The sequence below is a fragment of the Haladaptatus sp. W1 genome (genome assembly GCF_001723155.1).
GTDB lineage: Archaea > Halobacteriota > Halobacteria > Halobacteriales > Haladaptataceae > Haladaptatus > Haladaptatus paucihalophilus.
On sequence record NZ_MEIH01000249.1, the window covers coordinates 1 to 57671 of the forward strand.

The window sequence follows — 57671 nt, forward strand, 5'->3', positions numbered from 1 at the left end:
TGCGTACAGTCAAGCGACGACGAACGGTGACATCCTCTTTACTGCGGGACAGATTCCGATGACACCCGACGGCGAACTCCTCGACGACGAGGAAATCGCGGTGCAGACCCGCCAGAGTCTGGAGAACGTCAAGGGCATCCTCGAAGAGGAAGGCCTGACCATGCAGGACGTGCTGAAGGTGACGGTGTTCATGGACGACATCGAGGACTTCGACGAGATGAACGAGTCGTCGGCTCGCGATTCGCTTGGCGGCCGTGGAGTCGAGGACCGTTTGGACGTGCTCGGGCAGTTTCTGCAACTCCCGAAGCAGTTCCGCTTGGTCGTCCGGTGCACTCACCGTCTCGATATCCTCTGCGAGACGGAGCGAGAGGAGCGAGAGCATGACCGCTTGTGAGGAGAACGTCTTCGTGGCCGCCACGCCGATCTCCGGACCCGCGCGGATGAACAACGCATCGTCGGCTTCGCGGGCCGCGGTCGAACCCATCACGTTCGTCACCGTGACGGTTCGTGCGCCACGCTCTTTCGCCCCGCGGAGTGCACCGAGCGTGTCCGCCGTCTCCCCGCTTTGGGTGACGGCGATGACGAGCGTGTTCTCGGTGATCGAACCGGTTGCCGAATCGACGTACTCGCTGGCACGGAACGCTTGTGCACGTATTCCCGTCTGGTTGAGGAGCCGTTGTCCGTAGAGTGCCGCGTGGTACGACGTTCCGCAGGCGACGAATTGCACGTCGTCGATGTCCTCGAACGTTCCTTCGGGGAAGTCTTCGAGGGTAACCTCGCCGTCCTGCACCCGCCCCTCGATGGTGTTGGTGAGTGCGTTCGGCTGGGTGTTGATCTCTTTGAGCATGTAATGCTCGTAGCCACCCTTTCCGGCGTCTTCGGGGTCCCAATCGATCCGTTCCACGTCCCGCGTGACCATGTTGCCTTCGAGGTCGGTCATCGTCACGCCGTTCGGTTCGAGGACGGCGATGTCACCGTCTTCGAAGTACACGACCCTGTCCGTGTGGTCGAGGAAGGCTGGCACGTCGCTGGCGAGGTAATACTCGTCGTTGTCCAGCCCGAGGATGAGCGGCGACCCCTGTCGGGCCGCGTAGATGGCGTGGACGCCATCGACGAGTGCGGCCACCGCGTAGCTTCCTTCGAGGTCACCGATGGTCTTGCGGAACGCATCCTCGATACTGGGCGCATCCTGAAGATAGTATTCGAAGAGATGAGGGATGACTTCCGTGTCGGTGTCGCTCGTGAACTCGTGGCCGTCGCTTTCCAGCCGCTCTTTCAGCTCGGTGTAGTTTTCGATGATACCGTTGTGGACGACGGCGACGTTTTCCGTCTCGCTCGTGTGCGGGTGGGCGTTTTCGTCGGTTGGTGGGCCGTGCGTGCTCCAGCGCGTGTGGCCGATACCGACGTTCCCCTTTGGGACGCTTCCGACAATGGCATCTTTCAGCTCCGATATCTGCCCTGAACGCTTGTAGACGGATATCCCCGACCCGTTCTGGACGGCGACTCCAGCGGAATCGTAGCCTCGATATTCGAGGTTTTCGAGTCCCGTCACGAGCTTCGTTATCGCATCACCTTCGCCGATGCGGGCAATGATTCCACACATCCTACGTCTCCTCCGTTCGTCCTGCGGGCTGTTCGTACTGTGGCTCCGGGCCGGTATGCGCTCCCGTATCGCGGACCAAGCCGGAACGAACTGCCGCACGTCCGTCTGGTGTGTCAGGGTAGTTCATGGGTGTGTCCTATAGACCCGCCGCCCCAATCGCAGGAGACGACTGGCTCTTGTCTTCGACATTTCGCGCTAACCCCATTACTATAGACTGATTAAGGGGGTATCTTAGCAGGGATGTAAGACGAATGTATGAGTGCTTGTCGCCGTCTCACCGGGTTCAAATGTAATCTCTACTAGCTAAGTTCTTCTCCGATATGGGTAGAACTAGTGAAAAATCGGTGGTTTTAGTCACTTTTATGCGGTTTCTCGGATGTGTTGTCCGTGTTTCCGGGTTCCTGTCCGTAGAGGATGACGATGTTTTTCCGCCCGATGTTGATCTTGCTGATCTGCTTTCGATCTTCCATCTTCGAAAGGAGGCGACTCACTTTCGATTTCGACCAGCCGGTTCGTTCGATGATCTCTCCCTGTGGAAGCCGTCCGCCGTTCTCGTGCAGGAGTTGCAGCACGCGGTCCGCGTCCGTCGTCACCGTTCCGCTCTGAACCGGTGGCTCCGGTTCGGGTTCGTGACTCGTCTCGTCGCCACCTCCCAGCACCATCGGGAGCCAGCTCGTCCCGTTCCGTTGTACCAGCAACACCGTTCCGACGAGTAGACTGAGGAGGACGAGGTACAGACCACCGGTGAGAACGCGACTGTTCGGATTCGTCCCGAAGCGGTGTTCGAATCCGTCGTTCAGACCGTCGCCGTCGGTATCTTTGTTCAGCGGGTCCGTCCCGATCGTGACCTCTTTTCCGTCTTTTAATCCGTCCCCGTCGGTATCTTTGTTCAGCGGGTCCGTCCCGATCGTGACCTCTTTTCCATCTTTCAGTCCGTCCCCGTCGGTATCCTGTTTGGTTGGGTCCGTAACGCTTGCGACCTCTTCGCTGTCGCTCAGGTCGTCTCCGTCGGTGTCCTTCTTGACGGGGTCAGTTCCGACGTCCACCTCCGCGACGTCGGTTAGTCCATCGCCGTCGGTGTCCGCCCGACTGACGTTCGTTCCGAGTTCCTGTTCGCGGCCATCGGTCAACCCATCCGCGTCCGTGTCCTTTCGGGTCGGGTTCGCGCCGAGACTTATCTCTTGATTGTCACGGAGTCCGTCGCTGTCCGTATCCGCTTTCGTCGCGTTCGTCCCGTAGTTGTTCACCTCCTCCCCGTCTTCGAGGCCGTCCTTGTCCGAATCCTTGCTCGATACGTTGGTTCCGATTTTGATCTCCTTCTCGTTCGTCAGCCCATCGCTGTCATCGTCTCCCGTTTTTACCATGACGTATACCGAAACAGAGCGCTGTGCGATGACGGCTCCACCGTTTTCGACCGTAACGACGACTGTTTGCGCGCCATTAATCTCCGATGAAACGCTGCCGAACGAGAGGTTGATACGCTCCACCCCGTTCGAGGAGAACGACGCGGCTTGGCACGTCGCGGTGTTCGTGGTGTTGTTGTTCGGCGCACGGAAACTCGTACAGACTTGGTTCCTCCCGGAGCGGTTTCCGGTGTACACCGTCACGCTCTGGTTGTGGGGTTCGGATCGCCACAGGTAGGTCGTGTTCGCCCCGGTTTCCGCGACACCCGACCCAGCATACGTTACGCTTTGAATGACGAGTTGGTTACCTGACGGTGTTGCACCGACGGGAGAGGCGGTGGCGAGGAGAAGCAGACAGACGGAGAAGACGGCTAGTTGCCTGTTTGTCATATTGGTGTGAAGTCTAGCACCCTGTTTCATGCGGTGAACCGTTCTATGTTTGGTATTTCCGCGCTCGGTATTTTTCCTTTGGGGTTGGATTTCTACTGCTTCTACCTTTTGTATTTAGCCTGTCTTACTAGTAGGTTACGACCGATATTTCCCGCCTTTTCGGGAAATATCGTGAATAGAGATGTGTAAACATGAAAAACACTACTTGTATTAGTGCCAAACTAATACGGAAACGTATCCGTTTTCTCCACTTTGTTCGGTCGTTAGGCGAGCCGTTGTCCAAGCGTTAGCGTCCAGAACATCCCGAGAATTGCGAGACCGATCGAGCCGTGCGGGAGCAGTGCGAAGGGTGAAAATCCGAGCGTCGACCCGGCGAGAAGGGTCGCTCCGAGGCCGGATGCGCCGAGGTAGTAGCGCTCCCATCGGGTCGGCTCATCGTCGCTCTCGTTATCGGTCGTGTCGTCGGTCGTCGTCGGTTCCAAGTATTCGTACAGCACGTTCGCGGTTTCCGTCTTTGTGACCGTGCCGCGACTCTGGTCGTACTCGATAACCCCTTCTTCGTCGAGTTTCGGCAAGTGGGACTGGTAGAGCGGAATGTACACGCGTTGGCGCTCGCTGGACGTGATCGACTGAACGGTGCTATCATTCTCCCACGCGGCGACCTGTTCTGCGATGTCGCGCATCGAGACTTGTCCCTCCGTGTCGTGGAGGTACCGAAGAACGTTCCGTCGTCGCTCGTTCTGAAGGAGGTGATAGATCTGATCCTCGCTCAGTTCTACGGCCGTACTCATGTCCGTGGAATTAGACTGTTCTTCGACCTGTTGTGTCGTTGCGCTCATACATGCTGGATTTTCCGGGGAGGTAATAAACGGAGAAGCTACTCCCGGAAGTTGCAGCCAGTTTTCCGCATTGTTCATTTTGATTTTCTTACTTTTCAGACCGTTGTCCCGAGTTTATCCCGGTCCAGTCTTGCGATTTCTCACCCACATGTATTTTTATACTAAATGTAATACGGTATCCCTCTCGGACACTGGGTGCCGTCTCGGGTACTGGGTAGCATCTCGAACGAGTGTATTCGTATTGCGCGCCCGAGGCTAGTTCCTTTAGATACTTGTTAGATGCTTGTCTGTGATTCGGAATCTGTTCTTTGTCCCCGTTCCACAATGTACTCGCCCCGAAAAACGGCAATTCTGCGGTACGAGGCCCTTAGTCAGTGTATAATAAAGCCTACAGGGTTTAATGGATTTCAACGAGGATCGCGTCCGACCGGAGAACCGAGGGTAAGCATCTACCTCCTCTTCCCCTCGTGACCGATCTCCGGTGTCGGTCGGTAACGGAGAGCAACCGAATGGAGGACAATCACCCATGAACTCGACGATAGGAGACATCGACAGCCAGCGGGACTACGCTGGAAGTGACCAGAACGACGTAAACGATAGCCGAGAAGCGACGATATGCGTCGTCGGTCTCGGCTACGTTGGACTCCCGTTGGCGGTCGGTTTCGACCAGGAAGGGTACAACGTCGTCGGCTTCGATATCGACGACAGCAAAGTCGAAACCCTTCGCGGCGGCATCGACACGACGGGCGACCTCGGCGACGACGCAATCGCCGAGAGCGATATCACCTACACTAACGACCCCGAAGAGATCACCCGCGCGGACTACGTGATGATCACGGTTCCGACGCCGGTTGACGAACACGACCAGCCGAACCTCGACTTCGTGAAGGCGGCCGGGCGGACGGTGGGCGACTACATGTCCCCCGACACGACCGTCATTCTCGAATCGACGGTCTTCCCGGGTGCGACCCGAGAAGCCCTCGTCCCTGCAATCGAGGAAGCGTCGGGACTGACGTGCGGCGAGGACTTCTTCGTCGGCTACTCGCCCGAGCGCGCGACGCCGGGCGACCCGGAGCACGGTCTCCGTGACGTGGTGAAAGTCGTCGGCGGAATGAACGACGACGTGCGCGACGACATCGCCGAACTGTACTCGACGGTCATCGACGCGGGTGTCCACAAGGCCGCGTCACTCGAAGTTGCGGAAGCGAGCAAAGTCGTGGAGAACGTCCAGCGCGACTTGAACATCGCCCTCGTGAACGAGTTGGCGATGGCCTTCGACAACATGGACATGGACATCGACACGCGTGCGGTGCTCGAAGCCTCCGGCACGAAGTGGAACTTCCACGACTATCGCCCCGGACTGGTTGGTGGACACTGCATCCCCGTCGACCCGTACTTCTTCATCCACCGCTCCAAGCAGGCCGGGTTCGCACCCAGTCTCATCCAACAGGGACGCGACGTGAACGAGTCCATGCCTGCTCACGTCTCGAACATGATGATAAAGGAGCTGAATCAGGCCGGGAAAGCGCTCCGGGACAGCCGCGTCCTCATCCTCGGGATGACCTACAAACCGGACGTGGCCGACATCCGAACTTCGAAAGTGGACGGCATCATTCGACAGCTCCGCGAGTTCGACATCGAAACCGTCGGCTACGACCCGCACGGCGACAACGACCTCATGGGCGAAAAGTTCGGAATTCCGATCCTGGAGGACGAGGAGTTCTCCGTCGAGGGATTCGACGGCATCGTCCTTGCGACGCCCCACCACGAGTTCTACGACCTCGACTTGGCGGAGCTCGCGGCGGAGATGAACGACGACCCATGCTTCGTGGACGTCACGGGCTCGTTCAAGCCGGAGAAAGTAACTGACGCCGGGTTCGCTTACCGGAGGGTGTAGATGTACGAAGGGCACACGATAGGCGTCGTCGTGCCCGCGTACAACGAAGAAGGGTTCGTTGGCGACGTCCTCGACTCGCTTCCCGACTTCGTAGACCGCGTCTATGCTGTTGACGACGCCTCGACTGACGGTACGTGGGACGAAATTAGAGCACACGCGGCAATCGAACGTGCGCCGCGTGCTGGCGAGAGTGACGACACCGACGGACAGGTCGTCGCCATCCAGCACGAAGTGAACAGAGGTGCCGGTGCGGCCATCAAGACGGGGTATCTCGCCGCCCGCGAGGACCAGACCGATATCACCGTCACCATCGACGCGGACGGCCAGATGGACCCCGGTATGATGACGCGGTTTCTCGACCCCATCGTGGCGGGGGACGCGGACTACGCGAAAGGGAACCGCCTTTCGAATCCCGAATTCCGCCACGAGATGCCGCGGTTTCGCCTGCTCGGCAACTGGATGCTGACGTGGCTGACGCGCATCGCCAGCGGCTACTGGGACGTGACGGACCCGCAGAACGGTTACACCGCGATTTCGCTCCCTGCGCTCGAAGCCATCGACCTCGAAGGGATGTACGAGTACTACGGCTACTGCAACGACATCCTCGTGAAACTGAACGTGGCCGGAATGCGCGTGGCGGACGTGGACATGCCCGCGACCTACGGCGACGAGGAGAGTAGCATCGAGTACAACGACTACATTCCGAAGGTGTCGCTCATGCTCCTCAGGAACTTCCTCTGGCGGCTCGGGTCGCGCTATCGAACCCATCCCCTCGGCATCGCCTACCTCGTCGGCATCGTTAGCGGCGTTGTTGGTATCGCGCTCGGCGTTCGGGCCGCTGGCGCGACGCTCACCGGTTCGGAGAGCGACGACGGCCGAAAATCACTCACGTCGCTCGTCGTCGGCGTGGTCGGCATCATCGTCGGGGTCGTTCTCGACCGGAGGGAGAACACATGAAGGTGTTCGTCACCATTCAGCACCCGGCACACGTTCACTTCTTCCGCAACGCCATCGCGGAACTGGAGGCGGACGACCACGACGTGCACGTCTTCGCCCGCGAGAAGGAGATGGCGGTCGAACTCCTCCGACGATACGATATCAGCCACGAAGTGCTGGCCGGTACCGCCTCGGGGCTGTCACAACTGGCGCGAGTACAGGCGACCTACGAGGCACGCCTGCTCCGCCGCGCGGTCCAGTTGAAGCCCGACGTGATAACCGCTATCGGCGGCGTCGCGGCCGCGCACGTGGCGAAAGTCACCGGTGCACGAAGCGCCATCTTCTACGACACGGAACACGCGAAGCTCATCCAGAACCTCGCGTTCCCGTTCGCGGACGCCGTTTACACCCCTGATTGCTATACGAGAAACGTCGGCTCGAAACAGGTTCGGTATCCCGGGTATCACGAACTCGCGTATCTCCACCCCGACCGATTCACCCCCGACCCGACGGTGGTCGAAGACCTCGGCCTCGACCCGGACGAGACGTTCACCGTCCTTCGTCTCGTCGAGTGGGGTGCCTCACACGACGTTGGGCAGGGCGGATTCGACGACGTGCGCGACGTAGTAGAGCGGTTGGAGGACGCCGGTTCCGAGGTGCTCATCACCTCGGAGCGGACGCTCCCCTCGTCACTCGAATCGCGCCGGGCGACCGTTCCGCCCCATCGGATGCACGACCTACTCGCCTTCGCCGACCTGTTCGTCGGCGAGGGTGCGACGATGGCCGCTGAGAGCGCCGTTCTCGGCACCCCCGCAATCTACGTCAACACGCTCACGATGGGATACACGGACGAACTGGACGAGCGCTACGAACTCCTGTTCAACTATCAACAGGAGGACCGACACGCGCGAGCGCTCGAACAAGCAGTCTCCATCCTCGAAGGCGACGCCGACTGGCAGGAACGTCGGCAGCGACTTCTCGACGACAAGGTGGACACGACAGACGTCATTTTGCGTGCGATTACGGGACGTTCCGGGAACGCACGCGGTCGGACGGCGCAGACCGGCGCGGAGGTTTAAATACGATGATGGAACCACGATTCGACGAACGGAGGCACTGATCGATGTTCGGGAGAATGTCCGGCTGGCTGAAACAGCGACGCTTCGACGTTGACGCCGCGATTATCGGCTTCGTAATCGCGCTCGGGCTGTTTCCGCTGCGGTTTTTCGCCTCACAGATATACATCAAGACGATTCCCATCGTCCTCGGACTGGGATGTGCGCTCTATTTGCTCGCGGTTCGCAACGACCGCGAGACGATGAACGCGTATCCGTCCGTCTCACGACTCGTGGCCCAGATACTGCCGACCATCGGTTTCCTAACGATGGCCGCGATGGTCGCCGTCGCGCTGCACGCGGGTCAGCGGTCCCTGCTCTTCCACGTCCTTTCCGGCGCGACGGGGACGCTCATCATGCTGCAAATCCTGTTCGTCGACGACGAGGACTTCCTCCCGTCGCTCCTGCTGGTGCAGATACTCTCACTCGCATTCGTCATCCGATTCATGGCGGTGTACACCACGCCGTCGTACATCGGAATCGACATCTGGACGCACATGACGCAGTTGGCGGGAGGTGTGCTCGAACAGCACTCCCTGTCCGCGATGAACGGGAACAAACACATCGCGGCACCGCTGTTCCACTTGCTCGTCGCGTCCTCGTCGATGTTGTACGACGTGTCCCTCCGCAACGCGTTGTACCTCTCCATCGGCGTCGTGATGCCCATGACGATAGTGTTCGTCTACGGAGCGACGAAACTGCTCGTCCCGGCTCGATGGGCCGTGTTCGCGGCGATGCTCTACTCCATCGGTGACTATTTCATCGAGTGGGGAATTCACCTCATTCCGACGAGCCACGGCCTGTTGTTCTTCGTCGCCATCGTCTACGCGCTCCTGCGCATTATGCGATTGGAGTACAACGCACGGGACTTCAGCCTGCTCGTGTTCCTCTCCATCGCCATCATCCTCACCCACCAGGTCTCGACGTTCATCATGCTCGTCGTGCTGTTCTCGGGGCTCCTCGCCCAGTTCGTCCTCAAACTGGGGCTATTCCAGACGACCGCGCGTCGGCCGGGCGTGTATCGCAAGCTGGAGCCGGTCAACCTCGCGGGACTGCTCGCGTTCGACGTGGGACTCATCACTTTCATGTGGTCGTTCACCCCGTACAACGGGAACTCGTTCCTCGAAACCGTGCTGTTGTATCTCGAACAGACGCTGGTGTCGAGTGCGGGTCTGTTGAACCTCGCGAGCAACAACTCCCAATACATCTCCCTTCCCGCCCCGACGCTCATGCAGAAAGTGGCGTCGTACGTCGATACGATGGGATTCCTCATCCTGTTCGGGTTGACGGTCGTCGGTTGTCTGTACGTCCTCCGGCGGAAGCGCATCTCGCATTCCGTGTTCACGCTCCTGTTCGCGACCGTCGTGATGACGGGGTTCACACTCGGACTGCCGATGTTCGGTATCCGTAATTTCATCCCGCAGCGATGGTTCGCGTTCCTCTACGCGCCGATGGCCATCCTCGCCGCCCTCGGCGTCGGATATCTCGTCCACAATCTCAACCGAAACGTCGTCGTCGTGGCGTTGCTGGTCGTCGCGCTCGTCTATCCGAGCGTGATGGTGATGTCCAGCCACGGTGCTATCGACAGCCCCGTGTTCAAAGATGAGCAGGCGCGCTTGACGTACACGAAACCGGAAGTCGCCGCCGTCTACACTATCTCGGACATGACCGGGTCTCCCGATTCGGCGACCATCTTGCCGAGTCAGGTGATACACACGGACCACCCGTATCAGACGGTGTTTTCGAGAACGGGGTCGTATCCGGCAGCAGCGGCCAACCTCTCCGCTGACAATCGGGACGGACCGACGGACCACCCGATAACCGTTTACCGTCGGTATCAGTCAACGGGGACGCCGAAGTTCGTCCTCGTGAAGCACGTCACGAAGGATGGCGAGCGGATAACCGCCACCGTTCCCGTTCAGCGGCAGGTGTCACAGCAACAGTTGTGTCGCCCCGACCAGAGTATCCTCTACAACAACGGCGACGTGATGCTCTGTGCCAACCGGACGATATAGACTGACCCCGTTTCTTCCGTTCTCCTAAAGAGAGCAACCCTTTTCTCACATCCTCTTGCATGCTGTATCATGCACGGAAAACGCGTCCTCGTCACCGGGGGTGGCGGATTTATCGGTTCGAATCTCGCCAATCATCTCGCCGAAGAGAACGACGTTATCGCCATCGACGACGGCTATCTCGGCACCGAAGAAAACCTCGATGAGGCGGTCGAATTCCACGAACGAAGCGTTCTCGAAGACGATCTGCCGACGGACGTGGACGTCGTCTTCCACCTCGCGGCGCTGTCGTCCTACGCGATGCACGAGGAGAACCCGACGAAGGGCGTTCGGGTGAACGTCGAGGGATTCGTCAACACCGTTGAACAGGCCCGAAAGGACGGCTGTGATACCGTCGTCTACGCGACCACCTCCTCCATCTACGGAAGCCGAACGGAACCGTCCCCGGAAGATATGGACGTGGAAGCTCGAACCGGCTACGAGGCGTCCAAACTGGCCCGCGAACGCTACGCGGAATACTTCGCCCACCACTACGACATGAACATGGCCGGAATGCGGTTTTTCTCCGTGTATCAGGGCTACGGCGGCGCGGAAGAGCACAAGGGCGAGTTCGCCAACATCATCGCCCAGTTCGCCGACGACATCGCGAACGGTGACTCGCCGGAAATCTACGGCGACGGCAGTCAGACGCGCGATTTCACGTACGTCTCGGATATAGTCAGCGGTCTCGAACTCGCGGCCGAAAACGAACTCACCGGCGTCTACAACCTCGGCACGGGCGAAAGCTACGACTTCGATACCGTCGTCGAGTACATCAACGAGGAACTCGGAACCGACGTGGAACCGGTGTACGTCGAGAACCCCATCCCGGAGGACGTGTACGTCCACGACACGATGGCCGACGTGAGCAAGTTCACCGAAGCCACTGGCTGGGAACCGGAGATTACCTTCGAGGAAGGCGTCCGTCGCGTCTGCTCCCAGTACCAGTAGTCCGTTTTCTTTCCGTTCGGCCGTCGTTCGAGACGACGGCCGTCAGTTGTGTGAGACGAGTCCCGACCTTTACGAGAAGAAGCCGCCGTCGTCGGTAGTCGTCGTAGTGGTTGTCGTCGTAGTGGTAGTCGTCGTTGTGGTTCCCGTCGTAGTGGTCCCTGTCGAAGTCGTGGTGGTCGTCGATGGCGGTTGCGAACTTGTTGAAGTCGTTTGCTGTTGTGTCGTCCGTTGTTGTTCCGTCGTTTGCCGTTGTGTCGTTTGCTGTTGTTCCGTCGTCTGTTGGTCGTCTCCGCCGTCGCTACTCGTTCCGCTGTCAGACCCTTGGGTATCGCTTCCCGTATCCGTCTGTTTCGAGAGCCCGCTCCGTGAGGAAACCCACACGCGAGCCTTCGTGTACGGTTCGCCCGACGCAGACCCCTTGTATAGGAGGAGTTGGACGCGGACGTTCTCGCCGGTGAACGCCGGGTCGCCGGTGAGCTTCACCTGCTTTTTCTCCCCGGCATCGACCGTCACCTGCTCTTTGGCGAACTGGGATTGCTTCGTGACCTCTCCCCCATCGACTTGCTGGATGACCGCGACGACGGTGTACTCCGTCCGCTCTCGCTCGTGATTGTGAACGCTGACCGTCACGCCGTCAGCGGCGAGGTCGGTGTCGTACATCGTATTCGTCTTGCTGTTCACGTCGTTCGTGTTGCTCACGTAGAATTCCGTGAACGCCTTGCCCTGTGGTGGGTTGAGCACCGCGAACCCGACGCTCGACGCCAGCAGGAGGAACGCGATTACGATGCCGACGTTCAGCGCTACCGTTACGCCGCTTCCCGAACGGCCGCTCGGATTGAACAGCAAGCCGGGTACCCCGGGCGAATATCGTCGCTCGGCCGGGACGCGCAGTCGCCGTATGAACGCGATAACTCCGAAAATCGCGGTGAATCCGACGATGCCGTACAGAATCGGATGCACGCGAACGCCCCACGGCGTGAAGTTCGAAAGCGCGGCGATCATGGGGACGACGGCGACGCTGAGCGCCGCCGCGAGCGCCACCCGCTCGGGTCCGCCGACAGCGTACGCGGCGTCGTCGTTCCCCGATCCGAACGTCCGTGTTTCGCCCTCGCTGCCCTCCGGGAACAGTGCCGAGATGAGAACGTATCCCGGGAGAAAGACGACGAGCGGGAGTACGAGGGCGACACGTACTCGTCCACCGAGTTCAACATACGCCGCTACTCCGCCGACAGCGGTCAGCATAAGCGCTAGTACGAGGTCGAGAAACCACCAGCGGCTATTCGTACTCATTGACGTGAAAATCGACCTGAGCGGGTTTTATTATACGGCTCCTAATCAGTTCTCCGACCGTACTTCGTCGGCTCCGCGCCGCTTCGACCCAGCGTCGTCGGTTCCCTGTGCCTCGGTCGGCATGTGCAGAACGTCCGTCGGGTTGACCATGTTCTCCGAACACTGCGCGACCCAGCCGACCATATCGTTGATCCGGAGCTTGTGACGCGACGGAAGGTCGTGAATCGTCTCGTTTTCGGGGAACAACCGCTGGTCCAAGTTGTAGCGGTCGTACACCTTCTGTCGGTCGGGCCACGCGGGTTGGAACTCCGTGATGAACGGGAGTTTTCGGCGCACGAACTGCTCCATCTGGGACAAGAACGTCGACGTGTACGGCCGGTCCGGAGGACGGTGGCGGAACAGGTCCTCGTCCAGCTGCCGAATCGCGCGGATGAACGTCGACGTGTTCCGGTACTCCGGCGGCGTTTGCAGGTGCCACTCCAGCAGCTCCGTGTCGGCCGCGATGAACGATTCGAGGTAGTTATCCGCGAGGTGGGTCCGCGACGGAATCGTCGGCTGGTTCCGGATGCTGAATAGCGCGAGAGCGTTCTGCACGGAGTCGGTCCGCTTCCAGCAGCGGTCGAACTCCGAATCGATGGCTTGCCGGACGAACTTTCCGGCGGCGTCAGGGTCGGACGTGTACTTCTCCGCGACCTTCCTGCTCCGCTCGGGAAGGTAGCCGAAGTTGTCGAGCGACGCCTCGACCGGGTCGGGGTCCGACTCCATCTTCTTCGTCGGGATGGTCTTGCCGAACAGCTTCAACTCGGTTCGCTTGTGACCGAACCCCTTCAACAGCGTGTCGAACAGCAGGGCGTGATACATCGTGTCCACTTCCATCTCGCTGTTGTAGCCCGCGTGATGGATGTGGATGGACTCCTTGATGCCCTGCGTGTCGCGCACCTTCTGTTCCCCGGGCGTGATGTACCGGTCGTTCGTCACCAGCGTCGTGTGGTCCACGTTGTACTGTTTCGCCAAGCGCCGGGCGACCTTCACCTCCTGTGCGTCCGGCATTCCGACGGTGTAGCTGTGGTCGAGGTCGGGAAGCTGTGACAGCAGCGTCCGCGAATCGTACCCCGCCGACAGCAACAGACCCTTCTTGCCCGGCTGACGCGAACGGAGTCGAATCGCACGCTGCATCCGGTCCGCGAGTTCGCTCGCGTAGTCCATCTCCCGCTCCTCGTAGACGAACCGGTCGAGTTCGCCCGCCTCGTCCGGGGTGAGATAGCCGTCGAACGGCGCGCGGTGGAGCTCGTGAAACAGCGTTTTGTCGCCGAGGACGACGCCCATGTGAAGGAACTCGCCGACCGCCTGTCGGCGCATCGTCGGGTTGTCGATGGTCTTTGCGACCTCCGCCGCGTCGGACCCGAACACGCGCACGCCGGGGTCGTCGGTGTAGAAACACTCCCACGACCGGATAGAGTCGGTGAGCACGATGGTGTCCCCGTCGTGTTCGATGAACGCGAGGTACGACCCGTTGAGCGACCTGATGGCGTCCACTCCGTTTTCGGCGTACTGTTCCAACAGCCAGCGGGCGGGTTCGGACCACCCGCGTTTGTTGGGGTACGCCTCTCCCCAGATGATACACGACCCGAGTTCGCCCGAGTACGAGGCACTCCGACCGGGAATTCCGAGTCCCGTATCTCGAATTCCGACGGTCGCAACGTCGCTCGTCACGATATCGTCGAACTCCCGCTCGGAGCGGAACCGTTCGAACTCGTCTCGATCACCGAAGACACCAAATATCTCTTTGTTCATCCTTCGTGCTCCTCCGTTGGGTCTGTGGGCGGTCGCTCCGTGCCACGGCGGCATCGGACTGCGCGCCGATTTCGTCTCGTGCCTTCCTCTCTCGCTCGTGTCACGGTTGACTCTACTGCTGTCTATAGCGTCAATGAGGGTTAACTATACACAGTATAACATCAGGAAAATTGTGTTTAGGGGCCTCTGAAACCGTTTTCACTCCCCGACAGCACCGACCATCGTCCGGAACACGTCGCGGATTCCGTAGTTCCCCACAGCTCCATGGTGACGATGGCGGCACCGTACACGACGACGCCCGTTGCGACCATGATTCCGAACTTCGGGATACCGCCGACGGGTACTTTCGTCCCGACGAAGACCACGACCGCTACCATTCCGATGCTCGCCACGAGCGGGTACAACAGGAGGCGAAGGAACTGCCTGTAGCTCCCTTCCACTTCGCGGACGGCGAGGTAGGTCGAAACCGGCTCGGAGAACAGAACGGAGTTGCCGACGATGACCGCGCTCGTTCCGATGACCCCGTACGCCGCGGTCGCCGGGTAGATGGTCAACAGGATGATGGCGAGCTTTCCGACCTGTATCTTGGTGGCGAGGTCGGGTTTGCCGACCGCTTGGAATAGCGGCCCGGTCGTCGCTCCGATGGACCGGAGCAGCCCCCACACCGCGAGCAACTGCATGATGGGAATCGCCGGCACCCACTCCGGACCGAGGAACGCGTGAACGAACGCGGGCGCGACCGCCACGATGCCTGCCGCCAACGGAATCGAGATGAACGTGGTCAGTTGCACCGTCTTGAAGAACGCGCGGCGGAGGTTCGCGGCGTCGTTCTGTAACTTCGAGTACGTCGGGAAGATGACGCTCGTCAGCACCTTCGTCACCTCGGTCGCCGGGGCGTTCGACACCTTGTACGAGTACTGATAGAGGCCGATAGCGGCGCTGCCGAGCAACCATCCGACGAACACGTCGTCCCCTTCCGTGATGAGGAAGACGATGATTCCCGATGCCGTAATCCACTTTCCGTATCCCACGAGTTCCCGCGTCTGGTCCATATCGATGCTCGGCCACGGGCGGTATCCGTGGAGGACGTACGACAGCGACGTCGCCACCACTACGCCCGCGATGTCGCCGACCACGAGCGACCACACGTTGCCCCAGAGCAACGCCAACCCGATGGTCACGCTCACCGCGGCGACCGCTTTGCCGACGAGGTAGACGAACTGCTTGTCGTAGTCCAAATCCTTGCGGAAGTAGACGATGCCGGGGTTCTGAATCCCGGTTATCAACGGTACCAACGACATCACCTGAATCACCTGCGTCGCTGGCGGTTGCGCGCCGAAGAAGTCCCGCGCGATGTACGGTGCCGCGAGGAACCCGATGGAGGCCAGTATCGCCCCGCGAACCGCCGATAGCGTCCACGCGGTGTCGAGGTACTCGTTGATGTTGTCCTCCTCTTTCTGAATGAGGGCCTGCTTGATGCCGAGGTTCGAAAAGCGGCGCATCGCCGCCAACGTCAACAGCGCGTATGCGACCAACCCGAACTGCACCGGAGTCAGAATGTTGGCGAGCACGACGAGTTTGACCAGTTGCAGGCCGCGTCCAATGACGTTCGCCATCGACGCCCAGATACCGCTCGTCACCGCACGACCCGAGATGTCGTCACCCGGCGTCAACGTCGCTTTCACCCATCGAAGCAGTTCGATTGGCGACCGTCCGCTCATCGTCTCTCCTCCCTCGTGTTCCGCCCGTTCGCGCTCGGTCCAGCCGTCACATCCACGGTTTCGCCGTCCGACGCATCGTCCGTGCCGCCGTCGGTGACCGCTTCCGCCGAATCGCGTACCGTCGCGTCGTACGCATCGCTTCCGGGCAACCGCGTCTCGACCGGCCGGTCGTCGGTCGCCGACCGATACACCGCTGCCGTCCGTTCGCCGACGACATCCCAGTCGAACGACATCGCGCGCTCGCGCGTTTGCCGTCCGATTTCGTCGAGGTCGAGCGTCGGTGCGCGTTTCATCGCCGTCCGAAGGCCGCTCGGGTCGTCAGGGTCGTACAGCAGTTCGGTTTTCGGCCCGAGAACGTCGGGTAGACAGCCGAGTCGCGGCGCGATGACCGGCTTTCCGAACGACATGGCGAGGATGACGCTCCCGGACGTGAGAACGCGTGTAAACGGCAGGACGACCGCATCCGCTGCGTTCATGTACAGCTGAATCTCGTCGTCGGGGATGTAGGTAAAGTCGGTTCGAACGCGGTCGTCGGCCCGGCATCCCCGCGCGAGTTTCGCGCTCTCCTTGCGGTCGTTCGGCGGATTTCCGGCGATGACGAGACGAGCATCCTCGTCGTCGATGGTGCGGAACGTCTCCACCAGTTTCGGGACGTTCTTGTACGACCGCACGTTCCCGAAAAAGAGGTACACCATCTCGTCGTCGCCGAATCCGAAGTGCTCGCGGGCTTCGGCTCGGCTGACCTCGTTTTCGTAACTCCCGACGTAGTTCCCGTGAGAGACGACCGTGATTCGCTCCTCGTGTTCGTCCGGGAGGTCGTACGTGCTCATCACACGGTCGCGTGCGGCCGGACTGTGGACGATTATCTCGTCACATTGCCGGGCGAACAGCGCGCGCACGCGCCGTTCGAATCGCGGGAAGTGCCGCTCGTGCTGAAGAACGTTGTGAACCGTCCAGACGATGGAGATGCCGAGCAACTTCGAAATCAGCACTTCGAAGGCGAAGCGGACCGCGGCTACATAGCTCCGCGTTCGCGTTCGCCCGATTACGAACTGGTGGAGCCAGTGGAAATGCAACACGTCCGGGTCGTTTCGTGCGACTCCAGAGAGAACGGGAGCGAGGCCGCTAGCACTCCCACGCGAGACGGAGACGCCGTGTGATTCGAGCGCATCCGCCAGCAGCAGTTGGTACGGATTGTCGTCGTGGTTCGGAAGAAACAACGCGTTCATCGGTGTGATTTTGGATTCCTCTCGTACGCCGTGTGTCGGCAACCGGTGCTCATCGAAACAGATACTCTTTGCGACCTTTGTTATGGGGCTGCTAAGTCGAGCCGTTCGCCTCCGTTCTCCCGCTTATCGATGATATATATTTATCAGTCGACCTCCGATTGTGCTTTGTATGCGTGATTTGGAGCGATGGGCCGCCCAAAGCCGCCTGTGGAATCTCTGTAAACAGGCGGGTATCTCGCCAGCAATTGCGACACTCTACTGGCACGCCAAACTGGCACTGCATCTCTGGTCCGTCCCCGTGACCGTCGGGGGATATACCGTCGAATTCGCCACCGACTCTCGGACCGAATATTCCCGCGTGACATCGCTCGTCGGCGAACAACCCGTCATCGAGTCGTTGCTGAACGATGTCCGCGAATCGGACGTGGTGTACGACATCGGCGCCAACATCGGGACACACACCTGTTTCGTCGGGAAACGGCTCGATAGCGGCGTGGTCGTCGCGTTCGAACCGATGCCGACGAATGCGATTCGACTTCGACACAACCTCTCTGCAAACGTTCCCGTCAGCCGATGGGATATCGCCGAGTTCGCCCTCTCGGACGAGGACGGTGCGGGCTCACTCGCCGTTGAGAGCCGAAACTACGGCGAGGGAAAACACGCCCTTTCGGTCGATGGCGAGCTCGAAATCGACGTGTTTCAAGGGAAAACGCTGGTCGAGACGGGACGGTACCCCGCACCGGATATCCTCAAAATAGACGTCGAAGGTGCCGAACTCCAAGTTCTCCGTGGATTCGACGATATCCTATCCGACGTTCGCGTCGTCTACGCGGAACTTCACCACGAGTTGAGCGAACAGTACGACACCTCGACAGCGGAAATCGAAGCGTATCTCCGCGAACACGGTTTCGACGTCGAACGCCTCAGCGAGCGCTCGGACGCGTACCATATCCGCGCGGTAAACTCCCGAGGGACCGAGCCGAAGTGAGAGCGGAGAGCGGGCGGTCGTTAGAACTCGTTGCCCCAGCCGTCGTATCCGTCGGCGCTGTTGTCCTCGATGCCGTTTTCGAGGTTGCACTTCTTGACGTAGACGTCCTCGGCCTCGGATTTGAGCAACAGGCCGACGTCGCCGCGCCGCGACCGAGCGGAGACGCCTTCTATCCAGGTTCCCGTACCTTTGTCCGTTATCGGACGGTCTTCCGAAACGTAATCTCCCTCGTAGATGAGGCAGTTGTCTCCGGTGTTCGTCAGCGCACGTCGGCCCCAGCCACCGCCGTAATCGACGTTTACGCCGCGGAACTCACAGTCGTCACGGTAGTTCTGGATGGCGCTTCGGGTCCCCTCGGTGGGCGATTCGCCGCTGATCGTAACGTCTTCGAGGTAAACGGGTTCGTCGCCATCGCGGATCTTGATGACCGGGCCGCCGCCGGTCTCGTGCTCCACGTGCGTGTGCTTGATACGGGTCCGTCCGCCCGATCCTCGAATCGAGATTCCCGTACACGGGTCGTCGGTATGAACCGCGACGGTACAGTTATCGACGTAGTTGTAGTTTGCACCTGCGGTAATCCAGATCGCCGGGCTGTCCGAGACGTTCGTCTGGAAATCGACGTTCTGCGCGACGAGGAGGCTCCCGTCTTCCATGCGGAGGCCGCGCTGGGAAATCCCGTGCGGGTTCTCCTTGTCCACGATGATCGTCGCGTCCTTGATGTAGCTGTCGTGCCCTCCGAGTCGTACGTTTGCGCCCGTGCTGTTCTGGAAGCGGCCCCCTCGATCTGAATCGAGCCGGAACCGTGTGCGGCGTACAGGCCGTTGTCCGGGAAGCTGCCGAGGATGCAATCGCGGAAAGTGAGCGTCCCTTTGTTGTGATTCGAGAGGATTCCGGTCGGACCGCGCCACAGCGAATCGCTCGGCGTGTTTCCTTCCCACGCGGCGCCGTCGGGCGCGTGGAACCGTTCGACGAGTCCTTCGCCGTCGGAATCGGTGATAACGAACCGCCCCGGTCCCCACGTCCCGCTGTCGTGCTGGCCGAGGATTTCGATGTCCCGAACGATGAGGCCGTCGTCGATGGCGGCCTCGATGACGCGGATGCCGGTGTCATCCGCCGTCTGGTCCACGGTGAAGCCCTCGATTCGAAGGTCCGTTCCGGGGTCGTAGTCCACGCCCATTCGGAAGAGTCGGTAGTTTCCGTCGCCGTCGTCGTCGAAGTCGTGGTAGCTCGCGGGGACGAGTTCCGCGTCGTCCCCGGCCATCCCGAAGTTGTCGAAGCCGGTGAAACGGAACTGGTTGTCCATGTAATACCGTCCGGATGGGAAATAGAGGAGCGTATCGTCGTCCGCGTGTTCCTGAAGAACGGGTGTGATAGACTCGTTTCCGTCGTTGTCCGCCCCGACGTCCGTTATGTCAATGACCGTATCGTACTGGTCTTCGTAATCCGATTTGCTCGCAGAAGCAGACCCCATGACAGCGGTCGTCGCCGCGATTGCTCCGGTGAGCTTGAGATATGTTCTTCGACTCGTAATGCTTCGATTTTGCCTGTCTGACGCCATCAAAACACCCAAACAAATCCCTCATATTAATTATCTGGTGCCTAGTTCAGTCCCTCTGTGTTTTCCCGCTGTTGGAAACGTTGCAAACGGTGTTTCGTACCCGGATTTCCCACATGCACAATCATTGACATTGCGCCCTTAAGCGCCATATAAGAAAATACCTATGTCTGTTTGGATAGGGTAGCGATGAGACGACAGACACGACGCACGTTTCTGACGACCGTCGGCGCAGCCGGTACCGCTGGTCTCGCCGGTTGTTCCGGTGTTATCGGCAACGATAGCGATAACTCCTCCACGACGAGTAGCACTAACGGCAAGGGCGACGGGACGAACACCGGCGGCGAGGGAACCACGACCGAGGGTGGTAACGACGCTCCCGCCGGTCCGCAGACCTTCGAGGGCTTCGAAAAGCTCGGCCCGTGGAGCGCCGTCGACGGGCAGGGAAGCCTCAAGAAGAGCACGAAGGTGAAATACGAAGGGTCACAGTCCGCCCACATCGTCGGCAGCAAGCAGACCAAGCAGGGAATGATTCACCGCGTCAACTTCGGTGACAATCCCGCCGACTTCAGCGGCAAAAACCTCTCCCTCGCGTTCAAGTGCACGTCACACGACTTCGTGAAGATCGCCGTGCAGCTGTACGCGCCTGACCGCGGCCACATCGTCGAGATGAAACGGACGCTCTACGGGCCGAAGGGCAAGTGGGTTCGCGTCAACCTCGGCGTCACCAGCGAGATGGACCCGAAGAAGATCGACCTCTCGAAGGTTTACGAAGTCCGCATCATCGGTCGTTCGACGGACCCCAATACCCAGAAACCCATCGAGTTCTACGTGGACGACCTGAAAACCGTCCCCGCCCCCGACAAGGGGATGGTGATGCTCACGTTCGACGACGGTCTCGAATCGCAGTACACGAAGGCGTACAAAACCATGAAAAAGTACGGCTTCTCCGGCGTCGACGCCATCATCTCGGATGCCGTCTTCGACGACGGGTTCCTCAACCGGACCCAGATGAACGAAATGGTAAACGACGGTTGGGACATGATCTGCCATCCCAACACGCAGGCGACACCGATGGACAAGCGGCCGAAAAAAGAGCAGGAAAAGCTCATGAAGGAGTGCCAGCAGTGGCTCAAGAAGTACGGCTACGACGGTCACAAGTACATGGCCGTCCCGAAGAACGTCGTCGGGCCGAACACGTTTGACCTCGCGCAGAAGCACTTCGACCTGACGCTCTCGTTCGGCGCGTCGCCGAACGCGCTCCCGGCGATTCAGAAGAACACCATCATCTCGCGGATGTACGGTCAGGGTGACCTCAAGAACATCAAACAGAAGATCGACCACGCCGCCAAGTACAAACAGCTCTCGCCGCTCCTGTTCCACAAGATCGGCGGGGAAAACGGCGTTCCCGAGAAGCGATTCGAGAACATCCTGAAGTACATCAAAAACAAGAACGTCGAAGTGGTCACCATCTCGGACCTGGAAGAGAAGGGAATGCTCATCTAAGCCCCTTCGACGCCTGTCATTCGCTTTCTCCGCCCGTCCCCGCACGACTATCGTGCGTCTCTTTTAGCCGCGGGTCGGAATTTTCCCGCCCGCGTTTCGACCCGCTGAACCAACGGTCGTTCGCTTTTCATCTCGCCGTCGTCCGTGACGCATCCGTGAGACGCGTCTCTCCGTCGCTCGTTCGTTCCCGTTCCTTCCACGTCGCGCACATCGCCCGCGACGACCGCGCCGCTTGGACGCCCATGCTCCTCGCTCGGAGCTAAATGCCTGTCTCGCTCGCGTCTCTCGGCTCTCGAACCGATCGAGTACGGCGGTCAGGCTGCCTCGTTCAGTCCGAAAGCAAAAACAGCACCGTCGGTCCCCTTTCGCTCCCGTTCAGTGCTCATCCAGAACTACCGTTCCCGCGGTTCCAGTCCGCGTTCTGGTTAAAATCGTCGTTCGTATCGTCGCTCACCACCACGACGACGAATTCGTCGTCGTATTCGACGTGGAACTGCTACTCGTCGTCGATGACGTTGTGTCCGTCGGTGACGATGTGGTGCCCGCCGTCGACCCCGTGGTCGTCGTGGACGACTGTGACGTCGTACTCGCGCCACTCGTCGTTGTCGTCGTACCGGTGGTAGTCGTGGTTGTCGTTGTCGTGCTGGTGGTAGTCGTGGTGGTGGTCGTACCGCTCGTAGTCGTGGTCGTGGGCGGCGATGTGGTCGTCGTCGTGGACGGCGGTGGATTCGTATCGGACGTCGTGGATGGTGGCGGATTGGTATCCGTTGTCGTCGTCGACGGCGACGTACTCGTCTTCTCCGTGGTGGATTTCGCTTGCGTCGTCTTCTGTTCGGTCGTCGATTTCGTCGGCGTCGTACCGTGCGTCGTCTCGGCCACCGTCGTTCCCGCGACCGTCTGCGTATTGTTTATGGACGATCCTTGGTTCGCACCGCCGACTCCGCCGATTCCGCCGATTCCGGGGTCGAGGAACGCGTACCCGATCCCCGAGACGAACAGCAGAATGCCGGTGACGACCATCAGTTTCTGTATCGAGTCGGATGACATCGTGTTTTCTCTCACTTTGGTCTGTAGTGTTTCGGCCCGCGAGCTGAGCGGTTCGGGGAACGACGAGAGCGTAGCGAAGACCTCTCCGAAACCGAGGGCTCCCGTCGCGAACGCGAAGAACGTGAAGACGCCCAGTCCGAGCGGTGGGACGAGGGCGAGCGCCAACGGGACGTGGAACCCCGCGATGAGGGGGCGAACGTCGAGCACTCGCGCGAGAACGAAGATGGGGGGTGCCGACAGTATCGTCGTCCCCAAAATCCGTCCCAGGCGGGCGTCCGATAGGGGGTCGAAGCCGACCTTTCGGGCGCTCCAGAGGTGGAAGACGAACATCGAACCGTAGCCGATACTCGTCGAAACGGCTGCTCCCTGCATCCCGTACCGTGGAATGAGCAGGAAATTCAGGACGAAGTTTATGCCCGCCGCCGTCCCCGTGGCGATAATCGGGTATTTCAGGTCGCCCTTCCCTTGCGAGATGGCGAGGATGGGTCGGGCGACCGCGAACCCGAGCGACCCCGGCAACAGCAAGAGCAGTGGCGTCACCGCGGGCAGGTACTTCGCACTGAAGTAGACCGGGACGGCGATGTTCGCGAGCGCCGCCAGACCCAGCCCCATCACGCCGGTCAGGAGGAACGTGTAGCGGGTCGTCCGCGCCGACAACTTCGAAATGCGTTCGGTCTTCCCGTTCGACCACAGTTCGGACGTGGAGTGGACGAACACCGTCTGGAGCGCCATCGGAATGAACCACAGGAACTCCGCGAGTTTCAGCGCCGCGCGGTAGTATCCGACCTGTTCGTTGCTCCCCGACATCAGCTGGAGCATCAGGATGTCGACGTGGTACAGCGACATGAGGAGCAGGATGAGCACGATGGACAGCGAGTTGAACGCGAGCATCCGGCGCCGCGGGAAGTCCTCCGGCGTCGACCGAAGGAAACTACGGAGCGACGTCCGCTTTATGATGAGCGCGAACCCGATGACCGCTACCATGGCCGCCGCGGCTATTTTCCCGGCTAACGCGCCGAGAACCGCGATTTCGAGCATTCCTCGGTTTCGCATGTAGTAGACCAGCGGCAGGGCGACGACGATGAACGTCACTCGCTGGACGACCTTCAGGGGTTCCGAGTATCGCTCCAAACCGAACCCCATCAGCGTCCGACGGGCGTACGCTTGGAACTGGCTCGCTATCGTCATCACCGTGAGGAGGTAGAAGTACAACTCGTACTCCGGGCCGAAAATCCACGCGACGACCCCGGTCCACGTCGCAAGCGCGAGCAGTATCGCTCCCGCGACCGCGAGCACGAGCGCGAGTCGGAAGTAAAAGCCGACGACGTACTCCTCCCAGCAGTCCATCTCGTGCTCCTCGGCGATGAACTTCCGAACGCCGTCGGAGATGCCGGAGCTGACGAGTATCATGAACAGGGAGAACACCGATAGAACGGTGGTGTAGACGCCGATACCGGTGGGTCCGAGTAACCGATACAGTATCGGAGTCGTCATAATACCGATGACGAGTGTGAGGACTTTCGTCCCGGCGACCGAAAGGACGCCGCTTAGAATGCTTCGTTGCACGAAAGACCCCTCGATGCAGTGCTCGTCATTCCAGTATCTATCATCACAGTGTTGCTAAAGGGACTTTATTATGAATCGGATAGAGACGGTTTTACGCGTATCCGAGGTCCTGTAATCGCTGCTCGACGTCGACCGACACGTCCTCCTCCATGTGTTCACCCTCGTCACCCTCGGTGATGCTCCGCCGTACACCGTTCTGGTGGACGAGCCACGGGACCGTCGTCAGTTGTGGGATGTAGATGCCGTTCGGATGGCCGTACTCCGCCATCGGAATCGGCCGCGCGCGTTCGCCGAACGCTTCGCCGTGGTCCGCCGTCACGACGCTCTTGCCCTGGAGCGTCGAGAGCAGTTCCTCGACGTGGGGGAGCACCATCTCGACGTTCTCCTCGTAGGCCTTGTAGAGAACGCTGACCGGAACGTCCACTTCCCCGGCCATCACGCGGTTCCAGAAGTCGAGCGAGTCGAGGTCGAGGTGTTCTTTCCCCGTCGGTCCGATGAACGGATAGTGGGGTTGGATGAAGTGGACGACCAATCGCTTGTCCGGGTACTGCTCGGCGGCGTCCTTCGCGACATCGACGACCGTTTCGGGGCGGACGGTTCGGAACTCGTCGTCCCAGCCCTCGTCCTGCCAGATGTTGATAACGTCGTGGAGTTGTACGTCTATCCGGTCGCGCTTCCGGTAGAGTTGGGGATTCGCGGTCACGTAGACGGTATCGCGGAGGTCGGCACCGTCGAAATACGTGGCGAGAAAGTCCGGCGTCGAACTCGATTTGGTTTGCCGTGACTGAAGCTCTCCAGGAAGCGTGTTGCACTTTTTGAAGGTATCGTAGCGGCAGGCGTCGAGAATAATGAGGTTGTCCCAGTCCTCGTCGAAAAATTCGACGGCGTCGGGACCCGGCTCTTTACGCTTATAGTAGTGCTTATTCAGCTCCCGAGTAACGAGATGTGGCTCCTTGATGCCACGTCGGACACGCCGAATCGTCTCCGTGATGTTCATGTACCGGAGCACAGGATTCGTGTCTATATTATTATCCGTCCCTTAAGCCCGCTCCCGCCCGAATTAGGCGCTAAAGTCGTTCCCCCAGCCGCTTACCTCGTTGCTATCGTCGCGGATTCCGTCCACGATGTGGCTCTTTTTGACGTACGTATCGCTCGCCGATTCGGTCAGTCGAAGTCCCGGAAGGTCACGCTCCGAGTTCGCATAAACCCCTTCTATCCACGAGCTGACGCCGTGGTCGATGATGGGGTACTCCTTGGAACGGAACTCCCCTTTGTAGACCAAGTTGTCTTCCCCGGTGTTGACCAACGCTCGACGGCGGGATGAACCCAACTGCTTGACGTAGAGGTCCCGGAAGTTACACTCGTCCCGGTCGCATCGGACGGCCGCCCGCGCACTTTCGTCGCCGCCGTTTCCGACGAAACGGCTGTCCTCGACGTCCTGAATCCAGAGCGAGAAGCCGCCGGACGCTTCGTGAGTGAACGTGGAGTTCTTGATACGCGATTGGCGCGTGTCGTCCTGCAATCGGAGCGCGTGACAGACGTCGTTCCCTGATGTTTTAACGTTCAACCCGTCCACGAACAACAGACCGACGTTCATCGACTTGATGGCGTCACCGTTCGGGTCCGAAACGTCGACGTCACAGTCGATTATTCGTATGTAGTCCCCGTTCTCCGTGCGGATGGCATGTTGGTTACCGTGGCCGCTGCTCTCGTTTACCGAGACCGTCGCGTTCTTGACGATGCTATCGCGCCCGCCGATTCGGATGCTCGCCGTTTGGCTGTTCTCGTAGTAGCCGCCGTCAACGATTATCTGACCCGACCCGTTGGCGGCGTAGAGACCGTTGTCCGGGAATCGACCCAATTCGCAGTCCTTGAACGTGATGCTCCCCTTGTTGTAGCGGTTGCAGATGATACCCGTCGGACCGCGCCACAGTTGGTCGCCCGGCGTATTTCCGCTCCACGCGCCGCCGTCCGCCGCGCTGAAGTTATCGACGAGTCCCCCGCCGCTGGAATCGGTGATGACGAACCGCCCCGGCCCCCACGTCCCGCTGTCGTGCTGGCCGTTGATGGTAACGTCCCGGACGATGAGACCGTCGTCCATCGCGGTTTCGATGACGCGGACCCCGGTGTCGTCCGCCGTTTGGTCCACGGTGATGTTCTGGAATCGGAGGTCACGACCCGGGCTGTAGGCGATGCCGAGACGGAAGAGGCGGTAGTTCCAGTCGCCGCCGTCGTCGAAATCGTAGTAGTCGGCCGGAACGATGGTCGTGTCGTCCTCGCCGATGATGCCGAAGTTGTTGAAGCCGGTGAAGCGGAACTGTTCGTCCATGTAGTATCGACCACCGGGAAGATACAGAAGCGTGTCATCGTCGGCGTACTCCCGAAGCAGCGGCGTGATGGAATCGCCCTCGTTCGGGTCCGCACCCGCGTCGTCGACCATGTTGACGACCGTCCCGTAGTCGCTCGCGTACGGAATTTCGGCGCTCGCCGTCCCGGACATCGTTTGCGTCCCTATGGCACATACTCCCGCGGCGGTTACCCCTTTCAAGAACGTTCGGCGCGTCGCTCCGATAGATGATTTCGAATCGTTAGTGTCGTGTGTGTCGCTTTGATGAATCATTCTGAATCCCAGAGTTTCCTGACAACCGTCGTGAGAGAGGAACACAACCCCGATTTACCGGATACCCGGTGCGTTGGCAGCCCTGACGGTCAACAATATTATTCACTAGTATCTTTCGGCCAAAGTCTGTGGCTTAGTAGTTCCATTCTTTAAGTAATCGACGTGTGACAACTCATGTCTCGAATTGGGGGACGACAAAAGAACGGAGAGACCGCGGTTCGGCTACGGAACGATTCCGTATCCGAATGGAATAGTGCTCTAAATTCAACAGTACTACAAATTCAACACGTCCGCGTGAAGGTGTGCGATATCCACGCAGACGCGTTCCCACGTGAACTGTTCGGCGTGCGCCTCGATTCCGTCGCGGTCCCAGTCCTTTCGAAGGGCGCGCACCACGGCGTCCGAAAGCGCGTCGTGGTCCTCCGGGCTATCGACGAGGAACCCGTGGTCCTCGGAGGTGACGACCTCTTCGCTCCCGCCGTTTATTGTGGAGACGACGGGCGATCCGCACGCCATGGCTTCTAACTGCACGAGGCCGAAGCTTTCGCTGTAACTCGGAAGCACGAACGCGTCACAGGCGCTCATCCAGTACCGGAGGTCGTCGTTCGAGACGTACCCCAGCAGCCGAACGTCGTTCTCCAATCCCAATTCCTCGATCTGCTCTTCGAGTTCCGAGCGCATTCCGCCGTGACCGCCGATGGCGCAAACGACGTCGCCCTCCCGTTCGATAATCTCAGGCATCACGTCGATGAGGTGGTGGAACCCCTTGCGTTCCTTGAGATGTCCCAGCGCGAAGAGCAGGTTCGTGTCGTCCGCGATGCCGAGTTTCTTCTTCGCGTCGGCCTGTGGAATGCGCCGAAGGCGGTCCTGACTGAACCCGTTCGGGATGTAGAACACGTCGTCGTTGAACCGCCGAAGCGTGTCTTGGTCCTGCCGATTGACGCGAACGATGGCGTCGGCGGCGGTCCACGTTCGGTCGATTTTGTCGTTCGAGGATTCGAGTTGGTCCATGAACAGGTCGTGATTCTCGTGGACCGTGAGGACGAACGGAATCCCGAGGTCGCGCTGGAGGACGCGTGCGACGTATCCGGCGGTCCACGTCAGGTGGGCGTGAATCACGTCGAATTCGACGGGCACGTCGTCGAGGAGTTTCTTCACCTTTCGAGCGTGTTGGTCGCCGAGGAACCGACGGTGGAGGTCGAGCGGGAGATAGAGCAACGGCGTGCTGATGACGGTAACGTTGTCCGGTTTGTCTTCTTCGTTTATCTTCGCGTCCTTGCTGAACGGCTTGGCGTAATCGACCGGCAGATAGCGGGAGATATCGGCGAACCGATTGTAGCGGACGAGGACGTACACCTCCGAGAAGTAGTCGGCGAGGACGTCGACCTGGCCCTTGACGAAGTGGTTGTAGCTGTGTGAGACGATGAGCAAGTTCTTGTCCGCCAGAGCATCCAAGTCGTGATTCCTGGGAACATCCCCGGAATCCGGCGGTTCGACGGCTTGCGCACGCGTGTCGCTCGACATACGTGGTGGAAGGCATCCGTCGATGTTTATTATCGGGTGACTAAGCGCGGAGGTGTTGCTCTGAAAACGTCGGATTGCAACAGACCGGAACCATCCCTTGTCGGTCGTTCTGTTCCCCCTACCGAGTGTTTACGAGGTCTATAATTAACCCGCAAAGATGTGATACTCTATTCATGTTACCGGTGGAACTGGCTCATTGAGCGTGTGGAGGGGTTCGGTATGAATACGGATAGGCTCCTCGCGGCGGGTATCGCGCTGTGCTGTATCTTCGCTATCGGGACCTCCGCTTCGACGCTCGGCACGTCGGTCCACACCAAACCCGACGACGTTATCGATATCAACTACAAGTCGCTTCCCATCAACCCGAACGACGCGGGCGAGTTGAAGCGGGAAGCGCAGTCGAAGGGGTCACCGGCGTCATCGCGGTCGAAAAAGCAGCAGGCGAACCAACAGGCGAGCCAACAGCAGCAAAAGCAATCCAGCACGAACACGCAGAAACAGCAGTCGAAGTCGAAGGCCTCGTGGAAGCAGTTCGACTTTCTCGAAGACCTCCTCGCACTGCTCCGAAAGCTCATGCGCGTCCTCGTTTGGGTCGTTCCGGTCGCCGTGCTCGTCGGGGGTGTCGCGGTCGGCGTCCGGTTCCGCGACCACTTGTTCGACGATTCAGCGACAGAAACGACGTCCAGTAACGGCCCGGCGTCGCCACCAGCGCCGACGCCCGACCCGTCGAACGAAATCGAACGGGCGTGGTGGTCGATGGTCGAACGGTTCGGGGTGGACCGTCCGCACACTAAGACCCCGGGGGAGTGTGCGCGGGAGGCGATAGATGCCGGTGGCGACGAGGACGCCGTTCGAACGCTGACGCGGACGTTCGAGGAGGTCCGCTACGGTGGCGAACCGATCACCGACGACCGACTCGACAGAATCCATCACGGTAGCGACAGACTCGGGAGTGAAACATGAAGGGTCGTCGCGTCACGCTCGGGCTCGCTGGCACCGTCGCGCTCGTCCTCGCGGTCGCTGGCGGGGCGAACGCGGTGCCGGTTCGCTCGCTCGTCACCGCGCTCGGCAACGACTACCTGCTCGTCGTCGCCATCGGCGGGGTCGGCCTCCTCGTGGCGATACCGGTCCTCACGTCGGGGAGGGACGGTAACCTCGTTCAAGCCGACATGCCCGCACCCGAGCGTCCCGTCACCGTTCCGCCCGCCGGACACGATTTTGACGAAACCGTCGGGTCGTGGCGCTATCGGCTTCCGGTCGTCGGTCGAAAGCGACGGCGTGCCGTCGAGGAGCGCCTTCGAACGACGGCGATGGAAACGGTCATGCGCGCCGAGAACTGCTCTCGGAACGAGGCGAAACGCCTCGTCGAAACGGGGAAGTGGACCGACGACTCGACCGCCGCCGCGTATCTCAGCATCTCCGACGTGTCCAATTCGAGCGCGGGCCGCCGCGTCTCGTCCCTGCTTACCGGCCGGACGTGGCACCAACACTGCGCCCACCGAACCGCTGCGGAAATCGCCGACAGGGGTGAAGAGCTGTGACCGAAACGCACCGATGGCGGGGCGTCATCGCGCTTTCGCTCGCCGCGGGCGCGGTCGGTCTGGCGGTCGATAGACCGTCGATGCTCCTGCTCGCCGTCGTCGGCGTCGTCTTTGCCGCCTATCCGCGTGTGGTTGCCGACCCGGAGCCGAAGCTCCGACTTGAACGGCGCCTGAGCAACAGCACGCCGCGACCCGGTGACGAAGTGACGGTCACGGTCACGGTGACGAACGAGGGCGGGTTCCTCCCCGACGTCCGAATCGTGGACGGCGTGCCCGCGCTGCTCTCCGTTTCCGGCGGGTCCCCGCGAAACGGTGCCGTCTTCTGGCCCGGCCGCTCGGTGCGTTTTTCCTACCGAATACAGGCCAAACACGGCAAACACCCGTTCGAACCCGCAACCGTCGTCGCCCGCGATTTGAGCGGCGCGCGGGAAGCCGAGACCACCGTGGCCGCGGATACGGAACTCGACTGCACCGCGACCGGGGCCGAGGGACCGCTCCGAGACAAAACGCTCGACCAAGTGGGCCGTATCGTCGCCCAGAAAGGCGGGAGCGGCATCGAATTCCACCGGACTCGGGAGTACCGTGCTGGCGACGCGATGCACCGCATCGACTGGAACCGCTACGCCCGAACCGGCTCCCTGACGACCGTCGAATACCGCGAGGAAAACGCCGCGACGGTCGTCGTCCTCGTCGATGCGCGGCAGGTCGCCTACCGAGCGACGACGGACGAACCCCACGCCGTCGCCTACAGCGTCTCCGCGGCCGAGCAGTTGCTCGCGTCGCTTCACCGCGACCGAAATCTCGTCGGCCTCGCGGCGTTCGGGCGCGAACAGTGCTGGTTGGAACCCGGTGCGGGGCGGTCACACCGGGCCAACGCTCGTCCCGGCGCGCGGAACGGGCTCCCGAGCACTCGTTAAGGTGGGTACCGCGCTCGTCTTCATCGGTGTGCTGGCATCCGGTATCTTCAACGCGGTCACGCTCGGGACGCTCCTGTTGGCCGGTGCCGCGACGGTCGTCGCGTGGGATGCTGGCGAGCACGCCATCAACGTCGGCGAACACCTCGGTCGCGGTCAGGACACGCACGAAATCGAACTCGTTCACGTCGCGGGAACCGGTGTGGTCGCACTCGTCGCCGTCGAGGCGGCGACGTTCTCGGGCGGCGTCGGCCCGTCGAGCCTCTCGCTGGCGTCTCTGGTGCTGTTGTTGGTTGCAATCGTCCTGCTCGCGGTGGCCCTCCACGATTAGCAAGTCGATAATAAAGCACGGAGAACGCACACGATTGAGCAACAAATGGCACCGACTGTTAGCGTCATCGTGCCGACGTACAACCGCGCGGACGCCATCCCTCGAACTATCGAGAGCGTCCTCTCACAGACGCTGGAGGACTTGGAACTTATCATCGTGGACGACGCCTCGCAGGACGACACCGAAGAGGTCGTTGCATCCTACGACGACGACCGAATCCAGTTCGTCCAACACGAAGAAAATCAGGGCGCGAGCGCCGCACGAAACACCGGCATCGAACGGGCGGAAGGAGAGTACATGGCGTTTCTCGACTCGGACGACGTGTGGCTCCCCACGAAGCTCGAAAAGCAGGTCCTCACGCTCGAACTGCGGTCCGACGAGTGGGTCGCCGCGTACTGCAAGGCGGAAACCGTCCACCCCGACGGGCAGAATCCGTTGGTGAAGGCCGTGACACAACTCATCTCACGCCGGAACAAGACCGAGGGTGCGGAAGGTGGGAAGGAACTCATCGGGCCGACGTTGAGCGACGACCTCCATACGAGCGCGGGCTCGACTCTCATCGTCGAGAGCGATATCGTCCGCGAAATCGACGGGTTCGATGAGTCGTTCTCCCGGTTCCAGGACCCGGAGTTCCTCATCCGCGTCCTCAAACACGGAAAGCTCGCCTGTGTGAACGAGACCCTGCTGCTCCGGTACGAAACAGGGTCGCCACCGGCCGATTCGGTCGCCAAAGCGGACGAACACTTCCGTCGGACGTTCTCCGAGGAAGTCGAACGGCTCGAGCAGCAGGGAATCGACGTGACCGGTGCACATCATTACATTCTCGCCCGTCACTATTTGGACGAGGGTCAGTTCCGGACGGGATTTCGATACCTCCGTCAGTCGCGTCGGCCGGAACCACGACAGCTTCCGGGACTGCTGTTGAACCTCTATAAGGGAGTCAAAGCAAACATCGGATGACACAACCGCGATACGCACACTACTATCTGGTGCTCTCGGTACTCTCGACGCTCTTATTCGGTGGTAGCGTCTTCAATTTTGGCCCGTTGGGGATGCTGTCACCGACGGAAACGACGGGGGTAGTAATCGTATCGTTCATGGCACTGACTATTTTTCAGTCAGTGACAAAAAGATAGACACCCTCACACACTTTTCGAATCTAGTGAACATCCTCCGAAGAAACATAAATTCGTGCTCAGTTCACTCTGTTCAAACCGTACAATCGCAAGACGTGAACCGAATGCAACGGCTCGCAAGAAAGCGAGAGAGTCGGTCTGATTTATGATGTGTCGCCGTATGCAATCCATCGAAGAATCATGAGCGCTACGACGCAAACTCTCTCTGAAGCCCCGTCGTTGCCGAACGAGGATGAACCGGTCACGCTGACGAAGGACAAGATCTTCCACATCCTCCAGACGCAACGTCGGCGACACGCACTCCGATACCTGAAAAAACACGACACGCCGGTCGAGATGCGCGATTTGGCAGAACAGGTCGCCGCGTGGGAGAACGACACGACCGTGCAGGCGCTCGCCTCGGACGAACGCCAGCGCGTGTACATCGCCCTGTACCAATCCCACCTGCCGAAACTCGACGAAGAAGGGGTCATCGAGTACAACAAAAGCCGTGGCATCGTCGAACGCGGCCAGTTAGCTGACAAGTTCGACCCCTATCTCGAACCGACTGAAGACACCGACGCCGACACCGACGTGTCGGAAACCGATATCGACATCGAATCGGAGGACGACCGCTGGTTCAGTTACTATCGTTGGGCGACCGCACTGAGCGCGGGAACGTTCGCGGCCGCGTGGCTGAACGCGCCGCTCATTTCCGCCGCCTCGACCAACGCTCTCGGTGCGTTCGTCGTCGGTCTCTACGCGATGATCTCCGCGATGCAGTTCATACTTCGGTAAGGTTCAGGCCCCGGTCTGATCGTCGCGGAATAGTCTGTTTTAATACCTATATTATTAAATATAAATGTATATGATTAACATTTGTCTGACACAGAACTATATGCCAAAGGAACTAAGCACCCCACTACGTAGTCGAAACAAATGTTCGGTCCCCGGAACCGTGACTGGTGGTCTATCAGCGCTATCCTTGTCGCTTTCCTCGTCGTCGGTGGCGCGTTGGTTCCGGCGTCAGTCGGAGGGAAAAGCGAGGCAGATACCGGACGGATTATCTCGATAAATCGAACCGGTAACGGCGTCGTCACGACAACGAACGGCGTGACGTACGTCTGGCAATCAGAGAAATACACCGCCAATATCACATATCAGATAAACGCGAGCGAGGGAAAGTACTCGGTCTGCCTGTACGATAACCGTCCCGGCAGCGACCCGGAGGAACTCGACTGTCAGAGCACGACGATCGGAAACGGGTCGAAAGCGACCGTCTCGCTCAACGGATCCAACGCGACGAAAACCGGCGATCGAACGCTCTACTTCCGCCTTCGTCCGACTTTCGGGAGCAACGTCCCCACGTTCGACAGCCGCAGTATCAACCAGACGGTCATCACGAAAGGGGGTGACCTCGACCAGGACGGTCTGACGAACGAGTTCGAGGTCTCGAAAATACGAACGGATGATTGGCCGAAGGACGCGTTCAACGACCCCGACATGGACAGCGACGGCATCAACGACGGGGAAGAGATACACAAACGGAAGACGAACCCGATCAGCAACGACAGCGACGGCGACGGTCTCCTCGACGGAAAGGAGATCCTCGTCGGGACGAACCCGAGGAACGCGGACAGCGACGGTGATGGGATAGACGACGGAACGGACCCGAAACCGATGAGCACGGCGGACACCACGTCGTCCACGGCGACCACGGGTGGAGGTCAGGAAAAATCGGGGGAATTCTCCGGGCTACAATGCTTCCTTATCGGCCTCCTCGGATTCGCTATCGGCGGTGCTGCGGTAGCCTTCTGGCGAAACAACCACGATAACGACGAACCGAATGCAAACGCATCGACGCCGGTTACCGGTGAAACACCACCACCACCGACCGAACCGGCGGATGACGAGGAGGAGGACGACATCCTCACGGACGAAGGACTCGTTCTCAAGCTGCTCAACGAGAACCGCGGACGGATGAAACAAGTCGATATCGTCGACGAAACCGGGTGGTCGAAGTCGAAAGTCAGCAGACTGCTCTCCCGGATGGAAGAACGGGGCGACATCAACCGATTGCGCGTCGGTCGGGGGAACATTGTGTACCTCGATGGCGCGAAACCCAGCAGTGCACGGTCACCACACGAAGAGGATTCGTATAGCTAAATAGATACTAAAAAACCACGCACAGGCAACGGGAAATGTCTTCAATAGTACAGGGTTTCGACACTGTTTCGCCCAGTTTCATCTCCTTAATCCCTGGATAATAATGGTGGTACCCTGTGATGGCGGAAACGATGTCGATAGACATGAGCGGTTCCCGGAACGCCGACGACAGCACGATGGCCGATACGCAGTGTCGCAATTGCGATTCGTTCGTGACGCCGCAGTTCACCCGCGTGTTCGGGAACAACCGAAACGAAGTGTACGGGTGTTTCGAATGTATGACGGCGACCGAAGTGAAGAAAGGTCGCGCCAACGACCCGGTGGAAGCCAACCGCGCTCGTGAGGAAATGCGGTAGTGTCCGTTAGGCACCTTTTCTCCACCGCAGTTCTCTCGGACGCGAACGATGCGAGTGACTACTGAAACCGAATCGTAACGAAAAGCGCAGCAGGTGTACTACTTGTCGCGAGAGACTTCCTCGTTCGGGTGTGTCATCGACCCCTCAGAGAGGGAGACGCCGGGATAGAGGCTGGTGTTGATACCAGTTTTCACGTCGTCACCGACGACGACGCCGAACTTCCGTCGCCCCGTCGAAACGCGGTCGCCCTTCACGGTGTGTTTTACCGACTCTCCGTCGTGGCGGAGGTTGGCGACGTTCGTCCCCGCACCGAAGTTCACGTCACGGCCGAGGACGCTATCCCCGACGTACGAGAGATGGCCGACCGTCGCACCGGGCGACAGGACGCTGTTTTTGACTTCGACGCTGTGGCCGACTTTCGCATCCTCGTCCACGAGCGTCGCCCCGCGGATGTAGGCGTTCGGCCCGACGGACGCGCCCGAGCGGATGAGTGCCGGTCCCTCGATGACGACGCCGGATTTGACGGTGGCACCCTCCTCGACGACGACGTTCCTGTCGAGCGTGGCTCGCTCGCTCACGTCCCCGCGGACGTCGCGTTCCAATTCGTCGAGTTTCCACTCGTTCGCTTCGAGCAGTTCCCACGGACGACCCACGTCGAGCCATCGCTCCACTTCGACGGCGGTGACGTCGTACTCCTCGATGACGCGTTCCACGACGTCCGTGATTTCGAACTCCCCGCGTTCGCTTTCGCCCACGTCGAGCCAGTCGCGCGCTTCCTCGGGGAAGACGTAGGCCCCCGTGTTGGCGAGGTTCGTCGGCGGGTCGTCCGGTTTCTCGACGATACCCGTCGCGCGCGGGCCGTCCGTCGAGATGACGCCGTAGTTCGAGGGGTCCTCGACGTGATACGTCCCGACCCCCGGACCGTTCGAGAGGAGTCGTTTCACGGCCGCGGTGTCATAGAGGTTGTCGCCGTTGAGGACGGCGAACGGGCCGTCGATGTGTTCGCGTGCCGCACGAACCGCGTCCGCGGTCCCGCGTTGTTCTTCCTGTACCGAGTATTTGACCGGGATACCGGCATACTCCGCGCCGAAGTACTCCCGAACCGTGTCAGCTTCGTACCCGACGACGAGGACGAGTTCGTCCGCACCCGCCTCGACGGCGGCGCGCGCGGTATGTGCGACGAGTGGTTCCTCTGCAACCGGCAACATGGGTTTCGGACACGATGCGGAAAGCGGTCGCATTCGTGTACCCTCACCCGCAGCCAGAACGATTGCCTGCATAGCAGTACCTTCCGCTAGAAGGCGTATAATTATTCACGGACTAACGTCGGGACTACAGTCGCGTCGGGGAGCGGTCAGACGAAAGAATGTCACGAAACGGGTTCGATTGCTCACGGGATGGCAGTTCCGACCAGACGTCCGTTCCCTCGTAGGTTCGGCCGAACTCCATGTATTCACGGAGCAGCCACAGCGCGTGATTCTTCGACCCGAGTCCGGCGAGAAGTGTCCGCGTGACACCTTCCCGGGCGACGAGGGCTTGCCACTCGTCGCCGACGCGGCGACAGAACACCGACTCCTTCCCATCCGACCACTCGATGGCACCGTAGACGTTCCGCAGAAGCCGATAATCGCCGAGACAGACCGGAATAGCGCCGTGGTATCCGTCCGCCTCCTTGACGACGTGACTGGCGACCTGACTCATAGATATCCCTCGCTTGCGTCGTGGCACACCCGAATCATCTCTATCAACTCATTTCGGAGAACAGGGGAAAGGTGTTGACCTTCGTGTTTCCATTCTTTATATAGGGTCATATATATTGGCATCACCTCAACATAAAATAACTGAAATCGCAAGAAAGAGGCGATTTTTCTGCTGTCGGGTAACGAATAGAACGGTGTGAAACCGTATTCCCCCTTTTTGCGTCTAGAGAAAAAAGGGAGGTGTAATGAGTGCGACCGAAAGCCGCCACGAGGTTTCCGACTTGGTTGATTCGTTTGTCGGCCTCGAAATCGAAGACCCCCTCCGCGTTACCGTCGCAGATGTCGATATCGATTGTCACGTTCACGACATCGACCGAACGAACGACCGATTCACCATCCTCGTGAAAACGTTTGCCGGGGACTATCTTCGCGTCGAAACCCAGTGGGCCGGTGGATGGCTCGACCCGCAAGTAGACCGACTCAAGCCAGTGGCGGAAGAGCGACAGCCGCTCGGCAAGCTACAGGACGTCGAAGCGGTGTGAAAAGGCGCCAGGGAGAGCGGCGTCAGGGTGAGCCGTTTGGAGGAGGACTGTTCTTATCGTTTGGCGAGTCGCGTGATTTCGACCATCAGGTCGATACCATCGGCACAACGGAACGTCCACGCACGGTCGAAGCCGATACCCGACCGAGAGGCACTACGGAGGAGGGATGACAGTTCGGTTTCGAACTCCGTTTCCCCCATCGTCGGGGCGTATTCGTCACAGGAATGCGTGGTGTCGGAGTCGGTCACGAGTCGCGTCACTTCGACCATGAGGTCGGGATGGTCGTCGTCGCGGCGAAACGCCCACGAACGGTCGAAGGCGACGCCACGGCGGCGGGCCGCATCTAAGAGGGCTTTCAACGAACCCTCGAATTCTTGGGGACCTGTCCAGAGAGATGCACTGTCAGTTTGGCTCATTTTCCGCTGTCCTCGATTTTGCCATCTCTTCGAGGGGTAATAAAAACAGAAACTCGTCGTGCACCGTTTCAGATAGTTTCAAACCGCGTATGTTGCGGTTTCGGAGTCTGAAAACCGAAAACAGACGCCCCGAAATTCACCGTCGAGGAGAGACGCGATCTAGCTGTTCAGTCAACAGCCCGTTGATAGATTGCGGATTGGAAACGTTTTCGAACACTAGATTGTCCGTCGTAACGCCCGCCGTGTGTATTGTTACCGTCCCATAGTCGAGTATGCGCTCCAGAAGCGACTGTGAGAAGGCGGTGTTTCGTACTCGGTCGAGTCGTATCTGCGTGACGTCCTGTGCGAAAACGCCGCGTTTGTGATACACTTCTTCCGTCGTGAGGACGAACCACTCGCTCCGCCACCGAACGAACGGGGGAATGGCGATGGCGAAACCGACCGGAATGATGAGGATGCCGACCCAACTGACCCCGCCGAAGACGCCGCTTCCAGCGATTCCTGCACCGAGCAAGAGGAGGACGATACCGAGAACGATAGGCGGGAGGACGAGATAGACGCTTCGATGACCGGCCCACAGTACCTCTTCGTCAGGCGTGAGGTGAAGCCACGGCACGTCGAAATCTCTTGCCATGATATGCCAGAACGAGAACGGCGAGTACCTTTATCTTTTGCCGCGAACGCGAGGAAAATCGAACCGGGAGAGAGCGAGGTCGCTTCATCACGCCTCGTCCGTCGTCGGTAGCCGCGTTCCTCGCCGACGTAGGTCACGACAGTACGATTTTCCCGCTCGGCGTCGTTCGATACACAGTGGGAGAGATGAGCACAGTTCGGGTCGCACTGGGACAGCAGAACTACACCGTGGGTGATATCGCGGGAAACGAACGAAAAATCGTGGACGGAATCCACCGCGCACGCGAAGCGAACGCTGACCTCGTTGTGTTTTCGGAACTCGCGCTAGTCGGCTACCCGCCACAGGACCTCGTGAAACGAACAGCGTTCGTCGACGCACAACGCGACGCGCTCGACCGAATCGCGGCGGAGACGACCGACATCACCGCCCTCGTCGGGTTCGTCGCCCGAAATCCGGAGCCGTACGGGAAGGAAGTACAAAACGCGGTTGCGGTCTGTCGGGATGGCGAAGTCACCGGCCAAACCGAAAAACGACTTCTCCCGACCTACGACGTGTTCGACGAGGACAGATTCTTCCAACCGGCGACGCGGCAATCGGTCCACGCGCTTCCCGACGGAATCGAACTCGGCGTGAGCATCTGTGAGGACGCGTGGAACGAACCCGACGTGTGGGAACGGCCGGAGTACGACGAGGACCCCATCGAAGACCTTGTTGACGCGGGGGCGGACCTACTCGTGAACTGCTCCGCGAGTCCGTTCTACGGCGGGAAAGGTGAGTTTCGGGAGCGACTGTTCGGCGCACACGCGAACGACCACGGCAAATGGCTCGTCTTCGTGAACCAAGTCGGAGCGAACGACGAACTCGTCTTCGACGGTCGGTCGTTCGTCGTCGCACCCGACGGGACGATAGCCTGCCGACTCGCCACCTTCGAGGAGGATTTCGCAGTCTACGATGTCCCGCTCGATGTCGAGTCACCCGCGACGTACGACGTCGCCGACGAACCCGCGACGGGTCCGGCCGAAATTCGGTCGGCGCTCGCCCTCGGAATTCGGGATTACGTCCACAAGACGGGGTTCGAGAAAGTCGTCGTCGGGCTTTCCGGCGGTATCGACTCCTCGATAACGGCCGCGCTGGCCGCCGACGCGCTCGGCCCGGAGAACGTCCTCGGGGTCGGCATGCCGACCCGATACACCAGCGACGCGAGCGAAATCGACGCCCGCGAGCTCACTGAAAACCTCGGAATCGACTTTCTCGACCTCCCGATAGAGGACACCTTCGAAGCGTTCGAGCGCGAACTGACGCCGATTCTCGACGAAACGCCGGGCGTCACGGAGGAGAACGTACAGGCCCGAATCCGGGCGACGACGCTGATGGCAATCGCCAACGAACAGGGTCGCCTCCTCCTCGCCACGAGCAACCGGAGCGAACTCGCAGTGGGTACACCACCCTCTACGGCGACATGTGCGGAGCGCTCGCTCCCATCGCCGACTGTCCGAAAACGTTCGTCTACGACCTCGCAAGACACCTGAACGAGCATGAGGAAACCATTCCGAGCGCGTCATCGAGAAACCGCCCTCCGCCGAGCTTCGAGCGGACCAGACGGACGAGGACGACCTCCCGCCGTACGAGATACTCGATTCGATTCTCGCGGGATACGTGGACGAGGGGCAAACGACCGACGAACTGGTCGAATCGGGCCACGACCGCGAGACGGTCGAGCGCGTGCTTTCGATGCTCCATCGCGCCGAGTACAAGCGCTTTCAGGCCGCCCCCGTGCTGAAAGTGTCGCCGAAGGCGTTCGGCGTCGGGTGGCGGTATCCGCTCGCGGCGAACTACGAGGGAGTACTGTCGAAGTGAGCGGAACGTGCTACGTCGTCCCGTTGCACTTTCACCGAACGTTAGAAAATGATTTTTTATACTCGTGTGTAGTAAATAAAGTTCGGTGAGGAGGCCGGTCCGTCGCGGTCCGTCCTTTGAATCGAGGAATGGTTATATGAGAATCAGTAGTACAACGACGGGGGACTCCCCGTCAAACGATTCGAGAGACGAATCGCCCGCCGAATCGATGACGCGGTGGCGTCGGTTCGGCGAGTTACTGAAGGTGTGGGGAAGTGCTATCGAAGTGTGGCTGAAAATACTCGGGCTGCTGGTCGTCGGACTGGCGACGCTGTTGCGGTCGCTCCCGCTCCACTGACCGAAAAGCGAGGACGAATCGCCCGTCTACTCCCCCCGCGGAAGCGGGACACGAAGCCCGAGACGTACTGTGCGAGCGTCAACCCGAACACCAACCCGACGAGACCGAGCCCGCCCCAGAGGACGAGCGTCGAAGGAATGTCGCCCGTCTTAGCGGGGGGCTGGACGTCGCTCAATCCGTCGGACTCTTTCCCGGAGTTGCCGTTGTTGTTCGAATCGCTAGCGGCCTTCCCGACGTTCGATCCCGCATTATCCGAATTTCGCAACGGCTCGAGGTTCGGCTTCGTGGTGGTCGTAACGTGTTCGTCCAACCACGGCGTCATCGACTGTCCAGCCACGTCGGCGACGATTTTCGTGAAGTCAGCGTAGGTGACCGTCCCGTCCCGTCGGTTCATCCGGTCGAACACGTCCATGAGACTCCGCTTTCCGTCCGTTGCCTTCTGTATTTTCTCGTCGAGCGCCCAGAGAGTGAGCGCACCGCGGTAGTACGGCACCTCGCGGTTCGCCCACGTGTCCGTGTTCGAGAGCACGGACTCGTCGTACGACTTCAACGAGAGCGTGTCGGCGACGGCGGATTTCGACGTCCGACCCTGCTGCATGGCCAAGTCGGACGCGAAGTACGCGGCGCTCGCCTCGCGGAACCAGCTCATTCGGTCGCTGAGGTCGAACGACTGACGCGTGTGGATGTACTCGTGCAGCCAGAGGTTCTGTGGGTCATCGAGCCGAGCGGCCTCGTGTACCCACAGTTCGTCGTACTTCGGCGAGGCGTACCCGCCGCGCCATATCGGGTCGGGGAGAACGAACAGCAACACGTCGTCCGGAGTATCCCCCGGAATCCGTTTGCTCGCCGCGGCGAGCGAGTCGAAAACGTTCCGCGGCGACTCGGCGGGAGACGCGTCGGCGGCGACTATCATCCGGAATCGTTGCCCGTTCTCACTGCGGACGTGCTCGTCGTACTTGCCCACGTAGGTGAACGCCGACCCGAGAACACCGACGTCGGCGAACGAGACGTCCCGATTAGGATACTCGTCCTGAAACGGATGGAAGTAACTCCACTCGCCGTCCCCGCTCTCCCCCCACGCAACCGACACCCGCGGCGTCGGCGCGAGCGTCCAGTCGTCGGTGGCCGCGAACTCCCGGCCGTTCCCCGATTTCACGCTCGTGGTTATCGTCATCGAGGGCGATTCCGTCTCCCCGTCCCACCGGAGCGCGTGGTTTCCGTTCTTCGTGCTGTCGGCGACGAATCCCTCGGAAGACACCACGTTTCCGGTGTAATTGATGAGCCAGAATCGGTGTGCGTCATCCGGCGTCTCGAAATCGAGGTGGTACCGAACCACCCCGTGATTCGCCGGACGGCGCTCGACGGAAATCGAGACTCGCGGTGGATCCGACGACGACGACTGCGCCGTCGCTGGCGGGACGAACGTCCCGGCGACGAGCGACAACACGAGTAGCAGTGCAACTGTCCTCCCGGAAACCAGACCCACAGACCCCATCGACAGTGCCGTCGAGGGGATGGCGTTTTGTTATACGTCGCCTGAAGCGAAACAGGGGACGTCAAACCCGTAGCGCCCCGTTACGAAGCAGGCGAATAGAAAAGAAAACATGTACTGTGGCTCCGCCGCCCTCTCACAGACCGAACGACGCCAGTTCCGAGAGTCCAGGACGCGGATCGACCTCGAACTCGGCGGTTCGAAGACGCGGGGCGACGATATCGCCGCGGTGTTCGAAATCGAGCAGGAAGACGCACGAGATAGCCAAACGTAAATCGCTCGCCTTCGATACCCGAAGCATGGACGAACTCGAGAGCCTCAAGGGCTTTTACGACCGCTACCCCGAGGAGTGGGCGGCGTGGCGCGAAATCGTGGATACCGTCGAGGAGACGGCCCGCGAGTTCGGCTTCCGCGAAATCGACGCCCCGAGCGTCGAACCGACCGACCTCTTCCGAGTGAAATCGGGCGACGAAATCGTCGAACAGACCTACAGCTTCGAGGACAAGGGTGGACGCGAGGTCACGCTCATTCCCGAGCAGACGCCGACCCGTTCGCGGTTGGTTCAACAGCGAAAAGACCTCGGAACGCCGATAAAGTGGTTCGACACCTCGAAACGATGGCGCTACGAGGCGGTCCAGAAGGGCCGCGACCGCGAGTTCTTCCAGACCGACATCGACATCTTCGGCGTCGAATCGGTCGAAGCGGACGCCGAAATCATCGCCTGTGCGGCCACCATCTACGAGAAACTCGGCGTCGCCGACGCGGTGGAGTTCAGGCTGAACGACCGGCAACTGCTCGACGCCCTCCTCAAAGCGATGGACGTGGAGGGGAGCAAGGACGTGATGCGCGTCATCGACAAGAAGGAGAAGCTCAGCCGCGAGGAGTTCCTCGACAACCTCGAACTCGAAGGCGTGGACCGCGCGACCGCCGAGGGGATAGACGAGCTCACGGCCATCAGCGGCGAGATGGAGAGCGCGCTGGTCGAACTCTCGGACAAAGCGCCCGAGGGCGACGCGGCAGACGACGCCATCGAGCGGATGCACGACCTCTACGACGTGCTGTCGGCCTACGGCGTCGAGGACATGTGTACGTTCGACCTCTCCATCGTGCGCGGGATGGACTACTACACCGGCCTCGTCTTCGAGGCGTTTTCGACAGAAGGTGACCTCCGCGCGCTGTTCGGCGGCGGACGCTACGACCACCTCATCGAGCAGTTCGGAAGCCGCGAAGTACCGGCCATCGGCTTCGCGTTCGGCTACTCCACGACGATGCACTTGCTCAAGGAACTGGGCGAGTGGCCCGACGAGGCGCTTTCGACCGACGCCTACGTGCTGACGATTTCGGATTCGGTGCGCGAAATCGGACTGGAGTACGCGAAGGGATTGCGCAGTGCAGGACTGACCGTCGAAACCGACCTCACCGGACGAAGCGTCGGCGAGCAGTTCGGCTACGCCGACCGCATCAACGCCGAGTACACCGTCGTCGTCGGCGAACGCGACCTGAACGAGGGCGTCGTAACCGTCCAGAACATGGATTCCGGCGAGGAAGAGCAAGTACCGAAGAACGAAGTCGTCGAGAACGTTCTCGACCGACTGTAAACCAACTCGGTCCGCTTTGAGCCGTTCCGGCGTTCGTTTTTCCGTAGTTCCGGCGTCTTCCACGCTCTATTCGAGAAGATGGTCCAGCGACGAGGAGAGTGATTCGCCGCCAATACCACTAGATTATACCACAGGAGAATAAACCGTGGGACATGGCGTTCAGCGACCGACTGCTCGCGGCAGGCGGCCGACTCTGGGAGGAACAGAAAGCACACCCGTTCGTCGTCGAACTGGCCGACGGGACGCTCGACCCGGCGGCGTTCCGCCACTGGGTCGAACAGGATTATCTGTATCTCCAAGACTACGCCCGCGTATTCGCACTCGCTGGATGCAAGGCGCGCGACGGGGAGACGATGACCCACGCGTTCGACGTCGCTCACGCGATTCTCGCCGACGAGATGGACCTCCACCGGGTGTTCGCCGCCGAGTACGGAATCTCCCGTGCGGAACTCGAATCTGTGGAGAAGGTACCAACCTGCCTCGCGTACACGAACTACCTCCTTCGGATGGCCTACGAAGGAACCCTCGCCGAACTCGCGGCGGCCGTCTACCCATGTGGGCAGGGATATCTCGATATCGCAGACCACATGGCATCCATCGCAGACGGCGACCACCGTTACACGCCGTTCATCGAGAAGTACACGAGCGACGAGTTTCGGAACTCCGTCGCGTGGATGCGGACCTTCGTGAACCAGCAGGCCGAGGCGTCTCCCGGCATGCACGACGTGATGGAGGACGCGTTTCTGACCAGCACGCGCCTTGAAACAGCGTTCTGGGGCATGGCGTACGAACGCGAAACGTGGTCGAACACGAGATAGCGGACCCATCGAAAGAGACAATCAAAACTGTAAAAACTAGCAAAACTGTCCAAACCACCAAATTTCGAATCCACCGGGGCGGTTTCGGGCGTTCACTTTCACCCGGCAGTGAATCGAGACGCGTCCGAAACGCGGGGAGAGGGAGGGTAAGCGGCGGGAACAGCCGGTCGTTTACTTTCGCCTCGGATAAGAGTCGATATTTAGGACGAAATTATCGTACGGTGCGGTATGAGCGTACACGACATCGACGGACCGATTTCGAAGTGGCGCTACACCTGTCCGAACGGCCACACCAGTTGGGAACCGACGAACAGCCACTTTTGGTGTCACCAGTGTAGTCGATCATCCGGAACGGACGCCGAATTTTGGAAACTCCTGGACAGGAAGACGGGCGAACGACTCGCACGCGAAAAGGTGAGTATCCATGGCTAAGGCAGATCGGGAGGACGCCGACAGTTCCGGCCGCCACGGTATCTGGAACCGACACAGCCGTTCGAGTCGGCGCTGTCGCAATCCGAACTGCCGAAACGAACACGTCGACCCCACGTTCGCGCGAACGATGGGAACCGAGGACGGCATCGTTTTCGCCTGTCCCGAGTGTACCCGCTGGGCGGCCTTGAAGCGCGGAGCCGCCGCAGATCCGACTATCGACCATCGCGTCGATAGGGACTGGCGATAGCGTGTTCGGCGTTCGACGGGGAACGTCGATACCACCGGCCTCTCCCACACCCCGAACAGTATCGCTTCACTTTCACCCCGGGTAAGAGCAAGCTCTTTTCAGGTGAACCACGTCGATTCGAGCGCGGGAGTACCCGCGGGGGACGCGACTACCATCCCGCGTGACCCCCCCCCCTCCCTCCCCCCGATTTTGTTTCCAGCACGGCGGGTAGTCCCTTCACCCGCTATTCGAAATCGATACCGGTGATTTCGAACCGCGAACCGCCTGCACTTCCTTCCAATACGTTGATCTCCCAGCCGTGCGCTTCCACGATTTGCTGGACAATCGATAGGCCCAAACCGGTTCCGTTGTCCGTCGTGTATCCGCTCTGGAACACCAATTCGCGCTCGTCGTCCGAGATTCCGGGACCGTCGTCCACGATACAGACGCCGTTCGAGATACGTTTGACGTGAACGGTGACGTCCCGTCCGACGTGCTCGATGGCGTTCCGAAACAGGTTTTCGAACACCTGACTCAACCTGTCGATATCCGCCGAAATCTCCTCTTCCACGTTCTCCAGCATCAACGTCGCCTCGGGCGGAGCGGCACGTGACCACGCGTCCTCGACGATTTCGTGAAACTCCATCACCTCCTTCTCCGTGAGCGCATCGGGTTTACGCGCGAGGTCCAGCATTTCGTTTATCATCCGTTCCATTCGGTCGAGCGCACCGCTAACCTCCTCGAAGGCGTCCTCGGAGTCTTCCGTCATCGCAACGCGGAGATACCCCTGGGCGATACCGAGGGGATTGCGAAGCTCGTGGGCGAGCATGCTGGCGAACTCGTCGAGACGCTCGTTTTGGCGCTGTAGTTCCTGCTTTCGGCGCTTGTGTTCGGTCACGTCCCGAATGATGCCGATGATTTCCGGGTTCTCCTCGTCGAAGCGCATCCGCGTCGTGTTAATTTCGGCGTAGCGGTTTTCCCCGTCCGGGGTCATGTACGTCACCGAGTACGGAGAGGAGTTACCTCGCTTCCGTTCGCGCATATCCGCGGTGAGTTCGTCGATCGAATCGTTGGGGAACGCATCGATGTTTTCGAGCCGTTCGCCGAGAACAGCAGATCGGTTGCGTCCGGAAACGTGACAAAACGCGTCGTTTACCGACTGAATCCTCCCGTCCGCATCGAGAACGAACACGGGGTCGGGGGCCGTCTGGAACAGCGTTCGGAACCGATGTTCGCTCTGTTCTTTCTCCCGCTCGATTTCGACGGAAAGCCGCCGTCGTTCGAGCAATCCGTCCAGGCGCGCCTGTAACACCGCCTTCTCGATGGGTGTCGTGATAACCTCGTCGACGCCCTACCACACTTCCGGCGTCCGCGCCGGGGAATTCGTCGATGTGACGAGGAGATAGGGAAGGAACGTCGGGAGAGACGCCTCCTTTTTGGCTTCGAGTTCGTCACGATAGCGACTGAACGACGCTTCGTCGACGATACACAGGTCGAACGACGTATCGACGCCGTGTTTCGGAAGCACCACTTCGTACTCCGACGTGAGCCAGTCGGCCAACAAACGGCGGTTTCGGCGGTGGTCGATAAGCAGAAGGATACTCCCCTTCGTGACCGACTCCTGACTGGATGCCGACCGATTTTCGCTCATGTTATCGTTCCCGTACGTAGTCGGCCAAACGGAGCCGTCGGAACGCGGAGTGTCTGAAAGGAGATGACGCGAAACCCCTCAGGAGACGCGCCGTGGAGGCCAGTATCATAGATGTTATTTTCGTAGTGGATTCATGACCGAGATTCACAATTTAATCGACTATCCGACACAACCGCACGTTCGGAACCCTTAGTCTCTGGACTCCGACGCGTTCCCCCCCTCTGCGGATTTCATGAGTTTGGACCCCGAGTCGTTGCGGTCGTGAAACTCCGCACGAAGGTCGTCGTCGTCCAACTCCATAGCCGTGGACGAAAGCTCGTTTCGAAGCGATGCTAACCGCGTCTCGAGTTCGGTGTAATCCTCGTTTTTCGACAACTCGTCCGATTCCTTGCGTTCTTCGAGTGCCGCTTTCTTCGATGACAGCGCAAGCAGTTCCTGTACTTGCGAGTCGTACGTTGAGCGGATTTCGAGCGACGCGACGATTTCACGGAGCTGTTCCGGGTCGGAAACCGGTTTACAGATGTAGGCATCGAATCCGAGTTCGAGAATGTCAAAATCCGGTTCGACGGCGGTCACCATCGCCACCCGACAGTCGAACGCCTGCTCACGGATTTCGTCGAGAACCTCCTGCCCGGAGCGGTCGGGCATCCGACGGTCGAGAAGGACGATATCGACGTCCTCGTCGATAGTTTCTAGAGCCTCGGTTCCGTTGTACGCCTTCCGGACTTCGTAGGAATCTTCGAGCCAGCGTGCGTGTAAGTCAGTGATAGCATGTTCGTCGTCAACGATGAGAACAGTTGGCTCGTCAGACATTGGTTGCGTTGAGGTTCACTGCCGTTGCTATATCAGATGTAAGGTTGCGATTCATACACCGGCAGCAGCTTCGAACATAATCCATAAACGACACTCACTCGTCTTGCAATCAATAAACCGATGGATTCCATTTTTATAAAAGTTTTTCGGAAGGGGTTCTAAAGACGGCGGAGAGAAACCGAGTGAGCCGCCGATAACTACAATATCCCCGAACGTATGCCTCGGCTAGAGAGATGAGCGTTTTGACCGAGTTCGCCGTGCCATCGGAGGAGTTCATCCTTCACGAGACGCTGGAGCGAATCTCCGATATTCACGTCGAAATAGAGCGCGTCGTTGCGGACAGCGAGTACGTGACACCGTATTTCTGGGCGAGCGGGGAATCGGTCAAGCGGTTCGAGCGTGCACTCAGCGAGGACGTAACCGTCGAGACGATAACGTTGCTCGAAAACCACGACAACGAACGGTTCTATCGCGTCTCGTGGCGGCAGCGCACGGGGACCGTCGGTCACGCCGTCTCGGAGTTGAAAGCTAGCATTCTGGAGGCGACGGGCGATGGAAACGACTGGTATCTCAAACTGTTGTTTCCGAGCGAGTCGTCGCTGGCGGAGTTCCACGACTACTGTTCGAGTTACGACCTCTCGTTTCAGTTGATTCAAATGTACGAATAACGACATCCGAACGCATTCGGGAAGTACGAAGTGACGCCGAAACAGCGGGAAGCACTGGTAACGGCGCTCGATTCCGGTTACTTCAGCGTCCCTCGTGGAGCGACGTTGAAACACGTGGCCGGGGAACTCGACATATCACCGAACGCACTTTCGACACGATTACGCCGTGGGCATGCAAATCTTATCACGAACACACTGCGACATGAAGGATAGTACCTGCATTTGCAAGCCAATACTTTTTGACAACCGGGTAGCTAATAAGGGATGGTAATAGTCACACACTGGCTTTAGGGTAGGCTACTATATGACTTATAACGAATACGGGTTGTCACAACGGCTCGCAGGTATGAACAACGATAGATGGGTACGAGGCGACGGGGAAGGCACGTGTACACCTCCATGTCTATCCGAACGTCTTGCGGAATATCCTCACACTTGCGCCGAAAACGACGAGACAAAAATAGTTCGAATTTCTATAAAAAATCAGCCAAAGATGATGGAACGGCTGGGGATTCAACGACCAAGAATACAAACGTATATTAGGGTATAGTATAGGAGAGCAATACATTGATATCGAGTTCCAGTGTATTTAGCATGCAAAATAGCGCCGGTAATGTAAAAATAAATTTATATATTGGGAAATGGAATAAATGAACGTCCGCAAAATAGAAGAAGATCTCCAGGGAGCGTCAAACGTTCTCGTCCTCGCCCCTCTTACCCCTGATGGCAACCGGGCACATATGGAGCTCGTAGCTTCGACGCGACCCGAAAACGTCAGTCTCGCGGCCGTCACCTACACGCAACCACCGGGACAGTGGCTCGGGGACTGGGAACGAAGCGTCGGCAGATCACCGCGAGAAGTTCGTTTCATCCACGCGAGTGGGATGGCACAGGCCGAAACGTACGACGAACAGACGTCCAACACCGTGACGACGGAGGTCGTCGATCCGACCGACCCGATGGAGATAATCGTCCCGTTGAGCGACCGACTGAAGGAGTGGTCGGACGGGGAAACACAGCCGATAGTCTCGGTACAGACGCTGACCGTCCTCCTCGAATACGTCGATTTCGATACCGCATTCCGATATCTCCACATACTCACTCACCGAATACAGGCCGCGGGGGGCATCGGCTATTTCCAGATGGACCCCGACATTCACGACCCCGAGACGACGAATACCCTGAAAACGCTGTTCGATGTCGTCGTCGAGATTTCCGACGACGGTGCCGAGTGGACGACCACACCAGCCTACTCTCCGGACGACGAGGCGAGCGAATCGAACGAAACCGAAGAGTCCGCCGAATCGAGCGACAAGCCGAGCGACGGACCGCTTTCTTCCATCCGTTCCGTCCTGTCCGGGCTGTTCGAGCGAAAGAAACCGGAAGATGAGAAAGGGGAAACGGCCGTGGAAACCACCACGGAAGAATCACCCCAACAAACGGAACAAAGACGGGAACCCGAACAGCCGCCGGTCGGAAATCTGGCCGACGAGGAGATGCTCACCGACGAAGAGAGAATTCGGTCGCTCCTCATCCAGTACGGCGGCCGGATGAAGCAGGCGGATATCACGACCGAAACCTCGTGGTCGAAATCGACCGTGAGCAGAAAACTCTCGAAGATGGAGGAAAACGACGAGATAACACGGGTACAAATCGGACGCGGGAATCTCGTCTTCCTCAACGGGTCCGAACCGGAAGCGTCGAAATCCCCGTTCGAAGCCTAATCCTGTTCGACGGCAAACGTACTGGCGATAAGCTGCCGGGTTGCACGCCGAAGTTGTTGTAAAATCGCCGACGTAGAGACGTCGAGTTCCTCGGCGAGTTCGCCCTGTGAGATACCACGGGGCACGTCGTAGTAGCCCGATTGATACGCGGTGAGAACCGTGTCGCGCTGGCGACCGGTCAGTTGAGCGCCGTCGGGGTCCGTGTTCGGGTCCGCATCGAATAGTTGCCGCACACGGAACGTGATCCCGTGCTCCAGACACGCTTCCCGGAGTTGGATGAGCGGTTCACGCGAGAGCATCTGGATACGGATTACCCAACCACCGGTGCCGCTCTTTGCGTCGAGGACGCGAATACCGAGGTCGGCGGGGGTAGGGAGGAACGGAACGACATCCGATTCGGGCCGAATCCGATACACGCGCCGGTCGGCGGCGGCGGAGAAAAGCGTCGCCGCACGTACGGTCGCATCCGTCTCGAGCGATCGCTCGAACGGGGAAAAATCGTCCCCGACGACGGAAACGAACAGAAGCGAGCCGTCGGCCATCGGCGTTTCTTCCATCTGAATGGTCACTTCAGGAGACGATTCTATCGTCGGAACTAGAATGAGACGCCCATGTGAGACAAAAATTTCGGCAAAGAGAGTTCTCGGTGGAGAGGAAAGATCGGAATCGTCCTGTGCAGCGCCCTTCGACGAGCCGTCTGGTTCGTTGAGAGGGCCATCGGAATTAGATGCGCCATGTGCCATTGTCGAGGAACCCGAACTCGGTTGTGGTATTTCATTACGTCACATTAAACTTTCGGGAATCGAACATGGGCTAAGATCCAACCGGAATGTCACACCGACCACCGATTACGTGGGTCGTCGAAGGGCAAGACAGGACGCCGTTCGACGCCGCTCGTGGATAGAGAACTGAGCACGAGGGGTATTGGAGTCATGAGCGCTAACGACCCTCGCGGCCGGATATTGTAAGACCCCGCCTCCGCGCTGGGCGTATCTTTCTACGTCTCGTTCCCTGTTTACTATAGGGCGATTAATCGAATCTTTAAATTTCATATTTTTAATGTTGGAATTAACAGATGAGAGGGCAAGAGAGGAACGTCGTCCACAATTGTTTCAGCAGACATCTCGTACGACAATATAGACCAATCGAGAGATAGTACGGCCAGTAATTGGACAATACGGTCCGACAAGTGCAGACAGACGGGTCATAGAAGGAACCAACCACAATCGTAAAACCATCCGTACAAGGCCAGAAAACGGTGTTTTCTAGCGGTAGTGTCAAGGATAGTGACACGCCCACATATGCTAGTTCACGGGTTTTTAGTATAAATAACAAGTAATACGACCACACAACTTATAGGTGTGCTAAGCGGCATAACAAGCCATCACAACCGTTCGCAACAAATTGGGAGCGCATTATTGATTTATTACCTATTCTAGCGATAATTCAGCCGTCATGAGCGCTACAGAAGTTCACACCAATGATGGAGGAACGCATACCGTTCCGGAAGTAAGTGCCGAGACTGAGCTCTCAAAGGATAAAATCTTCCACCTCCTTCAAACGCCTCGTCGGCGTCACGTACTACGGTATCTCAAGGGACGCGACGGGACGGTCGAGATGCGCGACCTCGCGGAGCAGGTCGCCGCGTGGGAAAACGACACGACCGTGCAGGCGCTCACCTCGGACGAACGCCAGCGCGTGTACATTCCACTCTATCAGTCACACCTGCCGAAACTCGACGAGGAAGGAATCATCGACTACGACCAGAGTCGCGGGACGGTCAAACGGACGAAACTTGCGGACCAACTCGACCGGTATCTCTCCGTCGAAGCGGAGGAAACCGACCACGAGGAGATCGGTCGAGAACCACCGTGGGAATTTTACTATCTCAGCGTTTCGACGTTCAGCACCATCGTCCTCGCCGGTGCTGTCCTTGGCATCCCCGTTCTCGCCACGCTCCCGAGCGTCGCTATCGGCGGCGTCATCATCGCCATGTTTTCGTTCGTAACGCTCGCCCAATTCATGTCGGGGTGGACGGCGCGCGAAGAATAGACGGGACCGAAACGACGACGCACTGAACCAGTATAGCACCGGTCAGTCAGCGTGTGATGTTAGCCGTTTTTCTTCCGCCGCCATCGTGTCAGTGAGGCAGTCAACGAGTGCGAAGATGGCCTCCTGATGGGCGGTTTTCGAATGATGTATCGATGTCGGTTTTACCCCAGTTTGCTCGTACTCGGATAGGTCTACCGTTCGTCCACTCCGCTCCTCGTACTGGTTTCGAACCGCCGCGAGTAAGCCGTGAACGTGGATCAGCTCCTGTTTCTTCATATTGTAGCCACGTGATGACTCGTCGCATATATCATCTTGGGCCGAGGGTAAACGGATAGTTCGTGACGGATTACACGAACAAAGCCATTATGATGAAACTTTGTAATGATGGTAGAATTGTCTAGTTTCAAACGAACCGTTTAATCCGTTTTTCATCGCCTGAGGAGGGCATTATCATGCACTTAACTAATACCCTGTAGACATAACATCGAGCCGAACATGTACGACCTGACTGGCTTCCAGCGAGACCTGTTGTACGTCATCAACGGGTTGACCGAACCACACGGACTCGCCATCAAAGAAGAGCTCGAAGATTACTACGAGAAGGACATCCACCACGGCCGGCTCTACCCGAACCTCGATACGTTGGTCGACAAAGGATTGGTCGAGAAGGGGCAAGTGGACCGTCGAACCAACTACTACACCCTCACCCGGCGCGGACAGCGGGAGATCGAAGCGCGTCGTGAATGGGAATCGAAGTACGTCAGCGAGAAAGAAAGCGCCGAACCCGCGGACTAACGACCGACCCCTTTTCCCCCCTTACAGGTCGTTTGTACTTAAAGCACGGAAATACTAACGCATACCTTTTGGGGGGTTCCTTTTCATACTCCATCTGATGGCCGTCGGGTAGAGACGGGAAACGCACACTATGCCGAGAAACCACGACATATCAAATCGGGTGGACGCTATCGAACGTTGCGCGTACTGTAAGGATTACGTCCCAGTAACACGCATCGAAATGGAGTTGGAGGAAAAGGGAACCTATCTCCAAGCGAGCGTAGATATCTGCGAGAACTGCCTGGATAAATCGCGGTAACCACGGGTAGGAATCACACGGAAAGCGAGTGAGTAACCGGAACGGACCAAAACGCGGCGAGAACGAAAGTCACAACAGCGAGACTGGGAACGAGAGACAAAAGCGGAAATCGAAAAGCGGCACCGATGAACAGAGCCGACCCGAGGAGGGAAACGGTCAGATAGTACGGATTCCATCGACGCTCCTCATCCTCGGGTTCGATGTCGGGGTTGCGGCCGACATCGAGGTAGCGTTCTAACTGTGACACGAGGGGAGTTTTCTTCACGATACCGCGGTTTTTGTCGTAGTCGATGACCCCTTCTTCGTCGAGTTTCGGGAGGTGAGATTGGTACAACGGGATGTACACTCGCTGACGTTCGTCCGAGGTGAGCGCCTGCACGGTCGTGTCGTTTTCCCACGCGGCAACCTGCTCCGCGAGGTCGCGCATCTCGACCGGTCCGTCCGTATCCTAGAGATAGCGAATCGCAGCGCGGCGTCGCTGACTCTGTAGCAGGTGGAACACGTCATCAGTCGATAGCTCGTTTTCGACGGGTGACTCGTCGACGGAAACCCGTCCGTCGGATTGGGTCGAGAGTTTCTCCCTCGCACTCATGACATTCACCACCAAAATCAGGAGCGATAATAAACCGGTGACGCGCTCCCAGACCGTTTCGAACTGTTTCAAACGGTGAGAAGGACCGAAACTAGACGGGACGGCATTTCGAGTTTATGTAGGGTATGTGCGTAGGGGAAATCGGAATGAGCCAGGCAAACCAAATACCCGCCTGGGCAGCCTCTCCAGAGGAGTTCGATCGAACCCTCGAAGTCCTCGTCTCCACGGCACGAGACAACGACGTAGAACTCGACCGCTCGTGGACCTTCCGCCACGAGAAACACGACGACGTGATGGTGGAGATAACGAGCCTCGCCCTGCGACCCGAACTAGCCGAGCCGACGCCGAGTCAACCATCCGTATCCGAGGGGACGACGACCGCCGATTTCAAACTCGCGCTCGACGAGCTGCTGATGAAAGGGCAAGACGAAGGGATGACGTTCGACCGCTCCTGGACCTTCCGAGATTCGAACCCCGACAGCAACGATACGATGGTCGAAATCTCGCGCTTGGCGAAGTCCACGTGAGAGATAAATTAGGCCATCAAAAGTACAGATAATAGATACTTTAACCGGACCACGCCGCAGTCTACGTGTTTTCAGGATGAGGATATATATGGTAGCTGAAAGACACGCATGAGGTACCATCCGGGGATTTAAATGTTTGCATTGAGTATAGAACGTTGATGAAACGGTCCACTCGCCAACGGGAGCGCCGCGCGGAGCAAACCGAAACCGAGGAGGAGGAGGGGGTCACGGGATGTCCCGAGTGCGGGTCGAAAAACCTCGTTAACAGTGCGGACCAGTCCGAACTCGTCTGTGACGACTGCGGACTGGTCGTCGAAGAAGATCACGTCGACCGCGGGCCCGAGTGGCGCGCGTTCAACCACAGCGAGCGCCAGAGCAAGTCGCGCGTGGGAGCGCCAACCACGCAGACGATGCACGACAAAGGACTGACCACGACCATCGACTGGAAGAACCAGGACGCGTACGGTCGGTCGCTGTCGTCGGAAAAACGAAGTCAGATGCACCGACTGCGCAAGTGGCAAGAGCGCATTCGGACGAAGGACGCGGGCGAGCGCAACCTGCAGTTCGCGCTCTCCGAAATCGACCGGATGGCATCCGCGCTGGGTGTCCCACGGTCGGTACGCGAAGTCGCGTCGGTCATCTACCGACGTGCATTGGCCGAAGACCTGATTCGCGGACGCTCCATCGAAGGCGTCGCAACGAGCACGCTGTACGCCGCCTGTCGGCAGGAGGGTATCCCACGAAGCCTCGAAGAAGTCGCGGAGGTCTCACGGGTGGATCAGAAGGAGATCGGTCGAACATATCGATACATCTCCCAAGAACTCGGCCTCGAAATGAAGCCGGTCGACCCGAAGCAGTACGTTCCTCGATTCTGTTCCGACCTCGGTGTCAGTGAAGAAGTGCAGTCCAAAGCGAACGAGATTATCGATACGACCGCGGAACAGGGACTTCTCTCCGGGAAATCGCCGACCGGCTACGCCGCCGCCGCGATTTATGCCGCCTCGCTTCTGTGTAACGAGAAAAAGACCCAACGAGAGGTTGCTGACGTCGCACAGGTGACGGAAGTCACCATCCGAAACCGGTACCAAGAGCAGATCGAAGCCCTCGGTATCCACTAGGCGTTTAAGCACTTCACACATCCAGCCGAATTTTTACACACGGTCGGCGTCTTCGACTAGTCGCGAGACCGGTTGGCGCCGTCGGATTTCAGGGAATTCGACGAGCGTAGACGCGTCCGTCATCGAACAGTGGATTCCGGTTGAATCTACCTGACTCGAATATCACGTGACGCCGTTTGGACATCGGACGCGAGAGGATAGGAGTTGTGTAAACGTCTGGCATTCTCCCTCTCCCTCGGGCGTGGCTGCTGGGGGAGAACACATTGTTGGATATTCCCATGCGAATCGGGACGGAGGTTCACTCCGTCACTGTTCGCCGGGACGAAAGATACCGACGAGTAGAACGTACTGAAGGACATCAGAACATTTCATCGAAAGCGAACGGAAACGCCCGCCCGGAAGGAGAACTTTCGTAGGAGGATGGTGACACAAGGTGGGATGCCAGCCCACGGCCATCGCCTCCGGCAACGCCGAGCGAGTCGGTTACCGTAACGCACATGGGACGCCCGTCTTGGGCGTACCGGAGACGAAGAGTAGTATATATTTTGTTATACACCTGCTAAATTATATGATAGGCGTGTTTTCTGACACCATTGCCGATATAGAGGATGTCAGAACGATTATCATACGTGATATTTGCAAGCAAGTTTAAGCATTCTGGTGACTGATTCGGCATTATGATTGATATTATTGAACTCGTCAAGGACAATCTCGAATCGATGTTAAATTCTGGGGAGGTCGAATGTCCATCGGCGGAGTGTACCAATCGACGATTTCGTGTCGATATCTGGCAGAACAACGAGGGGGGAATCGTGGGCGATGCGTACTGCCGTGACTGTGACCTACAGATACGGTTAGACCTGTCAGACGAGCCGATAGACGAGGGCGAATCCACGCTCAAAGAAGTCGAAGCCGAATTGCATCGATCGACGCCGCGCAAAACCGATTGAGAGCAGTTAGAGGCAGTCAAGTGACAACTCACAATAATCAAATAGTATTGTATTATTTCGTCACACTTTTTCCGACAGGTACTTATCTAACGGCCAAAAAGCAAGCATTGAGAGTTATGGGAGAGTTCAATTCGATTAACTATCGTCCCAAATAACAGCCAGAATAACACAATTTTCTTTGACCAGAGGATTGCTGTTATATAATATTTATAATAGAATTCATAAATATTGCTTGGAGTAGGAAGTTTTATATCCTCTGTCAATGAATATCACACCATACTACCATGTCAGAGGCAGAAACCGTTAGTAACGTGGAAACCGCGCGCGACCTCACCGCGTTCCAACAAAACGTCCTGATAGTACTCTCGGAGGAATCTCGATACGGTCTCGCTATCAAGCGCGAGCTCGAAGATTACTACGACGAGGAAGTAAACCACGGTCGCTTGTACCCCAACCTCGACACGCTCATCGAGCGTGGGTTGGTCGAGAAGAGCGAACTGGACAAGCGAACGAACGAGTACGCCATCACCGACGACGGAATCTCGGTCCTGCTCGACTCATTCGAATGGCGGTTCCGGAAGTTCATCACGAACGATGAACGCGAGGAAGAGATTCGAGCGCTCCTCGAACAGTAGCGACGCTGCTTCTCACGGTCCTCGACCGTTTCCCGAACCGAAAAGCGACGGCGTTCAACACGGAGATTCCTAATTCACTCAAAACGGTCCAGGCGCTCCCGAATCGCCTCGCCGTCGATACCGTCGAGCGCCTCGAGACCGGCCTGAACGACCAGCGGATAGAAGTGGCGATTTTTCTCCAGTTCCTCGCCTACCGCTCGTTCGTAGGCGAGATTAAGCTCCTTGTAGCGGAAGTTCAGCTCGGAGCGCTGCTCTTCGGGGAGATACATGTAGGTCCCGACGCGCGTTTCCTTGACGCTCTCAGACGCGGTGGAATCGGCTTCGTCGGTTCCATCGTCGGTTTCCGACAGGTCGGACGCCACATCCGTTTCACCTCCCGACACCGAATCGGCCGGTTCGGTGGATTCGGACGCCGCGGACTGTTTGTCACGCTGCGCGCGACGGCGACGGAGACGGTCGGCACGGCTCTCGTCGCTCATGCGGACATCTCCATCGATCCGAACTGCTGTTCGAGGTCTTCAGCGATAGTGAGGAACACGGCAGTCATATCACACTCTTCCTCGACTTCGAACAGGGAACAACCGGCCGAGAACGCACGTTGGAGCGTCACCCGTTTTCTGACCTCCCAGACGGGGATGTCGGTGAACACCTCGTCGAACCACGTGAGCATCGCGTCCGCTTCGTTGGTCGTCTCGACGCGGTTGGCGACGAGTCCGAGGTCACGGATCTGCGTGTCGTACTCCGCTTCGAGGACTTCCATCTGGTCGAACAGGATTTCCAACGCGCGCTTGCTCGTCGACTCCGCGAGCGCCGGAATGAGAACGTTTCCGGCGGCGAGCAGGGCGTTATCGGTGAGGTTTCCGAGATACGGCGGGCAGTCGATAATGATGACGTCGTAGTCAGTATCGAGCGCATCGAGGACCTGCGTCAGCCGTTCCCGACCACGCATCGCCATGGTGAGTTCCGGCTCGACGCTGGTCATGTCGATGTTGCTCGGAAGCACGTCCATCTCCTCGTGGGAGACGATGAGCGAATCGACGTCCTCGCGTTCCTCGTGGTCGGTCAGCACGTCGAACAGGGTCGGGGGTTGTGCCTCGTACTCGGCCTCCAACCCGAGCCCTTCGGTGGCGTTCCCCTGTGGGTCGAGGTCGACGAAGAGCACGTCGTGGCCTCGCTGATTCAACGCTCCCGCGACGTTGATCGCCACTGTCGTCTTCCCGACCCCGCCTTTCTGGTTCGAGACGGCGATTTTGGCTGTGTCGGACATACAAAACCGCAAAACCGTCCAGACAACATAAAACCGCGTCAGACGTTCACAAATAAACCACTAAAACGACGTTACAGGCGC

General features: G+C 59.1%; 54 protein-coding genes and 4 pseudogenes. 33 read left to right on the forward strand and 25 right to left on the reverse strand.

The genetic code is table 11. From position 1 onward, the window contains the following. Positions 1-58 precede the first annotated feature (58 nt). Positions 59-169, forward strand: a pseudogene (locus BG842_RS33090) (RidA family protein); the annotation flags it as partial. Positions 170-229: 60 nt separating this feature from the next. Here BG842_RS33090 and glmS read toward each other — a convergent pair. From glmS to BG842_RS10825, 3 genes and pseudogenes are all read right to left on the reverse strand, one after another. Then, positions 230-1603 (reverse strand): annotated as a pseudogene (gene glmS, locus BG842_RS10815) (glutamine--fructose-6-phosphate transaminase (isomerizing)); the annotation flags it as partial. A 350-nt stretch (positions 1604-1953) separates the two neighbouring features. Next, the gene (locus BG842_RS10820; RefSeq protein WP_254663069.1) at positions 1954-3396 is read right to left on the reverse strand and encodes a helix-turn-helix domain-containing protein; all 1443 of its coding nucleotides are present in this window, start codon (positions 3394-3396) and stop codon (positions 1954-1956) included. A gap of 263 nt (positions 3397-3659) precedes the next feature. Further along, positions 3660-4235 (reverse strand): hypothetical protein, encoded by a 576-nt coding sequence (locus BG842_RS10825; protein ID WP_069450727.1) that lies wholly within the window; start codon positions 4233-4235, stop codon positions 3660-3662. Positions 4236-4761: 526 nt separating this feature from the next. On the opposite strand from BG842_RS10825, the gene BG842_RS10830 reads away from it, so the two are divergent. The 5 genes from BG842_RS10830 to BG842_RS10850 all read left to right on the forward strand — a co-directional run bounded on the left by BG842_RS10830 (position 4762) and on the right by BG842_RS10850 (position 11185). Further along, positions 4762-6132, forward strand: coding sequence for a nucleotide sugar dehydrogenase (locus BG842_RS10830; protein ID WP_069450728.1), 1371 nt, complete (start codon positions 4762-4764; stop codon positions 6130-6132). Continuing rightward, a complete protein-coding gene (locus BG842_RS10835) occupies positions 6133-7089 on the forward strand; it encodes a glycosyltransferase family 2 protein (RefSeq protein WP_069450729.1) in 957 nt (318 codons plus the stop codon). Beyond that, positions 7086-8147 carry a DUF354 domain-containing protein gene (locus BG842_RS10840; RefSeq protein WP_069450730.1) on the forward strand — a complete coding sequence of 354 codons (1062 nt, stop codon included), beginning with the start codon at positions 7086-7088 and terminating at the stop codon, positions 8145-8147. The genes BG842_RS10835 and BG842_RS10840 overlap by 4 nt, the downstream gene beginning before the upstream one ends. Positions 8148-8191: 44 nt before the next feature. Next, positions 8192-10198, forward strand: coding sequence for a hypothetical protein (locus tag BG842_RS10845; RefSeq protein WP_069450731.1), 2007 nt, complete (start codon positions 8192-8194; stop codon positions 10196-10198). A gap of 69 nt (positions 10199-10267) precedes the next feature. After that, on the forward strand, positions 10268-11185 hold the full coding sequence (locus BG842_RS10850; RefSeq protein WP_069450732.1) for an NAD-dependent epimerase/dehydratase family protein: 918 nt from the start codon (positions 10268-10270) through the stop codon (positions 11183-11185). 69 nt (positions 11186-11254) lie between these two features. Here BG842_RS10850 and BG842_RS10855 read toward each other — a convergent pair whose 3' ends face one another. The 4 genes from BG842_RS10855 to BG842_RS10870 all read right to left on the reverse strand — a co-directional run bounded on the left by BG842_RS10855 (position 11255) and on the right by BG842_RS10870 (position 17219). Beyond that, positions 11255-12475 (reverse strand): DUF1616 domain-containing protein, encoded by a 1221-nt coding sequence (locus BG842_RS10855; protein ID WP_254663070.1) that lies wholly within the window; start codon positions 12473-12475, stop codon positions 11255-11257. Between the two features lie 45 nt (positions 12476-12520). After that, the gene (locus tag BG842_RS10860; protein WP_069450734.1) at positions 12521-14269 is read right to left on the reverse strand and encodes an asparagine synthase-related protein; all 1749 of its coding nucleotides are present in this window, start codon (positions 14267-14269) and stop codon (positions 12521-12523) included. 176 nt (positions 14270-14445) lie between these two features. Further along, positions 14446-15990 (reverse strand): lipopolysaccharide biosynthesis protein, encoded by a 1545-nt coding sequence (locus BG842_RS10865; protein ID WP_069450735.1) that lies wholly within the window; start codon positions 15988-15990, stop codon positions 14446-14448. Beyond that, the gene (locus tag BG842_RS10870) at positions 15987-17219 is read right to left on the reverse strand and encodes a glycosyltransferase (RefSeq protein WP_069450736.1); all 1233 of its coding nucleotides are present in this window, start codon (positions 17217-17219) and stop codon (positions 15987-15989) included. Before BG842_RS10870 ends, BG842_RS10865 begins: the two co-directional genes overlap by 4 nt. 169 nt (positions 17220-17388) lie before the next feature. Between BG842_RS10870 and BG842_RS10875 the strand changes: the two genes are divergently transcribed. Further along, complete coding sequence (locus BG842_RS10875; RefSeq protein ID WP_139136097.1) at positions 17389-18207, forward strand: FkbM family methyltransferase; 819 nt, start codon at positions 17389-17391, stop codon at positions 18205-18207. A gap of 20 nt (positions 18208-18227) precedes the next feature. Here BG842_RS10875 and BG842_RS31500 read toward each other — a convergent pair whose 3' ends face one another. After that, positions 18228-18905 carry a hypothetical protein gene (locus tag BG842_RS31500; RefSeq protein ID WP_254663071.1) on the reverse strand — a complete coding sequence of 226 codons (678 nt, stop codon included), beginning with the start codon at positions 18903-18905 and terminating at the stop codon, positions 18228-18230. Positions 18906-19009: 104 nt separating this feature from the next. Between BG842_RS31500 and BG842_RS31505 the strand changes: the two genes are divergently transcribed. Continuing rightward, positions 19010-19759, forward strand: coding sequence for a hypothetical protein (locus BG842_RS31505; protein ID WP_254663072.1), 750 nt, complete (start codon positions 19010-19012; stop codon positions 19757-19759). Between the two features lie 192 nt (positions 19760-19951). After that, positions 19952-21268: a polysaccharide deacetylase family protein gene (locus BG842_RS10885; RefSeq protein WP_069450737.1), complete on the forward strand. Its 1317-nt coding sequence runs from the start codon at positions 19952-19954 to the stop codon at positions 21266-21268. 450 nt (positions 21269-21718) lie between these two features. Here the strand turns inward: BG842_RS10885 and BG842_RS10890 are convergent, their stop codons facing one another. The 4 genes from BG842_RS10890 to BG842_RS10905 all read right to left on the reverse strand — a co-directional run bounded on the left by BG842_RS10890 (position 21719) and on the right by BG842_RS10905 (position 28025). Continuing rightward, the gene (locus tag BG842_RS10890; RefSeq protein WP_069450738.1) at positions 21719-23881 is read right to left on the reverse strand and encodes a polysaccharide biosynthesis C-terminal domain-containing protein; all 2163 of its coding nucleotides are present in this window, start codon (positions 23879-23881) and stop codon (positions 21719-21721) included. A gap of 91 nt (positions 23882-23972) precedes the next feature. Then, positions 23973-24878, reverse strand: a complete 906-nt coding sequence (locus tag BG842_RS10895) for a hypothetical protein (protein ID WP_069450739.1) — start codon at positions 24876-24878, stop codon at positions 23973-23975. Positions 24879-24941: 63 nt separating this feature from the next. Beyond that, positions 24942-26501 carry a twin-arginine translocation signal domain-containing protein gene (locus BG842_RS10900; protein WP_083252491.1) on the reverse strand — a complete coding sequence of 520 codons (1560 nt, stop codon included), beginning with the start codon at positions 26499-26501 and terminating at the stop codon, positions 24942-24944. Between the two features lie 273 nt (positions 26502-26774). Further along, a complete protein-coding gene (locus BG842_RS10905; RefSeq protein ID WP_175424128.1) occupies positions 26775-28025 on the reverse strand; it encodes a glycosyltransferase in 1251 nt (416 codons plus the stop codon). A 219-nt stretch (positions 28026-28244) separates the two neighbouring features. Here BG842_RS10905 and BG842_RS10910 point away from each other — a divergent pair, with 219 nt between their 5' ends. The 8 genes from BG842_RS10910 to BG842_RS10945 all read left to right on the forward strand — a co-directional run bounded on the left by BG842_RS10910 (position 28245) and on the right by BG842_RS10945 (position 34448). Further along, entirely contained in the window at positions 28245-28988 is a 744-nt protein-coding gene (locus BG842_RS10910) for a DUF4129 domain-containing protein (RefSeq protein ID WP_254663073.1), read from the forward strand. Beyond that, a complete protein-coding gene (locus BG842_RS10915) occupies positions 28985-29566 on the forward strand; it encodes a hypothetical protein (protein WP_069450742.1) in 582 nt (193 codons plus the stop codon). The genes BG842_RS10910 and BG842_RS10915 overlap by 4 nt, the downstream gene beginning before the upstream one ends. Further along, a complete protein-coding gene (locus tag BG842_RS10920) occupies positions 29563-30483 on the forward strand; it encodes a DUF58 domain-containing protein (RefSeq protein WP_254663074.1) in 921 nt (306 codons plus the stop codon). The genes BG842_RS10915 and BG842_RS10920 overlap by 4 nt, the downstream gene beginning before the upstream one ends. Position 30484: 1 nt before the next feature. Then, positions 30485-30811, forward strand: coding sequence for a hypothetical protein (locus BG842_RS10925; RefSeq protein WP_254663075.1), 327 nt, complete (start codon positions 30485-30487; stop codon positions 30809-30811). Between the two features lie 45 nt (positions 30812-30856). Then, a complete protein-coding gene (locus BG842_RS10930; RefSeq protein WP_007981258.1) occupies positions 30857-31771 on the forward strand; it encodes a glycosyltransferase family 2 protein in 915 nt (304 codons plus the stop codon). A gap of 356 nt (positions 31772-32127) precedes the next feature. Beyond that, positions 32128-32724, forward strand: a complete 597-nt coding sequence (locus BG842_RS10935) for a hypothetical protein (RefSeq protein WP_069450743.1) — start codon at positions 32128-32130, stop codon at positions 32722-32724. Between the two features lie 141 nt (positions 32725-32865). Next, positions 32866-34092, forward strand: coding sequence for a helix-turn-helix domain-containing protein (locus BG842_RS10940; protein WP_069450744.1), 1227 nt, complete (start codon positions 32866-32868; stop codon positions 34090-34092). A 119-nt stretch (positions 34093-34211) separates the two neighbouring features. After that, positions 34212-34448 carry a hypothetical protein gene (locus BG842_RS10945; protein WP_139136098.1) on the forward strand — a complete coding sequence of 79 codons (237 nt, stop codon included), beginning with the start codon at positions 34212-34214 and terminating at the stop codon, positions 34446-34448. Positions 34449-34546: 98 nt separating this feature from the next. Here the strand turns inward: BG842_RS10945 and glmU are convergent, their stop codons facing one another. Both glmU and BG842_RS10955 read right to left on the reverse strand, forming a co-directional pair. Next, positions 34547-35728, reverse strand: a complete 1182-nt coding sequence (glmU, locus tag BG842_RS10950) for a bifunctional sugar-1-phosphate nucleotidylyltransferase/acetyltransferase (protein WP_069450746.1) — start codon at positions 35726-35728, stop codon at positions 34547-34549. A 52-nt stretch (positions 35729-35780) separates the two neighbouring features. Next, a complete protein-coding gene (locus BG842_RS10955) occupies positions 35781-36149 on the reverse strand; it encodes a hypothetical protein (RefSeq protein WP_007981248.1) in 369 nt (122 codons plus the stop codon). Between the two features lie 244 nt (positions 36150-36393). Here BG842_RS10955 and BG842_RS10960 point away from each other — a divergent pair, with 244 nt between their 5' ends. Next, positions 36394-36690 carry a hypothetical protein gene (locus tag BG842_RS10960; RefSeq protein ID WP_069450747.1) on the forward strand — a complete coding sequence of 99 codons (297 nt, stop codon included), beginning with the start codon at positions 36394-36396 and terminating at the stop codon, positions 36688-36690. Positions 36691-36743: 53 nt separating this feature from the next. On the opposite strand, the gene BG842_RS10965 is transcribed toward BG842_RS10960, so the two are convergent. After that, positions 36744-37106, reverse strand: a complete 363-nt coding sequence (locus BG842_RS10965) for a hypothetical protein (protein ID WP_069450748.1) — start codon at positions 37104-37106, stop codon at positions 36744-36746. 136 nt (positions 37107-37242) lie between these two features. After that, positions 37243-37740: a PH domain-containing protein gene (locus BG842_RS10970; protein ID WP_069450749.1), complete on the reverse strand. Its 498-nt coding sequence runs from the start codon at positions 37738-37740 to the stop codon at positions 37243-37245. A 185-nt stretch (positions 37741-37925) separates the two neighbouring features. Here BG842_RS10970 and BG842_RS10975 point away from each other — a divergent pair. Beyond that, positions 37926-39597, forward strand: a pseudogene (locus BG842_RS10975) (NAD+ synthase). A gap of 257 nt (positions 39598-39854) precedes the next feature. Here the strand turns inward: BG842_RS10975 and BG842_RS10980 are convergent. After that, positions 39855-41429 carry a glycyl aminopeptidase gene (locus BG842_RS10980; protein WP_254663076.1) on the reverse strand — a complete coding sequence of 525 codons (1575 nt, stop codon included), beginning with the start codon at positions 41427-41429 and terminating at the stop codon, positions 39855-39857. A gap of 109 nt (positions 41430-41538) precedes the next feature. On the opposite strand from BG842_RS10980, the gene BG842_RS29780 reads away from it, so the two are divergent. The 5 genes from BG842_RS29780 to BG842_RS11000 all read left to right on the forward strand — a co-directional run bounded on the left by BG842_RS29780 (position 41539) and on the right by BG842_RS11000 (position 44521). After that, the gene (locus BG842_RS29780) at positions 41539-41700 is read left to right on the forward strand and encodes a hypothetical protein (protein WP_175424129.1); all 162 of its coding nucleotides are present in this window, start codon (positions 41539-41541) and stop codon (positions 41698-41700) included. Positions 41701-41725: 25 nt separating this feature from the next. Continuing rightward, positions 41726-43024: a histidine--tRNA ligase gene (gene hisS, locus BG842_RS10985; RefSeq protein WP_069450750.1), complete on the forward strand. Its 1299-nt coding sequence runs from the start codon at positions 41726-41728 to the stop codon at positions 43022-43024. Positions 43025-43176: 152 nt separating this feature from the next. Then, the gene (tenA, locus tag BG842_RS10990; RefSeq protein WP_069450751.1) at positions 43177-43842 is read left to right on the forward strand and encodes a thiaminase II; all 666 of its coding nucleotides are present in this window, start codon (positions 43177-43179) and stop codon (positions 43840-43842) included. 228 nt (positions 43843-44070) lie between these two features. Then, positions 44071-44274 carry a hypothetical protein gene (locus BG842_RS10995; RefSeq protein WP_007981228.1) on the forward strand — a complete coding sequence of 68 codons (204 nt, stop codon included), beginning with the start codon at positions 44071-44073 and terminating at the stop codon, positions 44272-44274. After that, positions 44267-44521, forward strand: coding sequence for a hypothetical protein (locus BG842_RS11000; RefSeq protein ID WP_069450752.1), 255 nt, complete (start codon positions 44267-44269; stop codon positions 44519-44521). The genes BG842_RS10995 and BG842_RS11000 overlap by 8 nt, the downstream gene beginning before the upstream one ends. Positions 44522-44744: 223 nt before the next feature. Here BG842_RS11000 and BG842_RS11005 read toward each other — a convergent pair whose 3' ends face one another. The 3 genes from BG842_RS11005 to BG842_RS11010 all read right to left on the reverse strand — a co-directional run bounded on the left by BG842_RS11005 (position 44745) and on the right by BG842_RS11010 (position 46964). Then, positions 44745-45812 carry a nitrogen regulation protein NR(II) gene (locus BG842_RS11005; protein ID WP_254663077.1) on the reverse strand — a complete coding sequence of 356 codons (1068 nt, stop codon included), beginning with the start codon at positions 45810-45812 and terminating at the stop codon, positions 44745-44747. A 39-nt stretch (positions 45813-45851) separates the two neighbouring features. Continuing rightward, positions 45852-46151, reverse strand: coding sequence for a hypothetical protein (locus BG842_RS31510; protein WP_254663078.1), 300 nt, complete (start codon positions 46149-46151; stop codon positions 45852-45854). Between the two features lie 189 nt (positions 46152-46340). Beyond that, positions 46341-46964 carry a response regulator transcription factor gene (locus BG842_RS11010; protein ID WP_069450753.1) on the reverse strand — a complete coding sequence of 208 codons (624 nt, stop codon included), beginning with the start codon at positions 46962-46964 and terminating at the stop codon, positions 46341-46343. Positions 46965-47197: 233 nt separating this feature from the next. Between BG842_RS11010 and BG842_RS11015 the strand changes: the two genes are divergently transcribed. From BG842_RS11015 to BG842_RS11020, 3 genes are all read left to right on the forward strand, one after another. Beyond that, positions 47198-47632: a bacterio-opsin activator domain-containing protein gene (locus tag BG842_RS11015; protein WP_254663079.1), complete on the forward strand. Its 435-nt coding sequence runs from the start codon at positions 47198-47200 to the stop codon at positions 47630-47632. Between the two features lie 30 nt (positions 47633-47662). After that, entirely contained in the window at positions 47663-47845 is a 183-nt protein-coding gene (locus tag BG842_RS31515) for a helix-turn-helix domain-containing protein (RefSeq protein ID WP_254663080.1), read from the forward strand. A 527-nt stretch (positions 47846-48372) separates the two neighbouring features. Then, on the forward strand, positions 48373-49356 hold the full coding sequence (locus tag BG842_RS11020; RefSeq protein WP_069450754.1) for a MarR family transcriptional regulator: 984 nt from the start codon (positions 48373-48375) through the stop codon (positions 49354-49356). On the opposite strand, the gene BG842_RS11025 is transcribed toward BG842_RS11020, so the two are convergent. After that, positions 49353-49913 (reverse strand): helix-turn-helix domain-containing protein, encoded by a 561-nt coding sequence (locus BG842_RS11025; protein WP_069450755.1) that lies wholly within the window; start codon positions 49911-49913, stop codon positions 49353-49355. The two genes, BG842_RS11020 and BG842_RS11025, sit on opposite strands and share 4 nt — an antisense overlap. Positions 49914-50811: 898 nt before the next feature. Here BG842_RS11025 and BG842_RS11030 point away from each other — a divergent pair. Beyond that, entirely contained in the window at positions 50812-51408 is a 597-nt protein-coding gene (locus BG842_RS11030) for a hypothetical protein (RefSeq protein ID WP_254663081.1), read from the forward strand. 42 nt (positions 51409-51450) lie between these two features. Here the strand turns inward: BG842_RS11030 and BG842_RS11035 are convergent, their stop codons facing one another. Next, positions 51451-51684 carry a UPF0058 family protein gene (locus tag BG842_RS11035; protein ID WP_069450757.1) on the reverse strand — a complete coding sequence of 78 codons (234 nt, stop codon included), beginning with the start codon at positions 51682-51684 and terminating at the stop codon, positions 51451-51453. Positions 51685-51903: 219 nt separating this feature from the next. Here BG842_RS11035 and BG842_RS11040 point away from each other — a divergent pair, with 219 nt between their 5' ends. Then, positions 51904-52203, forward strand: a complete 300-nt coding sequence (locus BG842_RS11040; RefSeq protein ID WP_069450758.1) for a PadR family transcriptional regulator — start codon at positions 51904-51906, stop codon at positions 52201-52203. Between the two features lie 311 nt (positions 52204-52514). On the opposite strand, the pseudogene BG842_RS33095 reads toward BG842_RS11040, so the two are convergent. Next, positions 52515-53165: pseudogene (locus BG842_RS33095) on the reverse strand (hypothetical protein). 74 nt (positions 53166-53239) lie between these two features. On the opposite strand from BG842_RS33095, the gene BG842_RS11055 reads away from it, so the two are divergent. The 4 genes from BG842_RS11055 to BG842_RS11075 all read left to right on the forward strand — a co-directional run bounded on the left by BG842_RS11055 (position 53240) and on the right by BG842_RS11075 (position 56323). Next, positions 53240-53620 carry a hypothetical protein gene (locus BG842_RS11055; RefSeq protein ID WP_069450761.1) on the forward strand — a complete coding sequence of 127 codons (381 nt, stop codon included), beginning with the start codon at positions 53240-53242 and terminating at the stop codon, positions 53618-53620. A 158-nt stretch (positions 53621-53778) separates the two neighbouring features. After that, complete coding sequence (locus tag BG842_RS11060) at positions 53779-54738, forward strand: transcription initiation factor IIB family protein (RefSeq protein ID WP_007981208.1); 960 nt, start codon at positions 53779-53781, stop codon at positions 54736-54738. Between the two features lie 677 nt (positions 54739-55415). Next, complete coding sequence (locus BG842_RS11070) at positions 55416-55688, forward strand: hypothetical protein (RefSeq protein WP_069450763.1); 273 nt, start codon at positions 55416-55418, stop codon at positions 55686-55688. A gap of 284 nt (positions 55689-55972) precedes the next feature. Beyond that, complete coding sequence (locus BG842_RS11075) at positions 55973-56323, forward strand: PadR family transcriptional regulator (protein ID WP_069450764.1); 351 nt, start codon at positions 55973-55975, stop codon at positions 56321-56323. Between the two features lie 74 nt (positions 56324-56397). Here BG842_RS11075 and BG842_RS11080 read toward each other — a convergent pair whose 3' ends face one another. Together BG842_RS11080 and BG842_RS11085 are read right to left on the reverse strand one after the other, a co-directional pair. Continuing rightward, positions 56398-56802 (reverse strand): hypothetical protein, encoded by a 405-nt coding sequence (locus BG842_RS11080; RefSeq protein WP_069450765.1) that lies wholly within the window; start codon positions 56800-56802, stop codon positions 56398-56400. After that, positions 56799-57590, reverse strand: coding sequence for a ParA family protein (locus BG842_RS11085; RefSeq protein WP_069450766.1), 792 nt, complete (start codon positions 57588-57590; stop codon positions 56799-56801). The genes BG842_RS11080 and BG842_RS11085 overlap by 4 nt, the downstream gene beginning before the upstream one ends. Positions 57591-57671: the final 81 nt, after the last annotated feature.

Bases quoted from the DNA above. Each gene is read 5' to 3' on its own strand.
- BG842_RS10905 (WP_175424128.1), bottom strand. From the start codon at position 28,025: ATGTCGAGCGACACGCGTGCGCAAGCCGTCGAACCGCCGGATTCCGGG.
- BG842_RS10875 (WP_139136097.1), top strand. From the start codon at position 17,389: ATGCGTGATTTGGAGCGATGGGCCGCCCAAAGCCGCCTGTGGAATCTC.
- BG842_RS10955 (WP_007981248.1), bottom strand. From the start codon at position 36,149: ATGAGTCAGGTCGCCAGTCACGTCGTCAAGGAGGCGGACGGATACCAC.
- BG842_RS11025 (WP_069450755.1), bottom strand. From the start codon at position 49,913: ATGGAAGAAACGCCGATGGCCGACGGCTCGCTTCTGTTCGTTTCCGTC.
- BG842_RS10825 (WP_069450727.1), bottom strand. From the start codon at position 4,235: ATGAGCGCAACGACACAACAGGTCGAAGAACAGTCTAATTCCACGGAC.
- BG842_RS11010 (WP_069450753.1), bottom strand. From the start codon at position 46,964: ATGTCTGACGAGCCAACTGTTCTCATCGTTGACGACGAACATGCTATC.
- glmU (WP_069450746.1), bottom strand. From the start codon at position 35,728: ATGCAGGCAATCGTTCTGGCTGCGGGTGAGGGTACACGAATGCGACCG.
- BG842_RS10840 (WP_069450730.1), top strand. From the start codon at position 7,086: ATGAAGGTGTTCGTCACCATTCAGCACCCGGCACACGTTCACTTCTTC.
- BG842_RS11040 (WP_069450758.1), top strand. From the start codon at position 51,904: ATGTACGACCTGACTGGCTTCCAGCGAGACCTGTTGTACGTCATCAAC.
- BG842_RS11080 (WP_069450765.1), bottom strand. From the start codon at position 56,802: ATGAGCGACGAGAGCCGTGCCGACCGTCTCCGTCGCCGTCGCGCGCAG.
- BG842_RS10910 (WP_254663073.1), top strand. From the start codon at position 28,245: ATGAATACGGATAGGCTCCTCGCGGCGGGTATCGCGCTGTGCTGTATC.
- BG842_RS11070 (WP_069450763.1), top strand. From the start codon at position 55,416: ATGATTGATATTATTGAACTCGTCAAGGACAATCTCGAATCGATGTTA.
- BG842_RS10995 (WP_007981228.1), top strand. From the start codon at position 44,071: ATGAGCGTACACGACATCGACGGACCGATTTCGAAGTGGCGCTACACC.
- BG842_RS10895 (WP_069450739.1), bottom strand. From the start codon at position 24,878: ATGAACATCACGGAGACGATTCGGCGTGTCCGACGTGGCATCAAGGAG.
- BG842_RS11075 (WP_069450764.1), top strand. From the start codon at position 55,973: ATGTCAGAGGCAGAAACCGTTAGTAACGTGGAAACCGCGCGCGACCTC.
- BG842_RS11055 (WP_069450761.1), top strand. From the start codon at position 53,240: ATGAGCCAGGCAAACCAAATACCCGCCTGGGCAGCCTCTCCAGAGGAG.
- BG842_RS11035 (WP_069450757.1), bottom strand. From the start codon at position 51,684: ATGAAGAAACAGGAGCTGATCCACGTTCACGGCTTACTCGCGGCGGTT.
- BG842_RS10970 (WP_069450749.1), bottom strand. From the start codon at position 37,740: ATGGCAAGAGATTTCGACGTGCCGTGGCTTCACCTCACGCCTGACGAA.
- BG842_RS10860 (WP_069450734.1), bottom strand. From the start codon at position 14,269: ATGAACAAAGAGATATTTGGTGTCTTCGGTGATCGAGACGAGTTCGAA.
- BG842_RS11000 (WP_069450752.1), top strand. From the start codon at position 44,267: ATGGCTAAGGCAGATCGGGAGGACGCCGACAGTTCCGGCCGCCACGGT.
- BG842_RS10850 (WP_069450732.1), top strand. From the start codon at position 10,268: ATGCACGGAAAACGCGTCCTCGTCACCGGGGGTGGCGGATTTATCGGT.
- BG842_RS10885 (WP_069450737.1), top strand. From the start codon at position 19,952: ATGAGACGACAGACACGACGCACGTTTCTGACGACCGTCGGCGCAGCC.
- BG842_RS11030 (WP_254663081.1), top strand. From the start codon at position 50,812: ATGAGCGCTACAGAAGTTCACACCAATGATGGAGGAACGCATACCGTT.
- BG842_RS10900 (WP_083252491.1), bottom strand. From the start codon at position 26,501: ATGATTCATCAAAGCGACACACACGACACTAACGATTCGAAATCATCT.
- BG842_RS10865 (WP_069450735.1), bottom strand. From the start codon at position 15,990: ATGAGCGGACGGTCGCCAATCGAACTGCTTCGATGGGTGAAAGCGACG.
- BG842_RS11060 (WP_007981208.1), top strand. From the start codon at position 53,779: ATGAAACGGTCCACTCGCCAACGGGAGCGCCGCGCGGAGCAAACCGAA.
- BG842_RS11085 (WP_069450766.1), bottom strand. From the start codon at position 57,590: ATGTCCGACACAGCCAAAATCGCCGTCTCGAACCAGAAAGGCGGGGTC.
- BG842_RS10945 (WP_139136098.1), top strand. From the start codon at position 34,212: ATGGCGGAAACGATGTCGATAGACATGAGCGGTTCCCGGAACGCCGAC.
- BG842_RS10820 (WP_254663069.1), bottom strand. From the start codon at position 3,396: ATGACAAACAGGCAACTAGCCGTCTTCTCCGTCTGTCTGCTTCTCCTC.
- BG842_RS10935 (WP_069450743.1), top strand. From the start codon at position 32,128: ATGAGCGCTACGACGCAAACTCTCTCTGAAGCCCCGTCGTTGCCGAAC.
- BG842_RS10830 (WP_069450728.1), top strand. From the start codon at position 4,762: ATGAACTCGACGATAGGAGACATCGACAGCCAGCGGGACTACGCTGGA.
- tenA (WP_069450751.1), top strand. From the start codon at position 43,177: ATGGCGTTCAGCGACCGACTGCTCGCGGCAGGCGGCCGACTCTGGGAG.
- BG842_RS10855 (WP_254663070.1), bottom strand. From the start codon at position 12,475: ATGAGTACGAATAGCCGCTGGTGGTTTCTCGACCTCGTACTAGCGCTT.
- BG842_RS11015 (WP_254663079.1), top strand. From the start codon at position 47,198: ATGAGCGTTTTGACCGAGTTCGCCGTGCCATCGGAGGAGTTCATCCTT.
- BG842_RS10960 (WP_069450747.1), top strand. From the start codon at position 36,394: ATGAGTGCGACCGAAAGCCGCCACGAGGTTTCCGACTTGGTTGATTCG.
- BG842_RS10965 (WP_069450748.1), bottom strand. From the start codon at position 37,106: ATGAGCCAAACTGACAGTGCATCTCTCTGGACAGGTCCCCAAGAATTC.
- BG842_RS10845 (WP_069450731.1), top strand. From the start codon at position 8,192: ATGTTCGGGAGAATGTCCGGCTGGCTGAAACAGCGACGCTTCGACGTT.
- BG842_RS10980 (WP_254663076.1), bottom strand. From the start codon at position 41,429: ATGGGGTCTGTGGGTCTGGTTTCCGGGAGGACAGTTGCACTGCTACTC.
- BG842_RS10915 (WP_069450742.1), top strand. From the start codon at position 28,985: ATGAAGGGTCGTCGCGTCACGCTCGGGCTCGCTGGCACCGTCGCGCTC.
- BG842_RS10835 (WP_069450729.1), top strand. From the start codon at position 6,133: ATGTACGAAGGGCACACGATAGGCGTCGTCGTGCCCGCGTACAACGAA.
- BG842_RS11020 (WP_069450754.1), top strand. From the start codon at position 48,373: ATGGAGCTCGTAGCTTCGACGCGACCCGAAAACGTCAGTCTCGCGGCC.
- BG842_RS10930 (WP_007981258.1), top strand. From the start codon at position 30,857: ATGGCACCGACTGTTAGCGTCATCGTGCCGACGTACAACCGCGCGGAC.
- BG842_RS31510 (WP_254663078.1), bottom strand. From the start codon at position 46,151: ATGAGCGAAAATCGGTCGGCATCCAGTCAGGAGTCGGTCACGAAGGGG.
- BG842_RS10940 (WP_069450744.1), top strand. From the start codon at position 32,866: ATGTTCGGTCCCCGGAACCGTGACTGGTGGTCTATCAGCGCTATCCTT.
- hisS (WP_069450750.1), top strand. From the start codon at position 41,726: ATGGACGAACTCGAGAGCCTCAAGGGCTTTTACGACCGCTACCCCGAG.
- BG842_RS10870 (WP_069450736.1), bottom strand. From the start codon at position 17,219: ATGAACGCGTTGTTTCTTCCGAACCACGACGACAATCCGTACCAACTG.
- BG842_RS29780 (WP_175424129.1), top strand. From the start codon at position 41,539: ATGTACTGTGGCTCCGCCGCCCTCTCACAGACCGAACGACGCCAGTTC.